This window comes from Thermomicrobium sp. 4228-Ro (assembly GCF_026241205.1).
In the GTDB taxonomy this organism is placed as follows: Bacteria; Chloroflexota; Chloroflexia; order Thermomicrobiales; family Thermomicrobiaceae; genus Thermomicrobium.
The window spans coordinates 1,371,781-1,429,451 of record NZ_JAPFQM010000001.1; the positions used below are offsets into that span (position 1 = coordinate 1,371,781).

Below are 57,671 nucleotides of genomic sequence, written 5' to 3' on the forward strand. Positions count from 1 at the left end.
GCGGCCCCATCTCGTGACGGGCCGAGGGAGCGAGTGGCAGACTCTGGAGCATCGGGTACTACCCTCGTGGGGGTACCTGGGGTGATGGACAACCTCCCCAGCGCGTCGTACGCTGGAGTGGTGCGTGGGGGATCGATCGAGTCGGACGAGGGAGCAACAGTGGCCGGGGCGGGAGAAGATCGTCGTTTGGAGCCACCTACGTTTCAGGACGTCGTGCGTGCGCGTGCGGTCGTGCGACGGTATCTCGTACCGACACCGCTCATTCATTCGCCGCTGCTCAGCGAGCACCTCGGCTGCGAGATCTACCTGAAGTGCGAGCAGCTCCAGCCGATCGGTGCCTTCAAGGTGCGTGGCGGGATCTATCTCATGAGCAAGCTCTCTCCGGAAGAGCGGGCCCGCGGCGTCGTGACGGCTTCGACCGGGAATCATGGACAATCGATCGCCTACGCAGCTCGCCTGTTCGGTGTCCGCGCGATCGTTTACGCGCCGGAAGGGGCCAACCCGCTCAAGGTCGCGGCGATGCGCCGGCTGGGAGCGGAGGTCGTTCTCACGGGGCGCGACTTCGACGAAGCCCGGCTCGCCTGTGAGGCGCGCGCGGCCGCTGAGGGGCTCCGCTACGTTCACTCAGCCAACGAGCCGGATCTGATCGCTGGTGTCGGTACCTACGCGCTGGAAATCCTGGACGACCTACCTGATGTCGAAGTCGTCATCGTCCCGATCGGAGCGGGAAGCGGCGTCTGCGGTACCGGCATCGTCATGAAGACGGTGAACCCGGCGATTCAGGTGATCGGGGTCCAGGCAGCCGGTATGCCGGTCGTGTACGAGTCCTGGCGCCAGGGGCGCCTCCTGGAACTCGCGACAGGACACACCTTCGCCGAGGGGATCGCCACACGCGTCGCCTTCGAGCTTCCGCTCCGGATCATCCGCGAGCGTGTCGACGATATCGTGCTGGTGACCGACGAGGAGATCGCTCGCGCGATGGTCGAGCTCCTCGAAACTCGGATCGTCGCTGAAGGGGCTGGCGCCGCCGCCCTGGCTGCGGCGCATCGGATTCGCGACCAGCTTACGGGCAAAAAGGTCGTCCTCGTGGTGAGCGGGGGCAATGTGACGCTCGACACGCTCCGCTGGGCCTTCGGTGTCTCCGCAACCTCGACCGCATCTCTGGGGTGAGTCGATGAGTGTCTTCGAGCAGTTCGGGCGCTGGCTTCGCCGGCGACAAGGGATCGAGCGGAATCCGCTCTATCGGATCGCGAGCGATGTCGTCGAGGGGCGACTGACGGTCGAGCGAGCGTATGCGGCGGCTGAGCATCCGAGCACGGTCGCGCGGCTCGCTGATGGTGACCTGTGGGAAGTGCTCGACGAGGCGAGTCATCTCGCGCTCGATCGGCCGGATCAGGCGTTGCTCCTGAGCCGCCTGGTGATCCTCGCTGCCCGGCAGAAGGGGTTCGACCGCGTCCTGATGGAGGCGAACCTACGGGCAGCCGATATCCTGGCCGAGTATCTCGGGCCGGACGAGGATGAGACACGGGAGGCCGAGCGGCAACGGGAGCAGGAGCTGCATCTCCAGGAAGCGCTGCGAGCAGCGCGGCGGATTGCCAATGCAGCTGGACAGCGGCGTGCACTGGCTCGCCTGGCTCGTCTCGCCTGGCAACGCGGGGACCGGGACCGGGCCCGCGAGCTCCTCCTGCGCCAGCTCGAGTCCGGTCGCGAGGACACCGACACGCTCGAGGATGTCGAGACCGCACTCATGCTCGGCGATCTGGCCCGGCAAGAGGGGAACCTTTCGGCTGCCCGGGAGTTCTACAACCGGGCGAGTCGGAGTGCCCGGCGGGTCGGTCACTATGCTGGCATGGTCGATGCCTTGCTCCGGCAAGTCGCCATCCTCCGGGAACTCGGCGACCTCGATGCAGCGTACGCCCTCCTCCAGCAGGCCCATGAGGCAGCTGAGCGGATGATCGACCATCGTCTGCAGGCTGAGATCGCGATCCAGATCGGCGCGATCCTGGCCGAGCAACGGCGGCTCAGTCAGGCCCGTGCTGCGCTCGTCATGGCGCTCGAGCGAGCGCGCGCAGCAGCCGACCTCGCGCTGGAGAGCCGCTGCTTGATCGGCTTGACGCAGATCGAGCGACAAGCTGGGAAGTTCCGCGACGCAGCGGATCACCTGCATCAGCTCGCCAACCTCGAGCTTCGTCTCGGCAACCGGCGTGCCGCGATTCGGGCACTGCTCGATGCTGCCGAGTTCTCGCTCGAGGCGCGACAGCCGCAGCGCGCGCTGCAGTTGCTCCAACTTGCCCAGCAGCAGAGCGAGGCGAACGAAGATCAGGCGCTGCGCCAGCGGCTGTTCGGTCTTTCTGGGCTCGCGCATGCCGCACTCGATCATCGTGGCGAGGCGCTCGAATATCTCTACCAGGCGTTCCGGCTGGCCCAACAGAGCGGTGATGTCGGTGAACAGGCCCGCTGGTTGATCGGGACCGGCGAAGTGCTGCTCGAGTTCGGTGAGCTCCAGGATGCGATCACGGTTGCCAAGCACGCAGCAGCCCTCGTCCGTACGGCCGGAAGCCTCAAACTCGAGGCGCAACTGGCTGTGCTGCTGGGGGCGATCGCGCTGGCGCGTGGATTGCGCCGGGAAGCTGAACAGCATCTTCTGCAGGCGTGCGAGCAGGCAGAGCGAGCCCGCGACTTCGCCGCCCAGGAGCGAGCGCTCTTGCTTCTGGCCGAACTGCAACTCCAGGATGCCGATCCGCACGGGGCCATCGGCTATCTCCGGCAAGCGCTCGAACTGGCCACGGCGACGGGGAACGACGAGCTTCGTGCCCGCCTGCATGGGCGGATCGCCCGCCTCTACCAGTCGTTGCACTTCTTCCGCGAAGCGGAGGAGCATTACCGGGCTGCCCGACAGATCGCACAGGAGATCGATTCGTTGCCGCTCCTCGCGCGAGCCCTGCGTGGTCTAGCCACGGTGCTCGATGCCTCCGGTCGGGTCGACGAGGCACTGACGACCTATCGCGAGGCGATCGCGCTGGCGGAGCAACTGGGTGACCGGCGGGCAGCACTGGCGCTCCACTACAACGCAGCGCTTCTCCTGTTGGATCGCGGCAATGACGGGGAAGCCCGCTATCACCTGCGCCTCGCCCACGAGCTGGCTCTGGCCTTGGGCGATGACCAGTTCGCTGCCAGCCTGCGGGAGTTGCTCGGGCCGGAGACCCGCCAGACCGCTAGCTTCGAGGAACCGGCTGACGAGCTCCTGAGCGAGTCCCCACTGAGCCCACGCCGGCGAACGGAGTCACCGTACGATCTCCCCTAACCTCTGGTGCCGCGTACGAACGCGTGTTCCTCTAGACGTACGTACACCGCCTGTGCTAGACTGCACGGTGCCAGGCAGGCACCAGTGGGGTGCGTTGGCGCGTGGGAACACCGGATCCCCGCGCTCTGGGGTGCCGTGTTGCCTGGCACGGACCTGGCGATCGGCGAGAGGAGCGAAGAGGGATGTCGTACGTCGTCGAGCGGAGCGTCCGGTTCGCGCGGGCCAGTTCGTCGCCCTATGCTGCATTGCAGCTCAGCGGTGAACAGCAAACGACCGGGTTGCGGCTCTTCGCGGCCGTGGTCGAACCGCTCGAGCCGTTCCCGAGCAGCCCGGAGGTCGGCCGGCGCGTGCTCGCCCTCTTGCAGCATGCTGTCTGGCAACTCGGCCCGCACGCTTCGCTGGACGAGCTGAGCGAGGCGCTCACGGAAGCCTTTCTGCGCGCCAACCACTGGCTGGTGACGCTCAACAGCGGTCGTCCCGGTTCCCAGTGGCATCGCTTCGGTGCGACCTGTGCTTTGTTGAACGGTAAAGACCTCGTGCTCGCACAGGTTCCGCCGAGTGCAGCGATCGTCACACAAGATCGCGAGATCTTCGCCTTTCCGCCCGAAGCGGACGAGCCGGCACGCTTCGCGAGCGCGCTCGGGAGCGCACGCCAGCTCCAGCCAGCTCTCTATTACACCCGCAGTGCTCCCGGTGACCTCCTCGTGCTGACGACAGCAGCCTACGGGCAAGAGTTGCTGTCTCGGTACGGAAGACGTCTCGTGGATGCGACTCCTGCACAGATCTTCGATCTGCTCGAAGAGCTGTCCCTCGATCACGGCGATCCCACCAGCCCCCCGGTGGTCGCCTTGCGTCTTCCGGAACCGCTCCGGTTCACACAGCAACCCGTCCGCCGCGTGAGCGAACTCTTGCGGCTCCTCCTGCCGGAGCGCCAACCGCAGGACGAACGTCCTGCGACGAGTGTGGACGGATCGGATGTTGACGCGGTGCAGGCGCACGGGCAGACTAGAAACGCGCCGGAGGAGTGGGCTGCGGACGAACCAGGAACCCGAGCGACGGCCCAGCCGGACGATGACCCACTCGCCGTGTACGGGCAACAGGTCGGTGAAGGGGTTGACAGCGAGCCGCCACCAGCGGCTCCCAGGGGTAGGGGGCGAACGCTGATCGAGCTTATCGCTGGGCTCGCCATTGCGACCGTCACCGGGTTAGCCGGGATCTGGCAGCTCTTCCGGCGCCGACGGCGACCGCTTCTCCCGCAGGATGAAGGGACATTCGGTCTGCCCCGACTGGAGCGACACGAGGACCGCATTCGGCTTCCCGATCTCACCCCGGTGCGTCGTCAGTTGCCGCGCTTGCCAGCGAGTCGCCTGACCGGGCTCATCGCCTTGGGGATCATCGGGGCACTCACGACGACGCTGGTCGTCTCGATCCAAAGCGAGCGAACGTCCGAGCGTGAACAGGCGTACACGCAGCTGTACCAGTCCGCGGTTGCCGAGCGCCAGCTGGCTGAACAGTCAACCGACCCGGCGATCGCGCGAGCCTACCTGCACACAGCTTCACAGCGTTTGGAACGTGCCGCTGCACTTGGACTGGATCCGCAGCTCGTCACGCAGGAACGGGCGGCGATCGAGCGTGCCCTCGATCGGTTGCTGCATGTCGAGCGGTTGCCGGCGAATGCGGTACAGCTCCTCGGTGCCGTACCCCCGGCTCCGGACGGTGTCACACCGCGTCTCTTCTTCGGGAACGGTCAGCTCTACCTGCTCACCGATGCGCTGTACCGGCTCGATGCTGGTGGAACGCGTCTCGTACGCCTGCTCGGTCCAGGTGACCGGGTCGATGGTGTCGCGGTGGGGACGCTCGTCGGTGCAACCTGGGACGACGGTGTCCCGGTGGCGTTCGACGGCAGCGTCGCGTATCGTTTCGATCCCACGACTGCCCGCTGGAGCGCAATTCCAGTGGGCACGTTTGGCGCCCCGTACCAGAACGTCGCGGCTGTCGGTGCCTTCACTGGGAACCTCTACCTGCTGCAGCCGCAGAGCGGACAGATCCTCCGTTTCCTGAGCGGTTCCTATCAGAACCTGCCCGAGGACTGGACCGGTGGCCAATCAGCTGATCGGCTGCGCGCAGCGGTCGATTTCGAGATCGACGGTCGGATCCATGTGTTGCTCGCTGATGGGACGGTGCTCAGCTTCTACCGTGGCGCGCTGGAAACGGAGGCCAAGCCCCAGATCGACCCACCGGTGAGCGACGCGGTGGCCCTGTCGCAGCAACCGGAGCGCCCCTACCGCTACGTGGGGACGCGGAGCGGCCGGATCATCCGGCTGCGCACGGACGGCACGGTCGTCCAGCAGTTCGTGAGCGGGGCTGGAGCACCGTCGCTCGACGGACTTCTCGACGTAGCGGTGGACGATGTGCAGGGTTTGGCGTACGTGCTGACCGAGCGCGGGCTTTTCCTCGTCCGCTTGCCAGCGCCACCAGCGGGTTCCTAGGCCCACGGCGGATCGCTCACGTCGTCGACTCCGAACCGCACCGATTCCTCGCCGATCCGGACGAGGACGGTGCGGTCGCGTGTGCGGACCGACTGGACGATACCGACGCCACGCGGCGTAACGACTGTCGCACCGATGCGGGGATAGCGGCCGGGTCGCAGGCGGCTCCCCTGCAAGAGGCGGGTCAAAGCTCGCTCGACCGAGCCGTCATCGCGAGCAATGCGCCCGAGGCTACCGTGCAACGCCAGGTCTGGTTCGAGGGTGACCACCGCGATCGGACAGTCGTATCGCTCACTCAGCGTTCGAACCAGCTGGGTGACCTCGCTCGCCGACGACGTGACCAACTCGAGCACGATCCCGCCAGCGAGCGAGGGCCGGATGCCGCGCACCTTCTTGGCCCACTCCGCAGTGAGCGACCGTGCGAGGGTAAGACCGCGCTCCAGGAGTGCTGGCAACCCACGCAGCTCGTCCTCACGCAACGGGCGTGCGGAGAGGAGGTCGCTGTCATCCTCGCAAACGAGCAGTGGCTCCGCACCGACGAGTGCTGCTGCTTCCTCGCCGAGCGGCCCTGGCACTGCTAGCCAGGACGAGTCGGCCGGTGTCTCCGCCCACTCGACACCTGCCGAGCCGAGCCGTCGGACCGCACACCTCATCCGCTCTGCTCCGTCCACACGACCGCCAGCGCATCCAGTGCCAGTCGCGCTTGCACGTTCGCCTCCAGGTCAGCCATGCTCTGGAGTGTCGCCTCGAGTGCTGCGACCGTCCCAGCGAGCCCTCGGCGTCGTGCCAGCGCTTGGAGTGCTGCTCGGGCTTCCTCGTGTACGATCGGTGCTGCCTGGTCGGCGGCCAGCCAGACCGCGTCGCGCCAGAGTTCAGCGGCCAGCAGCAACATCTTCCGCACCGCTGCCCGCTTGCCTCGCCGGTACTGCTCGGTGAGACGTCGCGCGAACCCGACTGCCGCCAACGGCTCGGACATCGCAGCGACGACTTCTCCGACCCGCTGCTCGTACCCGGCGAGGGCAGTTTCGTCCTCCACCAGGCGGAAGGCTTCGGCGATCCGCCCGCGCACGAGGGTGGCGATCCGTTTCGCACGCTCACGACTGACACCGCGTGCGGACAACGCCTCCTGGATCACGTGTGCCGGGAGCGGGGTGAGGTGAAAGATCTGGCAACGCGAGCGGATCGTTTCCGGCAGGGCGTGAGTGTCCTCGGCGATGAGCAGCAGTACTGCATACGGTGGAGGCTCTTCCAATGTCTTCAGGAGCGCATCCGCGGCGTCGCGCGAGAGTCGCTCGGCATCGTCGATGATCGCGACGCGCCAAGCACCTTCGAGCGGGCGCAGCGAGAGGCTCGCACGGAACTCTCGGATCCGATCGATCGAGATGAGCTTGATGTCGTCCGGTTCCGCATCCAGTGCGATCCGCGTCACGTCCGGATGGACGCGCCGGGCGACGCGCTCGCACGCTCGGCAATGGCCGCATGGGCGTTCGGCGAGCGGTGCCTCGCAGAGCAGCGCGCTCGCGAAGGCGTAGGCCAACGTCGTCCGGCCGATCCCCGCTGGGCCGGCGAAGAGGTAGGCATGGTGAACCTGGCCAGCATGGAGTGCGCGGGTCAGCGTGCTGGTGACTCGTTCGTGTCCGAGGACTGGCCACCGCGGCGCTGGTTGCGAAGGAAGCGCATCGATCCGTTCGCTCATTTCGCCTTGGCTGGTTCGCGTGTCGGGAGCGAAATCGGTCCTTCGACCTGTTCGCCCTGCGCGAGTGCCGTCACGATCTCCTCGATCTCAGCGTTGCTCAGTCGCCGCTCGGTACCGTAGGCGCGGATCGCGTCGAGGAGCTCCTTGCGGGTGACGACGGTGATCGGGCTCTCGACCACTTCGAGCTGGGCCTGATCGTTCAGAAAGACGATCAGCCCATCGACGTGCTCGGCTCCGGGCAAGTCGCGCTGCTGGAGAAACGTGCGGAGTGCCTCCATCTGGCGCTGGCATTCGACGGTCGGGTTGCCGAGCGGCGGTCCGCCGAAGGTCAGGAGACGCAGGATAAAGCGATCCAAACGCCGCCAGCGTGTGCCGCGCACGACGATACGGCCCGCCAGTTCCCGTGTCGTGATGTTCAGGATACCCCCGGGCCAGACGAGCACATGTTCCGGTCGCCAGCCGGCGGGGATGTCCGGGTAGTGGACGAGCGTGTAGCGATCGTTGAGACGACGCAAGGTTGCATCCAAAAGCTCGTCAGGACGCGGGCGCCGGTTCCACTTCGCCCACTGTTGCATCCCAGCATTGAAAAAGAGGAAGCCAGTGATGAGGGCAGCGTACGCGAGATAGATATAGAGCAGCTGCTGGAAGAAGGTTAGGGCGATCGAACCGAACAAGCCGGTGAGCCCGACGGCGATCATGACGCGCGACGCGCGCTGACGACGCTTCAGGTAACCGACATTCCGCACGACGCGCATCGGACTCCCCCTGCTCGGCTTACCGCCTTCACCTACGGTCAGTCTAGCATGCCTTTCAGGACGAAGCTGGTGGCTGTGGCGAGGACGGGTGGAAGATCATGACGGTTCGCGGATAAGGGGCACTGATACCGGCCTCGCGCAGGGCGTACAGGATGCGACGGCGTAGCTCCCGCGCGACGCGCCACTGCTCGCGAGGTCGCGTCTTCACCGCGATCCGGATCGTCGCCTGCTGCTGGCCGATCGATTCCACGCCGAACACCTCGCCCGGCTCGAGAACGAGAGGCCCCAGCTCAGGATCGCTCGGCAGTGCCGCCAGAAGCGGCCGCAGGATATCGATGATGCGATCGACGTCCTCCTCCGGGACCAGCGGGACATCGATGATCGCACGTGCCCAATCACGCGACAGGTTCTGGACGATACGGATCTCCCCGTTCGGGACGATGACGTAGGCACCCTCGAGCGTGCGGAGCGCCGTGTACCGGAGTGTCAGCGCTTCCACCGAGCCGCTCACATTGTTGACGTGAATCACGTCCCCGACGTGGTATTGGTCCTCCAGGACGATGAAGATCCCTGCGATGACGTCGCGGATGAGTGTCTGGGCACCGAGGCCGAGAGCCAGACCAACGACGCCCGCACTCGCCAACAACGGGCCGATCGGCACGCCATAGATTGAGAGGATCGTGAGCAGGGCGAGAAGGATTACGGTCAAGCGTACGGCCGATTCAGCGAGCGTCGTCAACGTGCGGACACGCGCGGCTTCTTCGCGCGCGGACAACCGCTCGGATTGCAGCGCCCGTGCAACTGCGCGCTGGATCGTCGCGCGGGTCAGGCGGAGTACGATCCAGGCCAGGAGAATGATGACGAGGGCGAGAATCGTCGGTTCGACGAGCGCCGCCAGGCGGTCGAGGAAACGATCGATCATCGCATCTCCGTTCGCGGTGTCCGGTACCTGGGAGGACAGGAGTTACTCGACGCTCTCGTCCGTGCCGGGGTTACCGAGTATCTGCTCCCATCCTCGGAGTCCCTCCTCGGTGAGGACGAGCGTGCCACGGGCGATCGCTGTTTCCGCTGGGATTTCCGTCCGGATCGGGGCCAAGACAGCGACGACGGACGAGAGTTCTCGACGCAATCGTTCGATGCGTTCGCCGGTGACCGCCAGTGTCGATTCATCCAGTTGCGGAACCACCCACAGGAGGAGCCAGATCGGTCCTTGCCTGCCGGGATAGCGCAGGGTACCGGAGACCGCTACCCGGGCACTGAGCCAGACCTCTGCGGCCTCGCTGGACAGCTGCAGTTCATCGTAGAAGAGGCCAGGTGTTCCCCACCGGAGCTGGGTCAGCCAGCGGCAGAACATGGTGGGAACGTGTCGCTCGATCTCTTGCCCGAGTACGAGGAGCGCGAGGCGCTCCTGCTCGCGCACGATCTGCCGGAGCAACACGTTGACACCGACCAGTTGGCCTGTCACGTGTTCGAACTGGTCGGCCAGCGCGACGACGGCTTGACGGATGGCCGCATCGGCCTCTGCGACTCGTTCGATCTGGTTCGCGACCGTCGTCAAGATCTCGTTCACCCGGCCTTGCGCTCCGGTCATCTCGCGGAACAGCGTACTGACCTCACGCATCGCCTCGGAGACACCGCGTAGCTGATCGGTGGTTTGCCCCTGAACGCGAATCAACTCCTTCAGTTGGTCGACCGTGATCCGGTGCAAGGAGACGATCTCGCGGACTGCATGCTGGATGGCATCGATCGGTGACGAGTGGTTCGGTTCCACGCATTCCCCCGTTCCCGCTCACATGCCTCGAGGATAGCACGCGTGCTCCTGCACTGTAAGCGAGCGCGGTGAACCAGGAACCGAGCGTTGCACGCGTTTCTCACAGAAGCGAGCACAACGAGCGGGGAGAAACATTGTACTCCCTGGTCGCTGCAGCGTGCGCCAGGCCCGACGGTGTGCTGCATGGAGGGCAGGCCTTGCTGGTGGACGAGACAGAAAACGCGACCCCGACGAGCCCTTCGTGTCCCGGCGCGCTCCGCCAGTCTCGAACTCACCCCCTTCCCGGCTCGCGCCGGTCCGGTTGGAGGTCGATTCTGGTGCCGCCCTCTCGGAGCGGCAGTCCCGGTAGGTGGCTACCGGAACCGGATCGGGCTATCCGGTCTCCCGGATGCCCTGCGACGGTCCGACGACGACTCGTCGGGATCGCATCCTTACGATAGCACACCTGTGTCACTGTGTCAAGGGGTCTTTTCGGAGACGAACGAGTCACCGTGAGCGAGCTGTCGCGCGGCGTTCCAAGCGAGCTGGTGGACGAACGGACGATCGAGCCGACGCAGCGTACAGCTCCGGTACCAGGAGGCGCGCTCCGCGCAGCTATCGCGATGGTATGGTTCGCACGAGGGCTTCCAGCCCGAGGGCTCGGCTGCACCGTCTGGGGGTACGCCGCCGCGACGGGAAGGAGTGGAGGTATGACGAGAAAGCTCGAACCCTATCCGGATGTCATCGTTGTCGGGGGCGGGGTGATCGGTGCGACGATCGCGTACGCACTGTCACGCCGGGGCCAACGGGTCGTGCTGCTCGAACGCGAGGCGGTCGGTGAGGGCACGTCGCTCGCCTCGGCTGGTATCGTCAGCCCTCTCGACCAGCGCCAGTACCTGCCCGAACTCGTGCAGTTGCTCTGGCGGAGTATCCGCTCCTATCCCTGGCTGGTCGGCACACTCGAAGAGGAGACGGGCCTTTCGGTCGGCTACCGCCAGTGGGGGAGCTTGCTCGTCGCGGAGACGGACGACGAAGTAGCGACGCTGCGCGAGGTCGGTCATTGGCTCGACGCAGTTGGGTTCACTGTCGAGTGGCTGGACGGCCCGGCTGCGCGTGAGGCCGAGCCGCTGCTTCCGGTGCATATCCAAGGCGGGCTCCTCATCGAGGATGGGGCCAGTGTGCTGGTGCCGCAGCTCGTCCGCGCGGCAGTCGCCGCCGCCCAACGTCGTGGTGCGACCGTCTACGAACACACTGCGGTCACTGCACTCGAAGCGGCTGGGGATCGGGTAGTCGCAGTGCACACGGTGCACGAGCGGCTCCCGACCAGTGCGGTCGTGCTGGCAGCAGGAGCCTGGACGGGGCAACTGGTCGCTCCGCTCGGCGTCTCTTTACCGACCGTGCCGGTCAAGGGGCAAATGGCACTGGTAGAAGGAAGCACTGCACGCCCGCGCCACATCTTGGGTGGGCCGAGCGTTGCCAGCTACGTCGTCCCGCGCGTGGACGGGCTGATCTGGATCGGGACGACGGTCGAGCGCGGGCGCTGGGGGACACGACCGACCCCACAAGGGCTCTGGCAGTGCATCGACACGGCCCGGCGGGTGGCACCGGCGCTCCTCCACGAAGAGATCGTCGCTGTGGGTGCCGGATTACGGCCAGGAACAGCCGATGACCTGCCGGCTTTAGGGCGCCTACCGGGCTGGCGCAACTTGTGGGTCGCGACAGGGCATCTCCGGCTCGGTATCATGCTGGCGCCGGTGACCGCCGATCTCGTCGCGGAAGCGATCGAGCAGGAAAGTGAAGCGGTTTTCCCACCGGCCTTTTCACCCCGGCGATTCGCCGGTGCTACCGGCACAGCCTGAGCCCACAGCACAGACCGGTGAGGCGCCGCGGGAGTGTCCCGCGGCGCCTCACCGACGCGCACGATACCCTCAGTCGCCCACCGTTATCTGCTCGACGTCGATCTGGGCGCGCTGTAAGCGCCCGCTGTAGTCGATGAAGATCGATTGCCACTCGGTAAAGACGTCGAGTGCCGCCTGACCGGCCTCGCGGTGACCGTTCCCGGTCGCCTTCGTACCGCCGAACGGGAGGTGGATCTCCGCCCCGATCGTCCCGGCATTCACGTAGAAGATGCCGGTGTGGACGTCCTCGATCGCCCGGAACGCCTTGTTGATGTCGCGCGTGAAGATCGAGGCCGATAGGCCGTAGCGGACGCCGTTGCATACCTCGATCGCTTCCTCGAGACTCCGGACGCGAATGAGTGCGGTGACGGGCCCGAAGATTTCCTCCTGGGCGATGCGCATATCCGGTCGTACGTCGATGAAGACGGTCGGCTGGTGGAAGTGACCGCGTGACAGTTCCCCCTCGCGGGCGATCTGCCCGCCGGTGAGGATCTGCGCACCCTCCTGCGCGCCGATTTCGACGTAGCGGTGGACTCGCTCGAGCTGGCTCTCGCTGACCAGCGGACCGACGTCGGTCGAGGGATCGAGGCCGTTGCCGAGCTTGAGTCGGCTGACCCGGGCATCCAGCTGGTCGGCCAACTCGCGGAAGACTGCCTCGTGGACGATAACGCGACTGGCTGCCGTGCAACGCTGGCCGGACGTGCCGAAGGCACTCCAAACGATCCCATCGAGCGCGAGCTTGAGGTCGGCATCGTCCATCACGATGATCGCGTTCTTCCCACCCATCTCGAGCGAGACGCGCTTGCCGAGCCGGGCGCACTCGACAGCCACCTGCTGGCCCACCTCGTTCGAGCCGGTGAAGGAGATGAGCGCGACATCAGGGTGCTGGACGAGCGCGGTTCCGACCGTATCGCCGGTACCGAGGACGAGGTTGAGCACTCCGGGCGGAAGGCCGGCTTCCTCGAAGAGCTGCACGAGCCTGACGGCCGAGCGGGCCGTATAACTGGCTGGCTTGAAGACGACCGTGTTCCCGCAGAGAAGGGCCGGCATGATCTTCCAGGCTGGGATCGCCAGCGGGAAGTTCCACGGGGTGATGAGCCCGACCACACCGAGTGGTCGCCGCTGCGTCATGTTCCATTTGTGCGGCAGCTCGGACGGGGTCGTTTGTCCCCAGAGGCGCCGTCCCTCTCCTGCCATGTAGAAGGTCATGTCGATCGCTTCCTGGACGTCCCCGCGGGCCTCGGTCAGGACTTTCCCCATCTCCTCGGTCATCTCGCGGGCGAGCTGTTCTTTCCGCTCGACGAGGAGTTGGCCGACGCGGTAGAGGATCTCGCCTCGCTTGGGCGCCGGCAGCTTGCGCCAGCGGTCGAAGGCCGCCTTGGCTGCCTCGACAGCGGCGGCGACGTCCTCCGGGCCGCTCTTGGCGTAGACGCCGATGAGTTCGCCCGTCGCTGGATTCCGCCGCTCGTAGGTGGCCCCGCTCTTGGCATCGACCCATTTGCCACCGATGTAATTCTTGAAGTCCGCCATCGCTGGCTCCTTTCGGTCGTCTCTGCGCACCAGGTTCGGCACGAGTCTACCGCACCCTGGGCTATACTGCGCTGCGGAATCGGGCGGTCAACTGCCTCGACCAGTGGGTGGAGCAGAGCGGTGGTCGATCAGGAACTTTCGGCACGTCTCCGGCAGCGGTCACGCCAATCGGGGATCTGGCTCGGTCTGGCGATGGGGCTCGCGATCTTCATCGCGCTGGCTGGTTTCATCTGGTTGTATGCGCGCCTCGCACCGATCTTTTCGGATTTTGTTTCGCGATTACCGGCGACGCCGACGGTGGAAGTGACCGTCACGGCCGGAGCGTCCCCGGTCGCGGAACTCGGTGCGAGCGCAGTGACGCCGTCACCGGTCACCACGCCGAAACCGAAGCCAGCTGCGACGCCGACGTGGCAACCGACTCACCGAGTGGCGCAGGGGGCGCCCGTCAACTTGCGGGGCGGGCCAGGGACACAGTATCCGATCGTCGACACTCTCGAACCAGGCACCGAGCTGCGCTTCCTCGGTGAGCAGGAACAGGTAGGAAGCGCGACCTGGCTCCACGTCGAGCTCCGTGACGGGCGTGACGGTTGGATCCGCACCGTCGATCTCGAACTGATCCGGCCTTGAGGTCGCTGTGGTACGATTGACAGAAAGTGCGAACATGCCAGGAGGCAGGTAATGCAACGAGTGACGATCGTCGGCTTAGGGCTGATCGGGGCGTCGATCGGCCTGGGGCTGCGCAAGTGGGCGAATGAGCAGGGACAGCGGAGTAGCCTCGAGGTGGTGGGGTTCGATATCGAGCTGCTTCACCAGAACGAAGCGAAGCGGATCAAGGCGGTCGACCGCACGACGTGGAGCCTGGCGGAAGCGCTGCGTGACGCCGATCTGATCATCGTCGCCACGCCGCCTTCGGCGGTGCCCGAGGTGTTCGACGCGATCGCCGACTATGCGCCCGACGGGGCGATCGTCACCGATACCTGCAGCACCAAGGCAGCTGTCCTGCGCTGGGCAGCCGAGCGGTTGCCGCCGCGGGTGCACTTCGTCGGCGGGCATCCGATGGCTGGGAAGACGCAGAGTATCGAAGGGGCCGATGCGGACCTCTTCCGCGGCGCCATTTGGGTGGTGACACCGTCGCTCACTGCCAGTCGGGAAGCGATCGAGACGGTACTCGGACTGGTGCAGTTGCTCGGTGCCGAGCCGCGCTTCCTCGACCCTGCTGAACACGATTCCTACGTCGCCGCAGTCAGTCATGTGCCGTTTTTGCTCTCCGTCGCGCTCATGCGCGTGACGAGCCGCGATGTTGCCTGGCGCGAGATGGGCCCGCTGGCTGCGGGTGGTTTCCGCGATACGACCCGACTCGCTGCCGGAAGCCCGAGGATGTACCGGGACATCTGCGCGACGAACGGGGAGGCGATCGTCCGCTGGCTCGATGCGACGATCGCTGAACTCCAGGATCTGCGGACACTTGTCGCCGAGGGCTCGGAGGCGGCTCTGGGACGGTTACAGGAGCGGTTCGAGCAGGCACGCGATACCCGGCTGGAGTGGGCAACGCAGGAGCGCCGTCCCGGCGAGCTGCAGCACGACGCGTCCAGCGAGTTGAGCCAACTTTCGGTTGGGCAGCATCTCCAGCAACTCTTCCTCGGTGGGCTGATGAGTCGCCGACGGCCTCGGCTGCGAGACGACGGGAAGTCGAGCGAAAAGCGCTAGGGCAGGATCCGCCACTCGTCCGGGAGGCGGTACGAGTAGAGGATGCGCGTCGGTTCGCCGCCCCGGCGAATGCGGCCGCGATCTTGGCGCAAGAGTTCCCCATAACGATTGACCAGTTGAACGATCCGGCGTGCCTCGAGGTTGTAGAGGACGAGACCCACGCCGACTGGCTGCAGGCTGAGGGTACGCGTCAACTCGTCGAGGACACGGAAGGGCGGCAGTCGTTCCGGTTCGACCGTGCGAGCCACGGTCTGGAACGCTGCGGTATTCTCGGGCGTATTGTGCTCGTCGAAGACAGCCAGCCCGGCCCGGACGCTCGCAACGAAGTCGGTATCGTACGGTGCGGCATACTCGAGCAACTCTTTCACCGTGCGCGGGTTTCGACTGCAGGCGGCAGTCAGCATCTTGATCGCGTGGCCAGGTCCGAGAAAACTCACGGTCCCGTCGCGATCGACGACAGTCAAGCGAACCGTAGCCACGAGTCACTCCTGTTCGGCAAGTGCGCGTCGGTCGGATAGCGCTTCCCGATCGCTCACCATCGGCGAGAACTCGGCATGGTCGTCATCGTTCCGGGAAGCGGGCGCCTTGGGGCGCACCGGTCGGCAACTGTACCATATATGGCGAGAGGGCGGGGTCCACGCGATGACCAGCGAGGAGCAACGAGGGCGCCATCACCGGCAGATCCTCCTTCCTTCGATCGGCACGGCTGGACAAGAGCGGTTGCGCAAAGGGCGTGTCTGTCTCCTCGGTGTGGGCGCGCTGGGGAGCCAGGTGGCTGCGCTGCTCGTTCGTGCTGGGGTCGGGTTCCTGCGCCTGGTCGACCGCGACGTGGTCGAGTGGACGAACCTGCAGCGGCAGGTCCTGTACGAGGAGGCCGACGTCGAAGCCGGGCTACCCAAGGTGGTGGCAGCAGCCCGTGCGCTGGCGCGGATCGACCACTCGGTGCGGATCGAGCCGGTCGTGCAGGACGTCGACGCGTCCTCGATCCGCGCGCTCATCGAGGACGTGGACGTCGTGGTCGATGGAAGCGACAACTTCGAGCTCCGGTATCTTCTGAACGACGCAGCCTTGGAACTCGGCAAACCGTGGGTCTACGGCGGTGCCGTCGGCACGCAGGGAACCACGTTGACAGTCGTGCCAGGCGAAGCGGCCTGCCTCCGTTGTATCTTCCCCGATCCGCCGCCACCCGGTGTCGCTCCGACCTGCGACACTGCTGGCGTGCTCGGACCGGTCGTAGCAGTCATCGGTGCACTGCAGGCGAGCGAGGTGATCAAGCTGCTCGTCGGTGACCGGGCAAGCCTCAACCGGTCGCTCCTGTCCCTCGACCTCTGGTCGCTGGAAATCGCCCGGATCCCAGTGACCCGGCGTGTGGATTGTCCCGCCTGTGGCCGTGGCGAGCGTGCATTCTTGCAGGCGACGGCGCCGAGTCGGACAGTCCAACTGTGCGGGCGGGACGCCGTGCAAGTCTCCGTCTACCCGCGACCGGAGCTCGATCTCACGGAACTGGCCGCACGACTCGCGCCGCTCGGCGCGGTGCAGCATAACCCATACCTGATACGATTCATCGTGGACGGTTATGAATTGACCGTCTTCCGTGACGGACGGGCGATCGTCCGCGGGACGACCGATCCTGCCGTCGCTCGAACGCTCTACGCGCGATACGTCGGGATGTGAGCCTGGTGGTGAGCTACTTCGACAACGCGACGACGAGCTGGCCAAAGCCGGAGCCGGTGTTGCGGACGCTCGGTCGCTTCCTGGAGGATGCGAGTGGCGTTCCGCGGCGGCCGAGCCATCGTCTCGCCGTCTCGACCTGGGAGGCGATCGAGCGGACGCGCGAGCGACTGGCAGCGCTCTTCGGTCTGGCTGACGCGCGGCGAGTGATTTTCACGGCGAGCGGGACAGACGCGCTCAACCTGGCGATCAAAGGGTTGCTGGGCTCGGGTGATCATGCGGTGACGACTGCGCTCGAGCACGCGGCAGTACGGCGTCCCTTGCGCGCGCTGGAGGTCGTCGGCGTCACCACCACGGTGGTCCGGGTCGGGCCATCCGGGATCGTGGACCCGGACGATGTGCGGCGGGCGCTGCGTCCGAATACGCGTCTGGTCGTGGTGAGTCATGCCTCGAACGTGACTGGAGCCGTCCAGCCGGTTCGGGAGATCGCCGAGCTGGCGCACGCGCACGGTGCTCTCGTCCTCGTCGACGCAGGACAGACTGCCGGAGCCCTTCCGTTCACGCTCGATGACCTCGAGGCGGACCTCGTCGCGCTGAGCGGACACAAGTGGCTGTTCGGTCCACCGGGAACCGGTGCGCTTATTCTCGGCCCGCGCGTTGAGCTCTCGGAACTGACGCCGCTTCGGGAGGGCGCGACCGCGAGCGACTACCCGGAGATCATCCAACCTTGGTCGTTGCCGGAACGATACGAAGCCGGCACAGTGAATACACCAGGGATCGCCGCGCTCGGTGCCGCACTCGAATGGCGTGCCTGTCTGGGTGCCGAGACGCTGCGTGAGCGCTTGCGCCAACTGACCGACCGACTGACGAGCGGTCTCGCGCATATCCCCGGCGTGGAGATCGTTGGCCAGGCGAGCGAGCGGGCACCGCTCGTTTCCTGCGTGGTGCAGGGCTGGCGGCCAGCCGATTTCGGTGCGATGCTGGAGAGTGGTTACGGTATCCTGTGCGGTGCCGGGCTCCACGGTGCAGCGGAAGCGTGTCGCGCTCTCGGGGCGTTCCCGCACGGGACGGTGCGGTTCTCGCCCGGCTGGAGCACGAGCGACGAAGAAGTCGACCACCTGCTCGCGGCGGTGGCTGAACTCGTGCGAGCACCCGGCCGCGCGGACTGAGGAGGGCGACCATGCCGCAGGAGCGTCGTCCGTCGCGCCTCGAAGAGCAAATCCTCGAGATCCTGGAGAAGGCGGAACGCGAACCGCGCTGGCGACGTCTGCTGCGCCAGCTGCGTCGGCCTCGCGTGCGGATGCCTCGGCCAGGACGGCGGTGGCCGCGTCTGGAGCTGCCGCGCGATACCGCTCTGCTCGCTGCAGCGTTTTTGATCGCGCTGCTCGCCTTACTGATGCGGGACTGGTCGCGTACGCTGGCACTCTTCCTCGCGATCCTGAGTCTTCTAGCCTTCTTTACCCCAGTTGCGCGGCAGTTGGTCGCTGGCGATCGCTGGACTCCCGACCGGCCGCGCCGCTGGCGCGGTCGCGATATCGACTTGCCACCGCCGCGACGCGGTCTCTCCGGCTGGATTCGCTATCAGTGGTGGCGCCTGCGCAATCGTCGGTAACCGTATCCGGCGGGCACCGCCAGAGTGAGCGCTCCGAATCGGCACGCTGTTTTCCTGGCGAGCGCTGCGGGTCGATACGGTCGGATCGAGCCAGCATCGTCTGCTAGGCATGCTGGGGTGCCTACCCGAAGCCACCGGTTACGGTTCCAGCGGCATGGATGGGTGCGGCGTGTCTCGCTTCCTCTCAGGGAACGAGAGGTGCCCTTCTCGCCCGCCAGCGAGGTCAGACGAGCGTCATCGCCCGGGCGTGAGCTCCGGGTGGTGTGTGGTTCCACCGTGCTTGGGTCGAGCGCGTTCGGCACTGAGGGCGCGTGCGACATCCGCGATGCTGCGGAACGCGGGGCCGAAAATCCGGCTGACGAGCGGTGCGTAGGCGAACGTCTCTCCGAGTACGCGTTCCGGCACCCCATCCGCGACGATCCGCCCGTCGGCGAGCAGAAGGACGCGGTCGGCGACGAGAGCGGCGAAATCGACGTCGTGGGTAGTGACGATGACGGCAGCGCCATCCTCGGCTCGTCGTCGGAGTTCGGCTGCGAGCCGTTCCTTGTGCCGGAAGCCGAGTCCGCGCGTCGGTTCGTCGAGCAGGATCAACCTGGGCTGGCCGACCAGCGCGACAGCGAGCGCGGCACGTTGCCGTTCCCCACTGCTGAGGTCAGCCGGGTGACGCTCGAGAAGGCAAGCGAGATCGAGCGCCTCGAGTAAGGCGTGTGCATCTGCCTGCTTTGCGCCGCGGAGTCGCTGGACCGCTGTCAAGTCGTCGACGAGGCGAGCTCCCAGCAGCAACGCGGCCGGAAACTGCGGGACGTAGGCGACCACGCGGCGGATCTCCGGCTCCAGGCGGCGCCCTGCTGGCCGACCGAGCAGTCGCACCTGACCACGCTCGATCGCTTGCAGACCGAGCGCGACACGGAGGAGCGTCGTCTTACCGGCGCCGTTCCGTCCGACGATCGCTGTCACCTGTCCACTGGCGAACGCGACGCTGATATCGTCCAACACCCGGCGTTCACCCAGGCGGCAGGTCACTCGTTCGAGCTCGACCACCGGCTCGCCGCACGCCCACCCAGTCGGTCGGCCCAGCGGTGCGGACGGCAGGGGGCCGAGACGTCGCTTGGCCTCGGCCACGCTGAGCGCCGGTGGTGTCCAGCCGAACAGTTCACTGAGCTGCACCAGGAGCGGTGGTTCGGGAAGGTGCACGACCGTTTCGGAGGGTGTGCCGTCATGCATCATCCTCCCGCCTTCGAGGACAGTGACACGCGTCGCGCTGGCGAGCAGCCGGTCGAGCCGGTGCTCGCTGACGAGCACGGTGATTCCGAGCTCATCGACGAGACGCCGCAGTACTTCGACCAGCGAGTCAGCCGTCCAGGGGTCGAGCTGCGAGGTGGGCTCGTCGAGGACGAGTACCCGGGGGCGCAGCGCCAGTGCTGCTGCGAGAACGACCCGCTGGCGCTCGCCGCCGGAGAGCGTTTCGATCGGCCGGTCGCGCAGATGGGCGATGCCGAGGAGGTCGAACGCCTCTTCGACGCGAGCCGCGATCGTTCCTGGCGGGAAGCCGAGATTTTCCAGCGCGAAGGCGACCTCGTCGCGGACTCGATCGAGGAGCACCTGCGTTTCCGGTTCCTGCCCGATGTAGCCGACGAGGTCGGCGAGTGCGCTGGGACGATACTGGCGCGTATCGCGTCCCGCGACGACGACCTGTCCACCGAACCACCCGCCGTAGAAGTGCGGAACCAGCCCGACCAGGCTCCGCAGGAACGTCGATTTGCCCGAGCCGCTCCGACCAGCGAGCACGACGAACTCGCCAGGCCCGACGCTCCAGCTCGGAATCTCGAGGGCTGACGAGGATCCGGTAGGGTAGCGGTACCGCAGACACGAGACCTCGATCATCGCCGGCCTCTTCCGAGTGCGAGCGCTGGCACGACCAGCGCGAGGTACGCCAGGCCGCTCACGGGAGCGAAGCCGGGCCAGCGGAGCGTCGGATACGGTGAGTAGGCTAGATCGCTGGTGGGTAGGCCGAGGCTGAGCACGAAACAGCCACCAGCGAGCAGCAAGCAGGCAGCGACGATGGAGGCCGGTCGCGGCCAGGGAAGTATCCGGATACCGTGCCAGGCTCGTCGTGCGCTGCGTGTACTGGCGGCCGCGAGGCAGGCGAGTGCGGCGAGGAAAATGAACCCAGATCCGGTGATGGTTGCCCCAACAGCGAGGAATCCTGCGACGAGCAGGAGCAGCGAGCCGAGCGGTCTGCCGCGCTGGCCGGACTGCCGTGCACTGAACCCACGTACCTCGAGCACTTCAGCCAGGGCCAGGCTGTAGTCCATCCCGCGGTAGAGCACGGCCGGTACGACGGTGCGCAGGACGGTCAATGCGCCGCGCTGGCCGCTGAGTCGGACGATGTCGACGGTATCGCGCGCTGCTGCTGCGAACGATGGAAGCACGTTCAGCGCGATCGCGAGGGTGAGGGCGAGTGTCCGTTGGTGCGGTGGCACCAGGCGCAAGACTTCATGCCGATCGAGTACTGCATGGAGGATGCTCAAGCCGAAGAGCACGCACGTGAGGGCCGCGCCGGTCAGCGCACCGTACAACACCGCGTTCCAGGTGATCGGCCCGCCGATGACCGGCCACGCTGGCAAGCGGACGATGACCCGGTCACCGACATGAGCGAGTAGAGCGTTGACGACAGTACTCCAGGGCAGCAGGAAGGCACTGGCGAGGAGCGGAAGCCGCGGCGCTGGCCGGCCGAGCGGCCGTACGGCATCGACGGCGATCCAGACGGCTGTCAACGCTAGCCCGGCGATCGCGAGATAGAAGGGGTTACGCGTGAGCGAGACGCTCGTGGCCAAAAGCGCTGCCCACAGCAACCAGAGGACGCTGTTCATGCTCGCCGACCTCGCAACCGGGTCACCAGCACGACGAGCACGACGATGCCCGCCAGCCCGACGAAGGCCACTCCTGTCCAGGGTGGGCCGGAGCTGCTCGAAGTCGGTTCGCGTGCGACGGTCGGACTGGGCGTCGGCGCTGTGGCAGCGGTCGGTGTCGCAGACGGGAAGACGGACGGAACGGCCGAAGCCATGGGTCGAGCGGTCGGTGAGGGAGCCGCCTGAGGTGCCGGTGTTGCGGTCACCGTGGCCTCGTGCGCGGGAACCTCGACCGACGGTGTCGGAGGCACGGTCGGGCTCGGTGGGAGCGGCGATGGCGCGGCGCTCGTCGCAGGCGTGGTCGGTGTCGGCGGCGGTGTCGGCGTGGGCGTCGGTGAGGGGGATGGATTCCGGTCGACTCCGTGGGCGCGAGCGATCTCGTCGATGGTGAGCGTGGGAAGGCCGCTTTCTCCTGCCGTCCACGACCAGCCGTCCACATCACCGTCGCGGACGATCCGGCTCGACGCACCGACGGGGTGGAGCACCCAGCGCCCGTCCGGCGTCAGTCCATAGTAGTGCCAGAAAGAGGCCGGTTGACTCTTCGCCTGGCAGAAACAGTCCTCGGCTGGGCACCCTTCGCCGGCGATGGCACAGACCGCCAGGCCCAATCCACCGAACGGGGCGACAGTGATGGGAATGCCGGATCGCTCGAGGAGTTCGATCCCGGTGATCGCTGGCTCGCCGAACTCGACATAGGCCGTCACGATACGCCCGTCCCCGAAGCGGATCACGAGCCCCGCCCCGTTCGGTCGCTCGGCTCCGGCCGGACTGCTGCTCGCGCCCGCCAGGGTGACGAGCGCGAGCAGCAGCAGGAGCCACAGCCGGAGCCAGCGGGAGCGTCGGCTCACGAGCCAGCCTCGACGACCTCAGCACCGAGCCGGGTCAGCAGAACATCGAACCGGTCGGGCCACGCACCGGGATGCCATTCGAAGCGAGCCCGCTCGAAGTACTGCACCGCCATCCCGTCCTCGACGAACTCCTCGCTCAGTGGGTAACCGAAGACGGCGAGCCCGCCGAAGCGCTCCCAGTAGGCCCGGAAGCCGGCGCAGAGGTTGTGTTGCGTCTCCGGGAAGTAGACGCAGTCGCTCGCCTGGCTCGGCTCGGCCGGCGCGAACGGCTGGCTCGGTTCCGTCGGCAGGCGTTCGGCACCCAGCCGGCCGAGGAGCACGACTTCGCTGCCGTCTGCCAGGCGATGCAGCTCGAAGCGGACGCGTTCGGTGTACTGGACGACCAGGCCGAGGTGCGGATCGTAGAACGCGCGCGTCAGCGGATAGCCGAAGTTCGGCAGTCCACCCAGCTGCTCCCAGGTCTCGAGGAAGGCGCCGCAGAGGCTTTGCCCGGTCTCCGGGAACGAGCGACAACCAGGCTCCTCGATGGCCCAGGGCTCGCGGGCTGCTGCCAGCGGATCGACGACCGCGCGGAGCGGGAACGGCTGGCGCGCCAGGGCCGGGATCGCCTGCACGGTCGCGAAGAGGTTGTCGTCCGGGGCGTCGTCGCGCCAGCGGAGCGCGCCAGAGGGATTCGCGAACCGTGCGAGGGCATCGAGGGCAAAACGCCAGTCTACTGACTGCGGCTCCTCACCGACTGCGAGCAGGGCCTGTACCACGAGTGCTGTCGAGTTCGCGTCACCGACGAGCGGATCGGCTGGCTGGTAGGCGAAAGCACCATCCGGTGCCTGCACGCTGCGGAGATACTGGAGGGCTCGGGCGACCGCCGGATGGTCAGCATACCCGAGCGCAGCGAGTGCCTGCACGACGAGCGCCGTCGTGTTCGAGTCTCCCGCGCCGGGTTCCGTGCTGCCGTCCCAGGCCCAGCTCCCGTCGCTCGCCTGGCGAGCCAGCACGGCCTGGACTGCCGCTTCGGGAACGTTGACACCGGCAGCAGCGAGTGCGAGGAGCGCGTAGGCGTTGCTGAACAGCTGCTGGTCGTAGAGACCGGTCTGGCGGTCGTAGGCCTGCTCGAGGCGCGCGACCAGGTCGACGCCTCCGAACGCGCGTGGGTTACGCCCGCTCGCCACCGCCGCCAGGGCGAGCTTGGCCGCGCCGCCGGGCTTTTGGCCGTAGCTGTTCGCGGCCGATGCCAGGTACGCGACCGGACTCGTTCCGTGCTCCGGATGCGGCTGTGCCGGGTCGAGTCCAGCCGCAGCCAGCGCGAGCACCGCATCGACCGTCATACCGGGGTCGCTTTCGCCGCTGAACCCGGCGAAGCCTCCGTCCGGTCGCTGCTGTGTGACCAGCCATGCGGTCGCGTTGGCCAGTGCACGGGCTACATCGAGCTGGTGCGCCGAGACCCCGGCAACCGGCACCAGCGCGAGCACGAGAACGACGAACCATGCGAGCGCACGAGGCATGCTCGACCCTCCCCCTCTTCCGAGGTCGGCAAAACTCCGAACCGCACTCGTCATGACTGGGAAAACGAGAACAGCCCGCGCGGGGCGGGCTGCCGGTGGCTCACTGTGTCGAGGCACAGCGGATCACTGGCGTCCTCCCCTCCTTGGCTCGAGGCGGGTCGGACACGGCGGCGACGGTAGACCTGGCTTCGCCGCGCCGTGCGGCGCGACGTCACAGTTGCGGCACAGCCCCGGACTTTCACCGGTGTTCCCCCGTGTGGACGAGCGGATCGCGCTCTGGCGATCGCGCTCGCACTCGCCGCCGTCTCGCACATCCTGTCAAGGTGCACCCGGTGGCCGATCGGCCACCCACATTGTCGGTATCACCACCCCGGCTGTCAAGAGCAGAGAAGCTCCGGCGTCGACCCGACCGGCGGAGCTGTCCCAGAGCGCTGCGGAGTCACCCTCCTCGCGATCCGGTTGCCAGCGCGGTGGGGTGCCGGGTTCCTCACCAGTAGCGCATCGCCTGCTGGAAGATCGCACGCAGTGCCCGCTCGTCGACCGGGCGCGGACTGTTGACCAGGATCCGCTGCTGGGCCAGCGTCCCTTCGACGAGCGCCGGGATATCGCGTTCGCTGAACCCCAACGCTTCCAGCCCGCTGGGAAGGCCGAGATCGCGCATGAGCTGGAGCAGCCCTTCCGCGACCGCCTCCGCGGCTTCCCGGAGCGGCATACCGCTCGTGTCGATACCGAGCATCGCCGCGACTTCGGCGTGCCGCTCCGGCCAGGCGGCTGCTGTCCAGCGCAACGCAGCGGGTGCACCGACGATGACGGCGAGGCCGTGCGGGATCAAGGGCTCGTCGACCTCGTAGTCCGGTGGGAAGTAGTCGCGCACCATCCCGGCGATCGGATAGGACATCGCGTGCGGGACATGCACGCCCGCGTTGCCGAAACCGATACCGGCCGTCAGGCTCGCCATGGCCATGAAGGTGCGGGCCTCGAGATCGAGCGGGTGGAAGAAGGCGCGACGCAGGTACGTGGCGCCCCAGCGGATCGCTTGAGCGCTCCACAGGTCAGCGATCGGGTTAGCGCCGATATAGGCCGGTCGCTCGGCTGGGCTGGCTGGACGGGGCCGGACCTGGTACGGCTTGGCCGTATACGACTCGATGGCATGGCAGAGCACGTCGAGTCCGGCGAACGCGGTGACCATCGGTGGGCAGGTCACCGTATTCAGCGGGTCGACGATCGCCATGGTCGGCCGGATGAAGCGATGCGAGATGCCCGTCTTGAGTCGCTGGTCCAACAGCTCCAGCGCGATCACCGCCGTCGTCTCGCTCCCGGTTCCCGCTGTCGTCGGCAGCGCGATGTGCGGCTTCAGCGGGCCGGGAACCGGCATCCCGCGGCCGACCGGCTTGTTGATGTAGTCGAAGAGATCGGCTGGATAGGTCGTGAAGAGGTTCATCGCCTTGGCGGTATCGATCGTGCTCCCGCCACCGAGCGAGACGTACGCGTCCGGCTGGACGCGCTGGGCGAAGGCGATTGCGTCGCGGAGCGAGCGATCGGTCGGCTCGACGTGCACCTGGTCGAAGGTGATGACCTCCGCACCGGCGTCGGCGACGAGGCGCTCGACGCGCTCGACCAGCCCGTGGGGGCGGAGTGCCCGGTCAGCGACGAGGAGGACTCGCCGGGCACCGAGCCGTTCGAGCTCGAACGGCAGCTCGCTGGTGGCATCGGGACCGAACCGGAACGGGACGAGGTCCATCGCGATGACCGTTTGCGTCAACCAGCCACTCATCGTCGGCCATCCTCTCGTCTACCGGCTGAGCTGACCGATACTCGGCGCTTCCCTTCACCGCTGTCAAGGGGGAACGGACTGGTTGGTGCTCAGACCGATTCCCTACACTATCGAGTCAGGAGGATGCGATGGCCGGGACGATGCCGGAACCACGCACGGTGCGAACGATCGAACTCCATCTCGAAGACATGGCGCATCACGGGGCGGCGATCGGCCGCGAGGACGGACGCGTCGTCTTCGCCGAGTACGGGATTCCGGGAGAAGACGTCGTCGTCGCCATCGAGCGCGACCGCAAGGACCACTCGCTGGGTCGGGTGGTCGACGTGCGCACTCCCTCTCCGGAACGAGTCGATCCACCCTGCCCGTACTTCGGCGTCTGTGGCGGGTGCCAGTGGCAGCACATCCGGTACGAGCACCAGCTCCTCCTCAAGCAGCACGTCGTGCGCCAGCAACTCCGGCGGATCGGGAAGTTCGATGATCCGCCGGTCTCGCCGACCATACCCTCGCCGGACCAGTTCGGCTACCGGAACCATGCGCGCTTTTCGGTGGACGGGAAAGGGAATCTCGGCTACATCTCGCGGCCGGGGCATGGGTATCGGTTCATCCGCATCGACCGCTGCCTCATCATGCATCCGAAGATCAACGAAGTCCTGGGGCGACTCCAGGGTAAGGCCTTCGTCAAGCACCAGCTCATGGTGCGCTACGGGATCAACACCGGTGAGCTCCTCGTCCATCCGGACGTGAGTGCGATCGACCCCGAAATCCCCTCGGGCCAGCGCTTCTACCATGAGGCCTTGCTCGGGCACCGCTTCCGCATTTCGGCCTCGTCCTTCTTCCAGACGAATACCGGCGTGGCTGAGCGGCTGGTGCAGCTCGTCCTCGAGCGGATCGCGCCGACCGGGCGCGAGGTGGTCGTCGATGCCTATGCGGGAGTCGGCACCTTCGCTGCCTTCCTCGCGCCGCATGTGGCACGAGTGATCGGCATCGAGGAAGCGCCATCGGCTGTCGACGATGCGCGCGTCAACCTCGACCAGTTCGACAACGTCGAGTACGTGCTGGCCAAGGTGGAGCAGGTACTCGCGAAACTGGCGGTGCGGCCGGATGTCGTCATCCTCGATCCGCCGCGCGTCGGTTGCGCGCCGGAAGCGATCGCGGGGGTGTTATTGTTGCGGCCGCCGCGCATCGTCTACGTCTCCTGCGATCCGGCGACCCTGGCCCGCGACCTGCGCAAGCTGGTCGATGGTGGCTACCGGCTGCTCGACGTGACGCCGCTCGACATGTTCCCGCAGACCTACCATATCGAGTCGGTCGCCACGCTGGAACTGGCCGTGGAGTGAGCGGTGACACTGGTGCTCGCCTCGGCGTCACCGCGACGACGTGAGCTGCTCGGGGCTTTGGGGGTACCGTTCGCGGTCGATCCAGCCGAGATCGAGGAGCCGGTGCCCGAGCGGCACCCGCATCCCGAGCGCATCGCCCGGATGCTGGCGCGCCACAAGGCACGGACGGTGGCAGCCAGGCGACCGGCCGACTGGGTGCTGGCTGCCGATACCGTGGTCGTCCTGCGTGGGCGGCTCCTCGGCAAGCCGGAGACACCGGAGGAGGCGCGGGCGATGCTCCGCGCGCTCCGCGGGCGCTGGCACCGCGTCATCACCGGGGTCGCGGTGGCGCATGGGAGGCCCCTCTTCGTCGACCACGCGTTGACCTGGGTGCGGATGCGCGAGTACAGCGACGCCGATATCGAGGCGAGCATCGCGCGCGGTGTCCCGTTCGACAAGGCGGGTGGCTATGCGATCCAGGATCCCGACCTGCGGCCGGTCGCGGCCTGGCGTGGCTGCTACTGCAACGTGGTCGGCCTTTCGATCTGGCTCACCTGGCGGCTTCTCCGGCGCAGCGGGTGCGTGCTACCGCGCCCGGCCGAACTGCCGATGGCCTGCCGAACCTGCCCGCTGGCGCCGAGCGCAGCCGTGGAACAGGCGACCGAACCGGCGCCCGCGTGAGCCTGGCAGTGGCTCGAAAGATCGCGGTTCTGGTATACTCTCACAGCGAGCCTCACGCTCGAGCGGAACCGCGTGGCTGCTCGGGTGTGCTGTGCGGAGAGGTGGCCGAGTGGTCGAAGGCAGCCGTCTTGAAAACGGCAGGGCGATGAGCCCCGGGGGTTCGAATCCCTCCCTCTCCGCCCGGGCTGTCGGGTACGGGAAGGTGCCTGAGAGGTCGAAAGGGGTCGCCTGCTAAGCGATTGGGGCGGCTTAAACCGCCCCCGTGGGTTCGAATCCCACCCTTCCCGCCAGCACCGGTTCCGGGGGGGCAACCCGGAACCAGAACGCCCCCGCCGGCGACACGGCCAGCGGGGGCGATCGGCTACACTACCATCGCCGGGTCAGCTCGCCCCTGACCTGGCCGTGTCCCGGCGCTGCACCACCAGCGGCCGGGACGTCTCTTCCCTCGTTCTGTGCACCGTAGCGGCTCGAGTGCGGTAGAAATCGGGCCAGCAGTCAACCGTCCGGACGATGGAAAACGGGGGCTGGTGAGAGCGCTCTCACCAGCCCCTGGCCACGCTCAGAAGGGGTGACGTCCCGCTTCCAACTGGCCTCGTCGATACCCGTCGGGATAGGCCCGAGCCGGGCGTCCCGCTCGGCCAGCTGCCGCTCCAGCCAACGCTGGCGGGCATGCGATCGCGGTGGGGTAACGGGCGTCGCCACTGGCCGAGCGAACGGCTCGTCGAGCAGGTCGAGGGACTCGGCCGCCTTGGGGAACGACTGGACCGCCGCTGCAGCGTCGGTGCGACCACGGTGCCGTATTGCCACTATCGAAGCGGGACTTGCTCGTGCGCGACCAGGAGCGGTGCGCTGTGCCGCGACGGCTCGCTGAACCAGGTAAATTCGGCTGGGCTCGGCCAGCCGATGTGCGAGGCGAGAGCCACGGGCCTGAAGTCCGCGGTCGTGTGCCCCCATCATGCGCCGCGATTCGCATATGGTGCTGTGCCGTGTTCCTGGCGACCGAGGAATCGCGCTGCGCTCGTGAGCCATCCGCTTCGTCTCCTCGGCCCACGGGAATACCTCTATTCCCGTCGTCCGACGATGATGGGAGTAGGGAACCGGATCGCTGACCCTTGACGCGTGTCGAGCGGATGACTATCGTTGAGCGAACTGGTTTCCGATACGGATACGAGCGGGCAGGGGGCTGTGTGCGGCTGGAAATACGGCTGGAACCGGAGCGCCTGGGGATACTGCCGCTCCACTACCGCGAAGCGCTCCAGGCGGTCATCTACCGGCACCTTCCGAAGGAGATCGGGGAACCGCTGCATGACGGTCACTACTGGCCGAGCGAACGGCCGCTCAAGCTGTTCGTCTTCTCGCAGCTGCATGGTGGGGTCCGCTATCGGCCAGGCGAGGGGGTGGAAGTGACCGGGCCGGTCTGGTTCCGCTTCGCCTCGCCGGACCGGACGCTGGCGCTGGGTCTCGCCGCAGGGCTGCTCCAGTTCGGGCGGGTGCGCATCGCGTCGCTCGACTTCGCGGTGCGGGAGATCGCGACGCTGGCGGTGCCGGAGGTCGGCACGGAGGTCGTCGTGCAGGCGCTGTCGCCGATCACGGTCTACCGGACGCTCGAGGTCGAGGGGAAGCGTCGGACGCAGTACTACAACCCCCTCAACGAGGAGTTCGGGGAACTGGTGGCGGCCAACCTGGAGCGCAAAGCGCGGGCGCTCGGTCTCGTACCGGAGGTGGAGGCGACTGCTGCCTCGGCAGGTTCCGAAGCCGGGCCGGATGCCGGGATGACGCAGCGCGGCCCGCTGCTGCGGGTGCGACCGCTCGGAGTCCATCCGCGGGCGAAACGGTTGGAGCGCTACAAAGGGACGTGGATCGAGGGGTGGGTCGGGCGGTACCGGCTGGAAGGCCCGCCGGAACTCTTGCGGCTGGCTCTGGAGGCCGGCCTCGGCGCCAAGAACAGCCAGGGATTCGGGTACGTGGTGGAAGCAGATCTACGGCGAACGCGAGAGGCTGGTGCTGGATGATTCGAAGCCTGCATGCGTTGGGTCGGCACATCCGAAAGGCGCTCGGCGATGATCCGTCGGCGATCGTCGAGCAGCTCGCCTTGACCAGTGCCGACGAGGAAGCGGCAAACGGCACCGAAGTGGGCTCGGGACGCGAAGCTCGGCAAGAATACCTCGGCGTTTTGGACATCTGTCCTGCCTACGGGCTTTTGAGGCATCGCCTCGAAGAAGTGAGTACAGATACGCTGCGACGCTATCTGTGGCTTCAGCTCATGAAGTTCTCGCCTGGTGGTGACGTGCGGGATGTTACAGTGCGGGATCCGAAATACCTTCTCGGGCCAGTCTTCGCCGGCCTCGCGCCCCGGCAATTGGGCTTAGCTCCAACACAACACGAGGCGCTTGACGAATTAGCTCCTGTACTGGAACCGGTGCTCGGGCGTATCCGGGATTTCGGTGGAAGTCGGCGCGACCGCTATGTTGTCGATCTCAGCGGGCTGCGAGTCGAGCCAGCAGTGCACGGCGACTATTCCGGACAGTATCTCAGTGTGCGCGGTGGGGCTCTCGACATCGCATGGGAAAAGCTGGGAGAGGTCGAAGCGAAAAAGCGGACTGAGGTGCTCGCGAAAGAGCTTCGCGAGATACTCGGATGGAAGCGGGGTGTCCGCTACGTGACCTTGAGCATCGAGGGACGGCTGATCACCCAGGAGCCGGCCTACCGGCGGTTCGTCCTTTCGATACTCGTCGACGAGCCGTTTAAAGATGCCGCAGTGGGAACGTGCCACCTGTGCGGCACGCAGACTGAAGTGACGACGAATTTCGTGCCGATGCGTATCAAGGTCTACATCAACGACAAGAGAAGCTTCGCTGGTCGATTGCTTCCTGAAGGGTTTTTGGAGCGGTATAGCCTCTGCAGGGAGTGCTATACCGATCTTCTCTTGGCCGATCGTCTGCTGGAGCAGGAGTTGGAGTCGCGCCTGTTGCAGACTCCAGTATTCCTCGTTCCGGATTTCGTGAGCGAGCCGACTGGCGGGCTCGACGAAGTACGACGCCGCCTCCAGCGCATTCGGCAAGAGTCGACGGAGCTGGCCCGGCTCCGTGCGCTGCGCAGAACGCCCGAGGATATCGCCCAGGCAGCGCAGGAGCGCGCTGGCCTGTACGCCGCGTTGACGTTGCTGTTCCATGAAAAGCAGAACATGGCAGTGAAGATTCGCGAAGTGATCGCCGAAGTTCCTCCATCCCGTATTCAGGAGGTCATCCGCGCCATCAATGTCGTGAATGACGCAGCAGAGGGTGGCGGCTGGGCTGCACCTTTCGTCCTGCGCGACCAAAGGAGCTGGTTCGCTGGGCTCGATGACCTCCTCGATACGCTGCCGCTGCGGCGTAGTGAGGGTGCACCTGTCGTCCGTCCAGCGTTGACGCTCGCTCGACAGCTCCTGCAACGGGAGCCGATCGACCTCGCGGCCCTCCACGCCGATTTCCTGGAGGGGGCGCGTGCGATCGTGAGTCGGCATGTCGGCTATTGGGTCGTACCCCGTGAGTGGGAGCAACGAACCCCGAGTCCTGACCGGGTCGATTGGACGCTGCGTCAGTTCATCGGGCGGACACTCGCGTTGCGGCTGATCGCACGGCACGTCGGTTGTGTTGACCTTGGAGGTGCTCGAGTGGAGATGGTAATTCCCGATCTCTACCGGAACGCGATGCTCGGTCTCGAACTCGACGAGCAAGAACAGAGTCTCTTCTTGCTCGGCATCCTGGTTGCTCGAGTCGCTTCGGAACAATATCGAAGCGATCAGTCCGGAACGAAGCCGATCCTGGAGAAGCTCAACTACACCGGTATGTCGTTGCCACGTGTCACGGTGTTCGCAACCGAGTTGTTCGACAAACTGCGCCAGTACCGACTCCTGAGTGGACCAGGAGCCGCGGAGAACGAACTGCTCTATGCCGAGGCCTTGCAGCGCCTCACCCGGCACCGGGGCCGCTGGCGACTGAGCGATGCCGAGAATGTCTATTTCATCCTCGCGGGCTACTCCTACGAGACCGGTCGCATCATTCAAGCAGGAAAGGAGAAAAGGGCACAAGCACAAGAACCAGTAGAAGAACTCTCGCGCTGACGTACTGTCGGTGAGGTAGTTGATGTGAAGGGGGAAGAAACGATGACGAACGAGATCCGCAATGCGGAGATTCTGTTCATCTACGACGCGAAGCTCACCAATCCCAATGGTGACCCGGACGACGAAAATCGGCCACGCATGGATCCCTTCACTCGCCGTGCCCTGGTGAGTGACGTGCGCTTGAAGCGGTATCTCCGGGATTACTGGATCGATCGTGGTTACGATGTGTGGGTACGTACCCGGGAAGACGGGAGTCATGTCGACGCGACCACGCGAGAACAGGACCTGCGAAAGATTTACGAGCACGAGACAGGCCAGCAGCAGCGACAGAAGGGTGGCACGCGAAGCGACGAGGAGTATCGACAGTGGTTTCTCAGCCGCCTCGTCGATGTCCGGCTTTTCGGTGCCACGTTGCCGATCAAGGGTGGTGACGGGGGCCGAGGACTGTCCGAGCAATACACGGGGCCGGTCCAGTTCAACTGGGGATACTCCTTGCATCCGGTCGAACTCAATCCATCGAACAGCATCACTTCCACCTTCGCTGGGCGTGGCGGTGAGAAGGGCGAATACGGGACGATCGGCAAGGACTGGCGCCTCCTCTATGCGTTGATCGCGTTCTGGGGGCACGTGGCGGCACAGCGTGCTCGACTCACCGGGATGACTGCTTCCGATTTGGACTTGCTGGAAGACGGTCTCTTGCACGCTCTTGCCAGCGAAGCGACGACCCGGAGCAAGATCGGTCAGACGCCGCGTCTGTACTTGCGCGTCGACTGGAAAGACCGGACACCGTCGTTCGGTGACCCGCGTGACGGATTGCGTCTCCTTCCGGTACAGGAAGATCTCCCGGTGGAGCGCTGGCGCAGCATCGAAGAATTCGTCCTCGATCTCCAGCCGCTGGTCGAGCGTCTCGCACGGTACCGCCAGCAGATCGCAGCGATCCGCTACTGGCGGCATGACGAGTTGAACCTCCGTGGTGAGGATGCCTTGCTCGAGCTACCGAATGTCACACGCATCGCGGGATGATGAACGATGAACGAAGTCGTGCTGTGCGATCTCCGTGGGAAGTTCGGACACTTTCGGCGATTCTATACCAACTCTTCGTCACTCAGCTACCCTATCCCGCCGCCGACCGTGGTGCGTGGCATCGTGGGGGCAGCCCTCGGGCTCGAACGCCACGAGTATCCGGATCGACTCGCCGATTTGCGGATCGGTATCGGCGTCCGCCAGCCGCTGCGAATGATGATGCAGACGGTCAACGCGCTGAAGGTAAAAGGCACCAGCGAGAGAGACCTCCGTGGTTTCGAGGGCCGGACACAGATCCCGACCCAAATGGTGCTTCCCGATACTCGGCAAGAGGACTGGGACAGCACAGCACTCTGCTATCGGCTCGTCCTCGTTCCGCCGGCCTGGCTCTCCGCGCAGGAATTGGCCGCAGCGCTGCAGGCTCCCGTCTATCCCCCGGCGCTCGGGGTTGCGTACTGTCTCGCCTGGTTCGAAGCGGTCGAGATTCGAGAAGGAACTCTCGGTGCGGATGACCCGGAACTCGCTGACTATCATGGGGCACTCGAGGCAGCGGCGATCGTCGAATTTGCCCTCGACGATCGCGTTCGCCGGAAGCTCTCGCGTGACCGCTATCCGTTGCGGCTGGACAGTGGCCGGAGACTCGTCGCGGCGACCGATCTGATCGTCGATCTCCTGGGAAACCCGATCCGTTGTCGGTATCGTGGCGCCTGGGTCCAGCTGGGGAGCGAGCGGTGGGCAGTGATCGGTTGACGAGTGCGGGATACTGGCTCGCTGGGCATGGCGAGCAGCTCGTCGAGCATCTTCGGGCCGTTGCTCAGCTGGCATGCTCGTACGCTCCGCGGGAGCTTGCCGAACTGGCGGAGCTGGCGGGGCTGGTGCACGACCTCGGTAAGGCCACACCATTTTTCCAGAAGCGCCTGGCAGATCCACAGTATCAGGCAGCTGAAGCGAATCACTCGTACATCGGTGCACTGTTCGGCGCTTGGGTCGCACGGCAGCGAGAGTTGGACGCACTGGTCGTCTTCCTCGCGGTGGCTCGCCATCACGGAGCGTTACGCTCACCCTGGGAACTCTTACCGAACCCGCAAGATATCGATCCGCCCGATTTCTTCGAGGTTGACCGACAGGGTTTGCGACGAACGCTGCGTGCGCTCCCGAAGCAATTGGAGGCGGTTCGGGAAAGCTGGCCGGTATTGTGTCCGGCTCTCGGGCTGCCGGATCCCGCACCGTTCTGTGACGGTGAGATCTGGTCCACGCTTCGGAGTTTGGCGGAGGAAGCAGCGCGTCTGAGCTATCTGAACCTTTCGGCTCTCGAGGATGCTTCCTTGCGGCACCGTTACTGGATGACGAATATCGTGTTCTCCTGCCTCATCGACGCGGATAAGAAGTTGGCTGCTGGCTATCGTCCACCCCCACGGGAACCGCTCGCCCCAGATCTCGTCAGACGCTATCTCGCCGAACACGTTTCCTCGAGCGGGACACTCCAGCCGTTTCGCACACAACTCTTCGAGACGGTCGACCGGCATGTAAGTACCTGGCCTCTTGCCGCACTCTACCCGGCTCAGCTGACACTGACCGCGCCCACTGGTGCTGGCAAGACGCTGACGGCGCTGCACGCAGCGTTGACGATACGCGGGAGAGTGGAAGCGGAAACCGGTCGAAGACTGCGGATCATCTACGCTTTACCCTATATCAACCTCATCGAGCAAACGGACGGTGTTCTCCGTGCTGTCCTACAGCATGCCGATATCGAGCCGGACCGCGTGCTTCTCGATCATCACCACCTGGCACCACTCAGTTCACGCTCGACTGCCCCTGTCACCACGGCACAGGGGCCGAGGGGCGCGAGAATCGTGCCGGACGAAGAAGACATCGAGGTGGACGATGCCCTTCTCCTCGCAGAATCGTGGGACGCCGAAATAGTCCTCACGACCTTCGTGCAGGTCTTCCATACCCTCGTCGGATATCAGAACCGAGCGCTGAAGAAGCTCCATACCCTCGCGGAGGGATCCATCCTGATCTTAGATGAAGTTCAGGTACTCGACGCACATTATTGGCCACTCCTGCGCGCACTTCTTGCCGATCTGCCACGTTGGAACGTTACCGTGATCCTGATGACCGCGACACAACCCCGGCTCGCGGAGCCAGGGCAGGCACGCGAACTCGTTGACCCGCCGCTCCAGGGCTATCCGAGCCGTGTGCTCGTCCGCCCAGCTGCCCCACGGTCCGTGCCGGAACTGGCCGAGGCTCTGGCGCTCGCTCGCGACCGGAGTCAGCTCATCGTCGTCAACAGTGTGCGCGTCTCGCTCGAACTCTACCGAGCACTCGAGCCCTATGACCCGCCCTTCCTGTTCTACTTGTCCACCAATATCACGCCTCGCGACCGCGCATGCCGTTTGTCCGAGATTCGGCAACTCCTGGATGCTCGCCAACCTGTGTTGCTCGTGAGCACACAAGTTGTCGAAGCAGGGGTCGACGTTGACTTTGCCACCGGTTGGCGCGAGTGGGGCCCGCTCGAGAGTCTCCTGCAAGTCGCTGGCCGCATCAACCGGAACGCGAACCGTGATCTCGCCACGCTCGAACTCGTGGCGCTTGCTGAAGGGCAGGGAGAGCGAGTCTATGGCCGGATTCTGTTGGACGCTGCCCGCGAATCGATCGATGGACCCCGCCGGGATATCGAGCTCATGCAGATCCTACAGGAATATTTCGCCAGAATCGAACGGCGCATCAGTCAGGCGCATGCCGAGAGCTTGCTCGCTGCATTACCGCGTCTCGACTACGATCGCTCGAACGTGGACTGCAAGAAGCGTACCGATTCCATTCCTGTCAGCTGTTTTCGGTTGATCGAAGAACTGCCCTCGTTGAGTATCGTGGTCGAGCAAGACGAGGGTGCCACCCGAGCCATCGCTGATCTTCGTCGAGCGTTGGAAGTGAAGGACCCGCACGAGCGGCGATTCGCGGTTCGCCGGGCATACCGGAGTCTCGAGGCCTATACCATCACACCGCTCTTGCAGCGTGCGGTCGGCAATCTTCCGCCTCCGCTGCTCTACGGACGTGAGGACTTGCGATTGATCTCGCGTGATCAGTTGCCGTCGTTCTACGACGAGAAGACAGGGTTCAAATGGGACCTGAACCAGTTTCTGTGACCGGTACGCTTATTTGGTATGTCGCAATCTGCCGTCGCCAGGCCTGGCTCATGGGACATAACATCGAGCCATACCGTGACCACGAGCTGCTGGCGCTGGGGCGCTTGCTCGCCGAATCCGCCTATCCGCGCGAGCGCAAGGAACTGGCGTTACCCGGTATGAAGGTCGATGTCCTCCGACGGCGTCCCGCCGATGCCGACGAGGACGAAGCACTGGTGATCGGCGAGGTCAAGCGTTCGCCGCGTGCCCAGCATGCCCAGCGCCTCCAGCTCGGCTATTATCTCCTGCGACTCCGCGAGGCCGGTCTCCACGTCCGTGGGGAACTCCGCTATCCCGAGCAGCGTCGCGTCGAACCGGTCGAACTCACCCCCGAACTCGAAGCCGCTGTCCGTCAGGCCATCCAGGAAGTCCAGGAGCTCCTCGCCCTCCCGCAACCACCACCGCCGGTTCGGATTCCCGCCTGCACGCACTGCGCCTATTACGACTTCTGCTGGGTCGCTGAAGATCCACCCCCGTCACGGGCAGTGCAGCGGCGCGCGCGCAAGCAGGCCGACCACGGAGGGCCAACCGTGACCAAGCCGGTCTACGTGTTTTCCTCCGGTCGCCTGGCGCGTCACCAGAACACGATCGTCCTGGAAACCGAGGAGGGGAAGCGTTTCCTTCCGGTCGAGCAGGTCAGCGAGCTGTACATCTTCGGTGAGGTCGATCTCAACAAGCGGTTTCTCGAGTTCGTGGCGCGCGAGGGGATTCTCCTCCACTTCTTCAACCGGTACGGCTACTACACGGGTACGTTTTACCCACGCGAATACCTGGCCAGTGGCGCCCTGATCCTGCGCCAGGTCGGGCACTACCTCGATGCAGAGCGCCGGCTGGTCCTGGCGCGTGCGTTCGTCCAGGGGTCGCTCCGGAATATCCGGACCGTGCTCCTCTACTACCGCCGGCGCGGTATCGACGTGCAGGGTGCGGTGGAGATAGTCGATCAGTCGCTGGCCGGACTGGACCGTGCCGGTTCGCCCGCTGCACTCATGGCATTGGAAGGGCAAGCGCGCGAGGCGTATTACGCGACCTGGCCGAGTATCATCGAGGCCGAGTTTCCCTTCGGCCCGCGCACCAGGCGACCCCCACGTGACGAGACGAACGCACTCATCTCGTTCGGTAACTCGCTGCTCTATACGGCTGTCCTGGCTCAGATCTATCAGACGCATCTCGACCCGCGTATCGGGTATCTGCACGAGACGAACTTCCGTCGGCACACACTGAACCTCGACGTGGCCGAGGTCTTCAAGCCGGTGCTCGTCGATCGCCTCATCTTCCGTCTGGTCAACCGGGGGCAGCTGCAACGCCGTCACTTCGTTACCGGCGCCGAGGGTGTCTTCCTCGACGATGAGGGACGCAAGCTCGTCGTCGAAGCCTGGGAACAGACGCTGCAGGAGACGTACCGTCATCCGGCGCTCAACCGCTCGGTTTCCTACCGCACGACGTTGCGGCTGGAACTCTACAAACTGGAGAAGCACCTGCTCGGTGAGCAACCGTACGCTCCCTACGCGCTGCGCAGTTGAGCTGACGCGGCCGAGTTATCCTTGGGGAACATGACGCGAGAATAGGTTGCTCGACGGGCAGGGGCGCGCATGTACGTGATCGTGGCGTACGACGTCGGGGTGGAGCGGGTCGCACGCGTCCTCAAGATCTGCCGCAAGTACCTGACGTGGATCCAGAATTCACTCCTGGAAGGTGAGTTGACCCCGGCACAGCTCCGCCGGCTCCAGCACGAGCTGGAACAGGTGATCGACCAGGACGCGGATAGCGTGCAGTTCTATATCCTGCCCCAAGCCTCAGTCGCCAAGCGGGTGACGCTGGGGATCGTCAAGAACGAGCCCTCGCAGGTGATCTGAGGGGCGCCATATCCAGGTCACGGGCATGCTGCCCCGTACCGTGTGCGCGCGCACGGTTCGCCCGGGTTCCATCCGCTAAGGTCGGGCGCCGAGCGTGCGAACCACCGCAGAGGCGAACCTGCTTGACAACCGATGCGGAGTCTGCTAAACTAAAGGTTTATCGTCTCAAGAGGAATGCGCATGGTGCCACGGCTCACCGGGTTCATGCTCGAACAAGTTTTCAGGGGGGGCGTGATCCGCCTCTCGTTCCGCAACGCTGCCTTCCGTGATTCGCGGCATGCGGAAGAGGAGGTACGAGCATGGTTCGGATCATTGCCCTCCTCGTTGCGATCGTGTTGTTCGCTTCCCTACCACTCGTCGGTGCTGCCCACGTCGTCTACGTCTTCGAGGGATCGGACTCTGCGTATGTAAACAGTGGACATACCCTCGTGACGGTGTGCGACATGGAAACGGACGGGAATGGTGCCTACGCACGCTACACCCGGAGCGGCACGAGTGTCATCTCCCGTATCGACGAACCTAATGGCTCCTCAGCAGGTTGTGGCCAGACGAACCCAATCTATTCTATTCTCGCCCTCCAGGTCTGCGAGGACGTAGCGTTCCAGACCGATCCCTGTAGTGCGTGGGCGTCCGCGTAGCTCGGCGGGTTCAGCCCCGGTGCTGGTTCTGGCGCTGGGGCTGAACCCGATCTTCCTGATAAGGGGGTCCGATGTCCGCTGGTCTGGTTGTCGAGCAGTTGACCTTCGTGACACCCGAGCGTCGCCTCCTCGACGGCGTCGATCTGGTCGTTTCTCCCGGCACAGCGGTAGCGATCATGGGCCCTTCGGGTTCAGGGAAGACGACTTTCTTGCAGTGCCTGTGCGGCATCCGGCGACCGGGGAGCGGCCGCGTCGTGATCGACGGAACCGATATATGGCGTCTCCGCGAGGATCGGCGCGCTGCTTTTCGCCTCTCCCGCGTCGGTCTGGTCTTCCAGTTCGGTGAACTTCTACCCGAACTCTCGGCAGTCGAGAACGTCACGCTCCCGCTCCGGTTCCTCGGTTGGGAGCGCTCACGCGCCGAACAGCGCGCGCATCAACTGCTGGCAGAGCTCGGCCTTGCGCATCGGGCAACCGCTCATCCGGAACAGCTCTCAGGTGGCGAGATTCAGCGCCTCGGCATCGCCCGGGCGCTCGCGACCGCGCCAGCCCTCGTGCTGGCCGATGAACCTACCGGGATGCTCGATGAGGTGACTGCGCGGGCGGTTGCCCAGCTCCTCGTCTCGATCGCACACCAGCGGGGTACCATCGTCGTTATTGCCACACATGATCCGATCGTGGCCGGAACCTGCGACGTTACGTACCGACTCCGAGACGGCCGACTCTGGCCGATCGCACCTGGAGAGCGACAGGAGATCTCACAATGCTCTTGACACTGGCTGTGCGTCTCGCCTTGAGCCGTCACATCGACTACCGCTGGAGGCAGGTGGCGCTCGTGACGGGCTGCTTCCTCGGTACCGTGCTCCTTCTGGGGGGCATCAGTATCGTGCAGCTCTTTGCACGCGAGGACGCTCGGGATCGGAATCGGTTGGGTGTCGTCGCGTCGACGCCAGCTCCGACCGATCTCCTGATGCAGTTGTCGTTCGAGAACGCTGATGGCCAGTCGATCATGCTCCTCTGGGTGGAGCCAGCCACGTCCGAGCCGCCTGTCCTGCCTCCTGGACTCGAGACACTCCCTGATCCCGGCACGATGATCGTGTCTCCGGCACTGGCACGTCTGATCGAGCGGGACGAGGCGTTGCGTGCGCGCTTCCGGGTCGCAGGTGTACTCGATGCCTCGAATGTTCCTTCGGCGAGCGATCTGTTCGCCTATGTGCGGCCAGGGCCGGGCCGGACGCTGCGAGGAGACGTGCAGACGGTTCGCATCGCACGATTCGGCGGACCCGATGGCGCGTTCCCGCCGTCATTGCGGATGGAGGCTGATCGGGCTTTCGTCATGGGCCTCGTCTTCTGCCTCGGTGTCCCGAGCATCATCGTGCTCACGGTCGTGCAGAGTACAGCATCTCGTTCGCGTGACCGGCGCCTGGCGCTCTTGCGAGCACTCGGTGTTGCGCGTGCCCGCTTGGCGGTACTCGCGGCGTATGAGGCGACGATACTCGCTACCCCTGGTATCCTCGCCGCTGTGGCTACCTGGATGCTCTTGACTCCACACCTCGACCACGTCCCGCTGACCGATCGACCGGTGTTCCCTGGTGACCTCTCACTTCCCCTGCCCATCGCTGCAGGTGGTGCGCTGGCCTTCCTGTTCGGCGTGTTTTCGATGAGCCTCTTCACGACCTGGTGGTCGCTGGCCTGGTCGCGACCAGTCGGGCGGCCGAGTCTGGTACGGAGCGAGGGGCGGGTTGTCCGGTTCGCACTCCCGATCGCGGCACTCGCGTCTTTTGCCCTCAGCGTCCGCTCATTCGGTCGTGGGCAGGAAGGTGCTTTCGTCTGGTTCGTCGTCTCGGCTGTCTTCTGCATGCTGACCGTTCCAATCCTCTACGGGGCCCTCGTACGGGCGATCGGTGCGTTCCTCTCCCTGGCGCGGACCGCGGAGGTCTAGCTAGCCGGTCGCCAGCTGGCCTGGGATCCGGTGCGCTTGACCCGGCCCTATGCAGCGCTGGGAACGGTCGTGCTTCTCGGGATCACGCTGGTGACCTACCGTGCTTTGCAGACACGCGTCGAAGTGACACGTTCCGATCTTCCTCATGGCCCGGTTTCCGTCGTCCTCTTGAGCTGGTCGGATCCCCGGCCTGGAGATATCGCTGCCCTGCGATCACAGCTGCCGGGGATCGCAGTCTTTCCTGGCCAGTTCACCGAGGACGTCATCGCGCTGGGAGTCACCTGTCACGAACTCGCCCAGCAGTTCCGCCACGATCCCACTGTTTGTTCGGCCGGACACTTCACGCTGCCTGATACGCTGGCTCAGGAGCTGCTTACCCTGATTGGAGGCGTTCCCTTCCGTCTCGTGCCACCTGAGGAAGTCCGTACTGCCGATGCCGCTCTCGTCGTTGCGCCGATATCCATCGATGAATTGGATCGGCGTGTCGCGGATGCAGCCTGGGCTACCGGACTGGTCGCGCCGTCCCGATTGAGCCTTCTCGACCGACTGACGCGGTTGCATCCGGAGGTCATGCAGTGGGTCGATGGTGGGATCGATACGGTCACACTCTCCCTGGGTATCGGTGCGCTTCTCGGCCTCGTGGATCGCGTGCTGTTGGTCCGCTGGACGAGACTCGTCCTGTGGCGTATCGGGCCCACCCGAGGGCAGCGGCGCCGTATCGATTTCGTGCAGGTGATCGTGCCAGCGCTGCTGGTCATTCTGCTCAGTGCCATCGCTGGAATCGGTTTGTCCGTGCCGTTGAGCCTGATCGCGGATGTTTCGCTGCCAGCTGAGTCGATCCTCCTCGTGATCGCATTCGCGACCTCCGGTGTGATGGGAACGGCGTTCATCGTCGTCATGCTCGGCGAGCGGATCGACGCTGCGGTGCGCGAAAGCGTGACGCCGGTGTAGCCACGGTTGTGGCCGGACTTATCCCGCCTCCCCCATCGCGCGGCTGAAGGCGGCCCAGAAGGGGTCGACGCGGGGATGCTCGAGACGCTGCTCCTTCCCGTCGACGATCAGCGTCAGGCCCTGCTCGGGCGGCACTACCTTGCCGACCACGCTCGCCGCGATCCCTTTCGCTGCCAGCGCTGCCAGCAGGGCATCGACCTTGTGCGGCCGGACCGTGATGATGAGTGTCCCCTCGCTGATCGCCGCATATGGGTCCATCCCGAACAACTGGCAGATCTTCGCCACATCCTCGCGCAGGATGATCCGCTCCCGCTCGATGCGCAGCCCGACACCAGAGGCCTCAGCGACCTCGACCAGCCCACCATACACGCCACACTCGGTCGCATCGTGCATGGCGGTCACACCGTCGTCGCGGACACCGATGCTGGCTGCGGTCAGGGCATCCTCCACCACGCTCATCTGCCAGAAGAGCGCTTGCGCCCGCTCGGCGAACTCCCGACCGTAGGCCGCCGCGATCCGCTCCGGAAAACTGACGGCGAACAGTCCAGCCGCCTCGATCGCCGCGCCCTTGGTGACCACCACGAGGTCGCCGACCCGCGCCATCTTGGGCGTCACGTAGCGGTCGGCTGGCCCGATCGCCATGACGGTCGCGCCTCCGACCATCGGGTAGTTGCACCCCTCGTAGCGGGCGGTGTGCCCGGCCACGATCGCGATGCCGAGCTCGCGGCAGACCCGGTGGATCGTCGTCCATACGGTTTCGAGCTCGTCGGCCGTCATCGTGAGCGGCAGGTTGAGGTCGATCGCCAGGAAGGTCGGCTTCAGGCCGCTCGTCGCGGCATCCGAGGCGAGGATATGCACGGCGAACCAGGCGGCACGCTCCCAGCCATACGCTGGGACGATGAAGACGGGATCGGTCGTCACGGCCATGACCTGCCCGTTCCCGAGGTCGACGATGCCCACGTCGACGCCATGCTGCGGGGGGACGAGGACCTGCGGTGACGGCGCACCCAAGTTGGGCAAGATGATCCGGTCGAAGACGTCCCGGGAGATCTTGCCGAGCGTCGGAAGTTCCAGGCCCATACGGTCGCTCCTTTCCGCTCCGCTCACTATCATCGCAGAGCGGTGCGGCTGCAGGACACCCGCTCGGGGACGCCGCGCGGGCGGCCTGGTCGGGTGGAGCCTGACCGGAGACCCGGCGCGGCGCCCCTGGCCGGTGCCGGTCGTGCAGCTCAGGTCACCTGAAGAGTCGCTCGTTCGGCCAGCGAGCAGAACCAGGCGTGGAAGCGCAGGTCGTCGGTGAGTTCGGGATGGAACGCAGTACCGATCACCGTTCCCTGCCGGACGGCGACGGGTGTGCCGTCCGGCAAGCGGGCGAGTACCGCGACACCAGGGCCGACCGCCGAGACGACCGGCGCACGGATGAAGACCGCACGGATCGGCGGGGGCCCGAGTGGCTCGACCAGGAGATCGCACTCGAAGCTCTCGCGTTGGGAGCCGAAGGCGTTGCGGCGCACGGTGACATCCAAGAGGCCGAGGAGCGGCTGGTGCCGGGCACGCGTTTCCGGGTCGACTTCCCGTGCGAGCAGGATCAGGCCAGCACAGGTGCCCCAAACCGGCATCCCGGCTCGTGCGAGAGAACGGATCGGCTCGACCAGGTCGAAGCGCTCGAGCAGCCGACCGATCGTCGTGCTCTCTCCGCCCGGGATGATGAGCCCAGCCAGTCCGGTGAGGTCGTGTGCCGATCGGACATCGCGCGCGGGGACGCCGAGCTGCTCGAGCGCTGCCAGATGTTCGGCGAAATCGCCTTGCAGGGCGAGGACACCCACGGTCACGCTCATGGGCTCCTCCTCACCAGCCGCGCGGTGCCAAGCGTTGCTCGGGCGCCAGTGTCGCCAGGTCGATCCCCGGCATCGCCTCGCCGAGACCACGCGAGACGCGTGCCAATACCTCAGGATCCCGGTAGTGCGTCACGGCCTCGACGATGGCTTTCGCACGCGCGAACGGGTTCTCCGACTTGAAGATGCCGGAACCGACGAAGACGCCCTCGGCCCCGAGCTGCATGACGAGTGCCGCATCGGCTGGAGTTGCCACGCCGCCAGCGCAGAAGAGCACGACGGGCAACCGTCCCTGTTCGGCGACCTCGCGGACCAGTTCGTACGGAGCGCCGAGCTCCTTGGCAGCCGTGACCAGCTCCTCGCGGGGCAGTGCGGCGAGGCGTCGGATGCCGTCGAGGATATCCCGCAGGTGCCGGACGGCTTCGACGATGTTCCCGGTACCCGCTTCGCCTTTACTGCGGATCATCGCGGCGCCTTCGGCGATCCGGCGGAGGGCCTCACCCAGGTCGCGGGCCCCGCAGACGAAGGGGACCCGGAACGGGTGCTTGTCGATGTGATAGCGGTCGTCAGCTGGGGTGAGCACCTCGCTCTCGTCGATGAAGTCGACCCCGATCGCCTCCAGGATCTGGGCCTCGACGAAGTGGCCGATGCGCACCTTGGCCATGACGGGAATCGTCACGGCCTCCTTGATGCGCAGGATCCGTTCCGGGTCGGCCATGCGGGCCACGCCACCCTCGCGCCGGATGTCAGCCGGCACGCGCTCGAGCGCCATCACGGCGACGGCTCCTGCCTCTTCGGCGATCTGGGCCTGTTCCGGCGTCACCACGTCCATGATGACGCCGCCCTTGAGCATCTGGGCCAGGCCGACCTTGGTCCGCCAGGTGGCCTGTTCTCTCGTGCTGTTCGTCTCGTGCATCTCCTCGCCTCCTTTCCGCTACACGATCGGTGCCGGAGCATGCCGAGCCAGTGTCCGCGTCTCGCGGACTGCGGTGATCGCCTGGGCGAGTCGCCGCACGCCCTCGACGATGGCCGGTGGGTTGGGGTAGGTGAAGTTCAATCGCATCCAGTGCCGCCCGGCGGTGGGATCGACGAAGAAGCTCTCGCCGGGCGCGAATGCGACGCCGCGGCGAGCTGCCTCGGGGAGCAGGTCACGGACCCGGACCTCGTCCGCGAGGCAGCACCAGAGGTAGAGCCCACCAGCTGGGACGGCGAAGCGTACCGTCTCGCCGAGTTCGCGGCGGAGTGCCTCGGCGAGGAGGTCACGCCGCGCGCGGTAGGTGGTGCGGAGTTCTTCCAGGTGCGGCCCGAGCAATCCTCGCTGCAGGAATGCCCAGATCGCCCACTGGATAAGCGGGTTGGTATCGAGGTCGACCAGCTGTTTGACCACCGTCAGGTGCTGGACCACCGGCCAGGGGGCGATGAGCCAGCCGATCCGGAATCCGGGGAAGAGGATCTTGGAGACGGTGGTGAGCGAGATGACGATCCCCCCATCATCGAGCGCAGCCAGAGGCGGTGGTGGCGGGCTCTCGTACCAGAGTTCGCGATAGGGATCGTCCTCGACGATCGGGATGCCGGCTCGCGCGGCTACCTCGAGGAGTCGGTGGCGCCGGTCGAGAGAGAGCGTGGCGCCGGACGGGTTCTGGAAGGTCGGCAGCGTATAGATGAGCTTCGGCCGGCGGTGCTGGAGTGCCTGCTCCAGGACGCTCACGCGCATACCGGACTCGTCGGTCGGGATCGGCAGGAGGCGTGCACCGAGCGCACGGAAGATCTGGAGCGCACCGACGTAGGTCGGTGCTTCGACGGCGACGAAATCCCCCGGTTCGAGCAGGGCGCGAGCGATAAGGTAGAGTCCCTGTTGCGACCCCGAGACGACCAGCACCTGGTCGGGTGTGCAGCGGATGCCGGCGGTGCGGGACCAGGCGGCGATCGCTTCGCGCAAGGGCGGATATCCCTCGGTCGGGCAGTACTGCAGGAGACGCGGCCCCTCGCGGTGAAGCGCCTCGTCGAGGAGCTGGCGGACCACTGGGATCGGGTAGGTTTCTGGCGCCGGTTGGCCGGTCGCGAAGGAGATCACATCGGGACGAGCGGAGGCGGCCATCGCGTCCTCGAGGGCGGGGTCGTAGAGTGCGGCTACGAGTGGAGCGAAGAGTTGGGGCCACGGAACACCGTTGGCTCGGGCGTCGACACTGTCGATCCGGTTCGGGTCGACCACGACCGTGCCGCGACCGACGTGGCCGGCGATAAGTCCCTCGGCAGCGAGTTCGCGGTAGGCACTGACGACGGTGGATCGGTTGATGCCGAGCATCGCAGCCAGCCGGCGTTCCGGTGGGAGTCTCGTGCCCGGGGGGAGCTCACCGCTGAGGATGCGACGCCGGAGCTGGTCGGCGAGCTGCCGGTAGAGCGGGACGCGTGTCGTTCGGTCGAGCCGGATCTGCATCGTACCTCCGTGCAACGTCAGCCGACAAGACCGTAGCTGGCGGCATGCGCTGTGCCAACGTCCATTGTGGCCTGACCGAACGAGCCAAGCCAACCAAACGACGCTGATTGGTCGGCATGGTTGGTCGGCTTCCGGGATGTGCGGGAGCGCCGAACAGACGGTCGACGGAATTGAACAGAATGTTCGTGCTTACAGGTAGGTCACGGGGAGGGTGGTGCCTCGTTCTGGGATGTGCGATGTTTCGCGTCATGCTGCCGAAAGTGTCGAGCATGGTGACCGTGATGAGGGGTGCGCCGGGAGCTCGGTGTGCACGGTGCGGGGAGGGAGGGCTCGACGTTGGATCCGTCGACCTCCGGTCGTGCAGAAAGGCCGGGGGGTCGACGGAAGCGAATGGATGGCGCGCCTGCGCAGCGTGGCGCGGAAAGCGTCTCGACGTACTGGCTTGATCCAGCGGGAAGCTGCCGCTATACTCGTCACGGAGGATCCGCGGAGCCACGCCGTCGGCCTTGGTTTCGACAGTACCTATGAGGGCTTGAAACGCTGTAGTCCGCGTGAACGGATTCTAGCGTCCATCGAGTTTCGACAGTACCTATGAGGGCTTGAAACCTGCTCAGTTTCCGGCAACGGTGACGTGTCGGCCAGTTTCGACAGTACCTATGAGGGCTTGAAACCCGGATGGCCCGGAGCCGTCCGGTTTCGACGAACCAGGTTTCGACAGTACCTATGAGGGCTTGAAACGTACTGGAGCTCGAAGTGGAGGTGCGGGCCGGTCGAAGTTTCGACAGTACCTATGAGGGCTTGAAACCGCAGGCTCGGCGCGTTGGAATGGGAGAGACGGTATGTTTCGACAGTACCTATGAGGGCTTGAAACGGGAACCAGACGCCTTCGACGATATCGAGCGAACAGGTTTCGACAGTACCTATGAGGGCTTGAAACATAATCATACGCACAATCGTCACACAACCAGTCGATCGTTTCGACAGTACCTATGAGGGCTTGAAACTGAGTCGGCCGAGTGGGATGAGTCCCGAATATGGGGCGTTTCGACAGTACCTATGAGGGCTTGAAACTAGTCCGAAGGGGGGCCAAGCGGTGCAAGAGTGGCGGTTTCGACAGTACCTATGAGGGCTTGAAACTGGTCACGTGATACTGGTCATTGTTAACCTTGACTCGTTTCGACAGTACCTATGAGGGCTTGAAACGAAGGAGGAGCCGTGAGCGGGCAGGCGACCGATATGTTTCGACAGTACCTATGAGGGCTTGAAACAGTAGGCGGCACGCTTCCTGGCAGTGGGCCTCGACCGTTTCGACAGTACCTATGAGGGCTTGAAACCCCGACCAGGACGACACGTGGCTCGTGCCGGTCTCGAGTTTCGACAGTACCTATGAGGGCTTGAAACTTGACGTGGGTGCGGACGTCGAGGGGCGAGCTATGACGTTTCGACAGTACCTATGAGGGCTTGAAACTTTTCGACATACTCGCGTGCACCCTCGAGGTGCCACCGTTTCGACAGTACCTATGAGGGCTTGAAACCATCACTGCACTCCCTTCAAGACTAAGGGAGTGGGAGTTTCGACAGTACCTATGAGGGCTTGAAACGTCAGTCCAGCAAGTGTCACTCCGCGATCATAGTAGGTTTCGACAGTACCTATGAGGGCTTGAAACCGAGACTCCCGTCGCGACTCCCACTCCCTTCATCGAGCGTTTCGACAGTACCTATGAGGGCTTGAAACAGCCATGCTATGTTCGGTGACAGGAGTGAGGTGATAGGTTTCGACAGTACCTATGAGGGCTTGAAACTTCGGCCCTGGCCAGAAGGGGCCGGTCGCACGGATCGGTTTCGACAGTACCTATGAGGGCTTGAAACAGACGCTGGGACAGGCGTCGAAGTTGTCGTCTGGTCGTTTCGACAGTACCTATGAGGGCTTGAAACTTGGCCAGGTGCGCTCGACACCTGGCCAGGACATGCAGTTTCGACAGTACCTATGAGGGCTTGAAACTCATAGGAGCGACGGACGGACGGACTAGCGTGGAAGGTTTCGACAGTACCTATGAGGGCTTGAAACAGCGAAGGTGAGGTGACAAGGCGTTCAAGGTTTCGCGTTTCGACAGTACCTATGAGGGCTTGAAACACGTCCAGTTCTCACCTGGGAGCAACTCGCAAGCGGGTTTCGACAGTACCTATGAGGGCTTGAAACTCGTCTGGAGAGAAAGGAAGGGAGTCGTCGCATGTGTTTCGACAGTACCTATGAGGGCTTGAAACGAGATCGCGTTCACCTTCTCTTCGATTGACGCCCGGGTTTCGACAGTACCTATGAGGGCTTGAAACACACGTCGAGGGGCTCGCGGCAACCTCATGAGCATCGTTTCGACAGTACCTATGAGGGCTTGAAACAGCGAGAAGACGACCGCCGTCGCGGCCGTCAGGTCGTTTCGACAGTACCTATGAGGGCTTGAAACACAGTGACAGTGCGACTGGCACTGGCACTGCAAGCGGGGTTTCGACAGTACCTATGAGGGCTTGAAACACCACCTCGGAACTGCCCGAGGTGCCGAACCACCACGTTTCGACAGTACCTATGAGGGCTTGAAACGAGCGAGATGCAGAGGTGCAGGAGTTCGCCATCTTGTTTCGACAGTACCTATGAGGGCTTGAAACTCGGAGCGTGCACGCGTTCAACAGGAGGTACGCTCGTTTCGACAGTACCTATGAGGGCTTGAAACACTACGCCGGACGCCTGCTCGCCGACCGAGAGCGGAGTTTCGACAGTACCTATGAGGGCTTGAAACGCCAGAGTAGGACCGTCAACCAGAGGCCGACCGTGGGTTTCGACAGTACCTATGAGGGCTTGAAACCCTCACGCGGAACGGCAAGAGACAGGGGTGGCTTTGTTTCGACAGTACCTATGAGGGCTTGAAACTGGTGCCCGCCGGACAAGGACCGCACTAATATCACGTTTCGACAGTACCTATGAGGGCTTGAAACGTGAGGTGTGAGCCGGAGTGCCGGACTCGGTGCTCCGGGTTTCGACAGTACCTATGAGGGCTTGAAACTGCGATAATGATGATGTCGGTCGTTGGTTGGTGACCGTTTCGACAGTACCTATGAGGGCTTGAAACCCACCCGCTGGCCGTAGTCCGGTGACGGGGCCCAGCGGTTTCGACAGTACCTATGAGGGCTTGAAACCCAGATCTCGGTCACGATGCCGTCGGCGTCGCGGGTTTCGACAGTACCTATGAGGGCTTGAAACGTCCGGGCAGAACTCGTCGAGGTAGATAGTTACTCGTTTCGACAGTACCTATGAGGGCTTGAAACCCGGGTCTCGCAGGAGTTCGGGTGGACGGAATACGCCGTTTCGACAGTACCTATGAGGGCTTGAAACTTCCCGGCGCCGGATCTCGACGCGATCCGGCGCGCGAGTTTCGACAGTACCTATGAGGGCTTGAAACTGCGGAGCGCGACGTGCGAACGAGTGTGCGAGTGACGTTTCGACAGTACCTATGAGGGCTTGAAACCCGGCGCGTGCGGCTCCTGCGGCTCCGTGTCCAGAGTTTCGACAGTACCTATGAGGGCTTGAAACGAGGTCGAGTTCGCGGGAGAGCGTCGGTGCCTCGACGGTTTCGACAGTACCTATGAGGGCTTGAAACTTTCTTCCGCGAGGGGCCCACCCCCTCGCCGGTGACGTTTCGACAGTACCTATGAGGGCTTGAAACTCGCCGACTGCGACGGCACCGACGACGAGGCCGTCCGTTTCGACAGTACCTATGAGGGCTTGAAACGGCCGGGAGCTGATAGATGCGTTGCCGCGTTGCCGTGTTTCGACAGTACCTATGAGGGCTTGAAACAGGTCATAGCCGTCGAAGAGCCGCGCGGCTGGCCGGCGTTTCGACAGTACCTATGAGGGCTTGAAACCGCGAGCACCGTGACGGCGACCAGGAACGCGCCACCGGTTTCGACAGTACCTATGAGGGCTTGAAACCCCATAGTCCCTCGGCTGCGGCGTCAACGGCACCTGGGTTTCGACAGTACCTATGAGGGCTTGAAACCCGCCTCGAGCATCCGTCGCGGCGGTTGCGGCACAGGTTTCGACAGTACCTATGAGGGCTTGAAACCACTCGGAGTCGGAGTCGGAGTCGTGAATCGAAGTCGAGTTTCGACAGTACCTATGAGGGCTTGAAACTGGTCGATGACGGGAGTGAGGTGATAGCGCGAACGGTTTCGACAGTACCTATGAGGGCTTGAAACGAAACCTCGATCACCTTCTCGGCGACCGCGCGTTCGTTTCGACAGTACCTATGAGGGCTTGAAACTAACCTAGCACTTCTGGTCAACAACATTGAAGATGAGTTTCGACAGTACCTATGAGGGCTTGAAACTCGTCAGTGTCAGTCCGTTCCACTCGAACATTGTTCGTTTCGACAGTACCTATGAGGGCTTGAAACACGGAGTGGCACGAATGTGCGATCATGATGATGACGTTTCGACAGTACCTATGAGGGCTTGAAACTGGTCGATGAAGGGAGTGGGAGTCGCGACGGGAGTGTTTCGACAGTACCTATGAGGGCTTGAAACCGGCACCGACGACTCGCGGAAAGAGAAGCTCGTGAGTTTCGACAGTACCTATGAGGGCTTGAAACCACGGTGACGGGGCGGGTGAGGCGCACGGCTTCGAGTTTCGACAGTACCTATGAGGGCTTGAAACGGCCGAGAACGTCCCGACCTCGTTCAGCTCCCAGCGGAGTTTCGACAGTACCTATGAGGGCTTGAAACGGACACTGAGGAAAACGGCTACAACTCCATATCACCCGTTTCGACAGTACCTATGAGGGCTTGAAACGCGTCAGCGGCGACCCTCGGGGTCGCCTCGAGGGGTTTCGACAGTACCTATGAGGGCTTGAAACCTACGCGCTCACGAATGCCTGCGAAGAGGTGATCGTGTTTCGACAGTACCTATGAGGGCTTGAAACGAGGCGAGCGACAATATCATCGGCAGAAACGCGCGGGTTTCGACAGTACCTATGAGGGCTTGAAACCGGAGGCGGCGGCGAGGGCCTCCGCCTCGCGGAGGGTTTCGACAGTACCTATGAGGGCTTGAAACGGCGGCTGCGCGGTCGGCACGAGCTCGCGGCACGGCGTTTCGACAGTACCTATGAGGGCTTGAAACCTCGCTGGTCGTGGCGTGGTGGGGCGCGCTGGCGCAGTTTCGACAGTACCTATGAGGGCTTGAAACTTCGTCACCGCGACGCGCGCGTAGCCGCCGCCGCTGTGTTTCGACAGTACCTATGAGGGCTTGAAACTACTAGGAAACCGAGGACGGCAAGGCCAGCACTCATGAGTTTCGACAGTACCTATGAGGGCTTGAAACTAGCGAAGGTGAGGTGAAACGCGGATAAGGTCTCGCGAGTTTCGACAGTACCTATGAGGGCTTGAAACTCGCCTATGAGCCGTACCCGGCTATGACGCGCATTGAGTTTCGACAGTACCTATGAGGGCTTGAAACGACGCGGAACAAGACGAACCATTCCGCCTCCGAGAGGGTTTCGACAGTACCTATGAGGGCTTGAAACGAGGAGTGGCCGAGCTGACGCCGGCGCGCCGGCCGAGTTTCGACAGTACCTATGAGGGCTTGAAACCCGATGCAGAAATCTTCCTCTACGTCGTTGATTCTGTTTCGACAGTACCTATGAGGGCTTGAAACCGAGGATTGTCGTGTCGGGAAAGCGAGTCTTGCGCGTTTCGACAGTACCTATGAGGGCTTGAAACCGTGCCCCTCGAGATGGGTATTGCAGTGAGTGTCGCGGTTTCGACAGTACCTATGAGGGCTTGAAACCTCGTTTCGAGCGTCCGTGCCGCGCTCGGGATCGAGGTTTCGACAGTACCTATGAGGGCTTGAAACCCAGATCTCGGTCACGATGCCGTCGGCGTCGCGGGTTTCGACAGTACCTATGAGGGCTTGAAACGGTCAGCGCCGATGAGGCCGAGCCGGCCGGTGGCTAGTTTCGACAGTACCTATGAGGGCTTGAAACAGGACGGCACGCTCGAACACCTGGTACACCGCCCCGTTTCGACAGTACCTATGAGGGCTTGAAACCAGGACTGACTAAGGTATGCGATGACGAGTCGGCATGTTTCGACAGTACCTATGAGGGCTTGAAACTGGCGATCGCTGGACTGGTCAAGGTATCTGAGGACGTTTCGACAGTACCTATGAGGGCTTGAAACAAGGGAGTCGATCGATGCAGTCGCTCGAGACTCGATGTTTCGACAGTACCTATGAGGGCTTGAAACTCGGAGTCTCGTTCAGCTCTAGGGGAGGGAGCATGAGTTTCGACAGTACCTATGAGGGCTTGAAACTAGTCCGAAGGGGGTTCAGCAATGGTGGGTCGAACGGTTTCGACAGTACCTATGAGGGCTTGAAACTCGTTCAGTAGGGCAGGCGACGACGCAACGACGCAGGTTTCGACAGTACCTATGAGGGCTTGAAACTCATACGACCCATCGTACTTGCCCCCCCTTCGGGCGTTTCGACAGTACCTATGAGGGCTTGAAACCCGGATCGGCAGAACGCAACGCGCAGCGAGCCGGTCGTTTCGACAGTACCTATGAGGGCTTGAAACCGCGCTTGCAGCCGCTCTTCGCGCACTGGGAGCCGTGTTTCGACAGTACCTATGAGGGCTTGAAACCCGTGCGCCGCGCTCCGCTACACCGACCCGGAAGCCGTTTCGACAGTACCTATGAGGGCTTGAAACAAGATTTCTGCATCTTCGCCGTAAAAGATGCGATCGGTTTCGACAGTACCTATGAGGGCTTGAAACGCAGTGGCAACGACAACGGCAGTGGCAACGACAAGTTTCGACAGTACCTATGAGGGCTTGAAACACGACGGAGCGGAGAGCGTGCACAGAATGCAACGGCGTTTCGACAGTACCTATGAGGGCTTGAAACAGTTCATCAACGAACACGACCGCGCGCGCGGCGCGCGGTTTCGACAGTACCTATGAGGGCTTGAAACGCGAAACAAGTTCCGTATGCACTACGCTTGCGAACTGGTTTCGACAGTACCTATGAGGGCTTGAAACTTCCTCGGCCGTTAACCGCATAGTCAGGCTCCTTCGGTTTCGACAGTACCTATGAGGGCTTGAAACTGGCCGGAACGGGCGCCGTCGCGGTCACCGTGGCGAGCGTTTCGACAGTACCTATGAGGGCTTGAAACGCAAGTGTGTTGTCGTCAATCGTCACGTGCCACTCGGTTTCGACAGTACCTATGAGGGCTTGAAACCACGATTCCCGCATGCCAGTAGAGTTTCTTTCCAGCGAGGTTTCGACAGTACCTATGAGGGCTTGAAACGTGGGAGGTTCGGGACATTCGACGCCGGGTACTGCTGGTTTCGACAGTACCTATGAGGGCTTGAAACCCGCTTCACGCGCCTCCGCGTACCAGCGGAGGCCCTCGGTTTCGACAGTACCTATGAGGGCTTGAAACGCGGCCTACGCGTCGTTCCGCGGCAGTCGAGACCGGGTTTCGACAGTACCTATGAGGGCTTGAAACGGAGCACTGCGCTCGTCACAGTCAGTGCGGTCGCCTGTTTCGACAGTACCTATGAGGGCTTGAAACCACAAAAGTTCGTCAGTCCGAACGGGACCCCACCCACCTGTTTCGACAGTACCTATGAGGGCTTGAAACCCCGCCGCGACCGGTGCGCCCGCCTCGGCTCGCTCACGTTTCGACAGTACCTATGAGGGCTTGAAACTAGTACCAGGTGCGCTTCGTCTGCTTCGCCATGGCGTTTCGACAGTACCTATGAGGGCTTGAAACTCTATCCTCGCATTTCTGCTCGAAAAGGCGTTGAGTGTTTCGACAGTACCTATGAGGGCTTGAAACATGTCGTGCTGGTGGTCGCCATCCACCGTACCGTACAGTTTCGACAGTACCTATGAGGGCTTGAAACGTGACCCGTGGGGCGAGAATCCGTGGGTCACGGCAAGTTTCGACAGTACCTATGAGGGCTTGAAACTGGTCCGCATACTCAACGGACAGAAACCGAGTCGTCGTTTCGACAGTACCTATGAGGGCTTGAAACCTTGTCCGAGACTCTCCGTCCGAACCAACGTTCGAGGTTTCGACAGTACCTATGAGGGCTTGAAACGTGGAGATGGCGCAGTTTCCGCGTCTCGGTGCGGAGTTTCGACAGTACCTATGAGGGCTTGAAACGGGAACCAGACGCCTTCGACGATATCGAGCGAGCAGGTTTCGACAGTACCTATGAGGGCTTGAAACAGTCATGCTATGGTCGATGAAGGGAGTGAGGTGAGAGTTTCGACAGTACCTATGAGGGCTTGAAACGTAGTCTTCGACGACCTGGCGCGCTCGCTCGTCCGTGTTTCGACAGTACCTATGAGGGCTTGAAACGACGGACAGGAGAGTCCCGATGCCTAGCCGCTGGCGTTTCGACAGTACCTATGAGGGCTTGAAACCCCGTTCAGGTCGTCGAGGGCCCGGGTGTACTCGGCCTGTTTCGACAGTACCTATGAGGGCTTGAAACTTCCTCCTCCGTGCGCGGGAGCGCATGGAGGAGGTGGTTTCGACAGTACCTATGAGGGCTTGAAACCGCGCTTGCAGCCGCTCTTCGCGCACTGGGAGCCGTGTTTCGACAGTACCTATGAGGGCTTGAAACGCAGTGGCAACGAGCAACGGCAGTGGCAACGACAAGTTTCGACAGTACCTATGAGGGCTTGAAACACGAGCAGAGTTCGTCGACGTGCGACCACCTCCTCGTGAGCAGTACCTGTGCGCGCTTGCAAGACGCCGAGCAGAGCGCTTCAGTCCTCACGCAGTGACCGCTGGGAAGCGTTTCGACAGCAACTATGACGGCATCAAACGAGGCTGCCTTGGGTACGACTTCGGTGAGGCGTCTGGATACCGCGTTCGACAGTACTTGGCTTGGAGAGTGCGGCAAGAGGACAGGAGGCGACCCTGATGGCTGCGAGGGCCGTGGCCATCTCCAGTCGACGACGAGGATCTGGAGTGGGGGTTGGAGCAGCTGGAGAGCCGGTACAAGCTGGAGGTCACAGACCGCGAAGCGGTACTCAAGCCGAGCCAGCGAACTCACCGACGAAGCGTACCAGCAGCTCAAATGGGAGCTGGCTTCCAAAGTGTCACTGGACGCAGTCGACGGAGGCTGCGTCGCTCTGGCAGCAGTGGGGATGGCTCTCGAAGAACTGGGGTACGCTTTCGTGGCGGAGGACGGGTTTTCGGCAGCGGAATCGCAAGCTGTCGTCACCTACACTAACTGGCTTGATCTGGATCTCGACGAGTACGAGGAGATGCTGGAGGAGGGGACACTCGAGATCGAGTGAAGCGAGAGGCAACGAGGTGGAGCAGAAAACGCCAGGCAGAGCGCCTGGCGTTTTCTGTCAAGAGGAGGCGAAAGTGGGGTGCACAACGGAGAGGGGACTAGCCGCGGGTCGAGAGCCGGAGCCGGGAAGGTGCCGGGTGGGGGTGCCTGGTTTCGACAGTACCTCTGAGGGCTCGAAGCAGTGCTTCGGTGGTTTGCGTTGTGGCATCCTACCAGAGGTTTCGACAGGTGCCGCCGAGGGCGTGAAACAGTCGGACCAGGAAGGGCTTCTGCTCGGCGCGGACAGTTCTGACAGGACCGTTTGCGGGCTCGAAACCTGCGGGGACTGTCTCGTGAGTCGGTGGTATCGCAGTGTCGGTAGCACCCGCGGATGTTCGCGCTGGGCAGCGGGCTCTCGGTCACTGAGCGGAAACCGGTCTCGTCGAGGAGCGCTCCGCCAGCCGCGTGCCGGGTTCGAGTGAGGGAGGGCGATGACTCCGGTGAACAAGGTTCCGTCCCTCCATGAGCACGGGCTCCCTCTGGAGGTGCACTGGGATCGTATCGCCGAGACGGTGCGGCACTGCCTGCAGCTCGATGCACCCTTCCCACCCGAGCAGCTCTGGGTGATCGCACCCGATGGCGGACTGCGCGGGCACTACCGCGGTGATGACAGCTCCGTACGGGTACCGTTTCACGAGCTCGGGAAGCTCTATCAGGCTGTCTTCCTGCACACGCACCCACCTCGGTTCGGACCGAACGTTTCCGACCTCTATCTCGCGGCGATCGCGTCGTCCCCGCTCCTCGCCGTCATTGCCGGTGACCAGGCCCATCTCGTCTTCGTCTGGCACCGGAGTGCTCCTGGCCTGGTGGGCGCACAGATCGCGGCGGCGGGGGAGCTTCGCCCTGCGCTGGAGGCAGTCGGCGGGCGGTGGCTGCAGTGCCCCACCTCGGAGATCACCAACGCCATCCGGCGCGATGTCGCCGGTCTCTGGGAGGCGTTCGTGCGCGCTCTCGCGTGGTGAGCAGGCGACGGTGACGAGCGTCCGCGGACGAGGCTCCGCCTCGTGCGCTGCTCCCGCCTGGGCGGCGCGCGCTCGCAGGATGCGGCCCGAGCGCATCGCCGTGCGAGACGAGTCCTACCCGCGGGTCGGCGAGGGGAACGAGAGGACGCGTGGAGGTCCGCGATGTGGCCCGCACGCTGGACGGTGCGTCGCCAGAACCAGGCCGTCGCAACGGCTTCCCGCGACGAGTGCAACACGGCTCGATGGGGTCGCGTCCGCGCGTGCGGCGTTCTTCCCTCCAGGCGGACGCCGATCCTGAAGGGGATACGAGCTTGCCGCAACATCGGCTAGAATCGGGTCGTGTGCGTTGCCTGGCAGTCGCCACGCTCACGAGCCGTCGAGTCCATCCTTCGGGGGTAACTGCGATGACGCTGGTGGCGATCGCGATCTATCTCCTGGCCGTCGTCGTCGCCAACCTGGTGATGACCGCGGCGACCGGTCTCCCGCTGCAGCAGTTCGTCGTGGTCGATGCGGTCGTCTGTTTCCTCTTCATCGCGGTCGACCTGGTCGTGCGCGATGCCTTGCACGAGCGTTGGGAGCGCTCGGCGCTCTGGCCACGGATGCTCGCCCTGGTCGGCGCTGGCTCTTTGCTTTCCTTCCTGCTGAACGGTGCTGCTGGCCGGGTCGCGCTCGCCTCTTTCGCGGCATTTTTCGCTGCCGGCTTGACCGATACCGCCGTCTATACGCTGCTCCACGGCCGCCCGAGACTCGTCCGCATCAACGCGTCGAACGTGGCGAGTGCGCTCACCGACTCGCTCGTCTGGCCGCTCATCGCGCTCGGTTCCTTCGTCCCGCTGGTGACGGCGATCGAGTTCGCTGCCAAGGTCGGCGGTGGGGTGCTGTGGGGGTTCCTGCTCGTCCGCACGCTCTGGCCAGCATTGCGCCGCACCGCGGCGCGGCCGAGCGGCTGATGCCAGGGCTCCTGGGGTCTGCCTGGACAGGAACCGGTGCGGTCGCCGCGGAACCAGGGGCACCGACCGGATGCGACGCCCGCAGCTAGATGACGCACAGGCCCCTCGCTGCATGGATGCCGAGGGGTACTTCAGTTCCTCGGCTGCGTCCCGTCGGTGACGACCCAAACGTTCGCCGCCAGGTCGTGCAGTCCGCGGCGGTCTGCCCGGGAGAGGGCCGGCCACCAGGGGAGCAGCAGGAGCCACCACAGGAGAACAGCGACGATCGTGCGACCGAGCGCCTTCGCCTGACCGGGCGGACGGCCGGTTTCGTCGACAGCTCTGATCGAGACCGCTCGCATCCCGATCGTCGCTCCCCAGCGGCCGACTGGATAGATCCAGAAGCCATACACCAGGGCGAGCGGCCCAGCGAGGGCGAGGAGTCCGACGATCGTGTCGTACAAGGTAGCATCCAGCAGGATTATCCCCTGTGCCGAACCGGTGAAGAAGAGCGGCGCAACTGCCGTACCGAGACCGAAGGCCGCAAGGAAGGCGACAGAATCGATCACCCAGGCGACGAAGCGCTGGAGAACCGGAGCTGGCTGACCAGGGATGCTCGGTGGCACGGTCTGCGAGGGTGCCGTCTCGGTACGCCGGTGCGTGGCACTGTGCGACACTCCTGCGGGTTCGGACTGGCTCGCTCCAGCTGCTGTTGCCCACAGGCGCGCGGACAGGAGCGGATCGACCAGTTGCTCGAGGAGCACCTGCAAGCGGGGCGCTGTGGGACCCTGCCTAGCCTGTTCGGCCAGCCAGCAGAGGTCGTCGAGGCGGGAGCGGAGGCGGAGCGCGTCGTCCGAACCGCTCCGTTGCGCGGTGGCCAGCGAACGCTCGATGCGGCCGAGACGTTGCCGGTCGTTACCCTGCGCCCGCAGCCCCAGTGTCCGCAGGAGCGGCGCGAGTTCTCCGGTCGC

At 64.5% G+C, this 57,671-nt stretch carries 43 protein-coding genes, 2 tRNA genes, 1 pseudogene and 1 CRISPR repeat array (1 of these 47 running past the window's edge); of the genes and pseudogenes, 28 read left to right on the forward strand and 18 right to left on the reverse strand.

The genetic code is table 11. The features are described 5' to 3' along the window. Nucleotides 1-159: 159 nt before the first annotated feature. The 3 genes from OO015_RS06560 to OO015_RS06570 all read left to right on the forward strand — a co-directional run bounded on the left by OO015_RS06560 (nt 160) and on the right by OO015_RS06570 (nt 5,793). Nucleotides 160-1,170 carry a threonine ammonia-lyase gene (locus tag OO015_RS06560; RefSeq protein ID WP_265940433.1) on the forward strand — a complete coding sequence of 337 codons (1,011 nt, stop codon included), beginning with the start codon at nt 160-162 and terminating at the stop codon, nt 1,168-1,170. Between the two features lie 4 nt (nt 1,171-1,174). Then, a complete protein-coding gene (locus OO015_RS06565; RefSeq protein WP_265940434.1) occupies nt 1,175-3,304 on the forward strand; it encodes a tetratricopeptide repeat protein in 2,130 nt (709 codons plus the stop codon). Between the two features lie 182 nt (nt 3,305-3,486). Next, complete coding sequence (locus OO015_RS06570) at nt 3,487-5,793, forward strand: hypothetical protein (protein WP_265940435.1); 2,307 nt, start codon at nt 3,487-3,489, stop codon at nt 5,791-5,793. Here OO015_RS06570 and OO015_RS06575 read toward each other — a convergent pair. From OO015_RS06575 to OO015_RS06595, 5 genes are read right to left on the reverse strand one after another with little or no spacing between them, the layout of a single operon-like run. Then, complete coding sequence (locus OO015_RS06575; protein ID WP_265940436.1) at nt 5,790-6,446, reverse strand: hypothetical protein; 657 nt, start codon at nt 6,444-6,446, stop codon at nt 5,790-5,792. The genes OO015_RS06570 and OO015_RS06575 overlap by 4 nt on opposite strands. Further along, a complete protein-coding gene (gene holB, locus OO015_RS06580) occupies nt 6,443-7,489 on the reverse strand; it encodes a DNA polymerase III subunit delta' (protein WP_265940437.1) in 1,047 nt (348 codons plus the stop codon). Before holB ends, OO015_RS06575 begins: the two co-directional genes overlap by 4 nt. Continuing rightward, nucleotides 7,486-8,244 carry an NERD domain-containing protein gene (locus OO015_RS06585; RefSeq protein WP_265940438.1) on the reverse strand — a complete coding sequence of 253 codons (759 nt, stop codon included), beginning with the start codon at nt 8,242-8,244 and terminating at the stop codon, nt 7,486-7,488. Before OO015_RS06585 ends, holB begins: the two co-directional genes overlap by 4 nt. Nucleotides 8,245-8,299: 55 nt before the next feature. Further along, complete coding sequence (locus OO015_RS06590; RefSeq protein WP_265940439.1) at nt 8,300-9,166, reverse strand: mechanosensitive ion channel family protein; 867 nt, start codon at nt 9,164-9,166, stop codon at nt 8,300-8,302. Between the two features lie 42 nt (nt 9,167-9,208). Further along, nucleotides 9,209-10,015, reverse strand: coding sequence for a hypothetical protein (locus tag OO015_RS06595; RefSeq protein WP_265940440.1), 807 nt, complete (start codon nt 10,013-10,015; stop codon nt 9,209-9,211). Between the two features lie 689 nt (nt 10,016-10,704). On the opposite strand from OO015_RS06595, the gene thiO reads away from it, so the two are divergent. Further along, complete coding sequence (thiO, locus tag OO015_RS06600) at nt 10,705-11,853, forward strand: glycine oxidase ThiO (protein WP_265940441.1); 1,149 nt, start codon at nt 10,705-10,707, stop codon at nt 11,851-11,853. 69 nt (nt 11,854-11,922) lie between these two features. On the opposite strand, the gene OO015_RS06605 is transcribed toward thiO, so the two are convergent. Continuing rightward, nucleotides 11,923-13,422 carry an aldehyde dehydrogenase family protein gene (locus OO015_RS06605; RefSeq protein ID WP_265940442.1) on the reverse strand — a complete coding sequence of 500 codons (1,500 nt, stop codon included), beginning with the start codon at nt 13,420-13,422 and terminating at the stop codon, nt 11,923-11,925. A gap of 120 nt (nt 13,423-13,542) precedes the next feature. Here OO015_RS06605 and OO015_RS06610 point away from each other — a divergent pair, with 120 nt between their 5' ends. Both OO015_RS06610 and OO015_RS06615 read left to right on the forward strand, forming a co-directional pair. Beyond that, the gene (locus OO015_RS06610; protein ID WP_265940443.1) at nt 13,543-14,049 is read left to right on the forward strand and encodes an SH3 domain-containing protein; all 507 of its coding nucleotides are present in this window, start codon (nt 13,543-13,545) and stop codon (nt 14,047-14,049) included. A gap of 51 nt (nt 14,050-14,100) precedes the next feature. Beyond that, nucleotides 14,101-15,129, forward strand: a complete 1,029-nt coding sequence (locus tag OO015_RS06615; RefSeq protein ID WP_265940444.1) for a prephenate dehydrogenase — start codon at nt 14,101-14,103, stop codon at nt 15,127-15,129. Here the strand turns inward: OO015_RS06615 and OO015_RS06620 are convergent. Further along, entirely contained in the window at nt 15,126-15,608 is a 483-nt protein-coding gene (locus OO015_RS06620) for a hypothetical protein (RefSeq protein ID WP_265940445.1), read from the reverse strand. The two genes, OO015_RS06615 and OO015_RS06620, sit on opposite strands and share 4 nt — an antisense overlap. A 163-nt stretch (nt 15,609-15,771) precedes the next feature. Here OO015_RS06620 and OO015_RS06625 point away from each other — a divergent pair, with 163 nt between their 5' ends. Genes OO015_RS06625 through OO015_RS06635 form a run of 3 tightly spaced genes read left to right on the forward strand, consistent with a single transcriptional unit; the run spans nt 15,772 to nt 18,412 of the window. Further along, a complete protein-coding gene (locus tag OO015_RS06625) occupies nt 15,772-16,803 on the forward strand; it encodes a ThiF family adenylyltransferase (RefSeq protein ID WP_265940446.1) in 1,032 nt (343 codons plus the stop codon). Between the two features lie 5 nt (nt 16,804-16,808). Beyond that, nucleotides 16,809-17,969, forward strand: coding sequence for an aminotransferase class V-fold PLP-dependent enzyme (locus OO015_RS06630; RefSeq protein WP_265940447.1), 1,161 nt, complete (start codon nt 16,809-16,811; stop codon nt 17,967-17,969). An 11-nt stretch (nt 17,970-17,980) separates the two neighbouring features. Beyond that, nucleotides 17,981-18,412 (forward strand): hypothetical protein, encoded by a 432-nt coding sequence (locus OO015_RS06635; RefSeq protein ID WP_265940448.1) that lies wholly within the window; start codon nt 17,981-17,983, stop codon nt 18,410-18,412. Nucleotides 18,413-18,646: 234 nt separating this feature from the next. Here OO015_RS06635 and OO015_RS06640 read toward each other — a convergent pair whose 3' ends face one another. The 5 genes from OO015_RS06640 to OO015_RS06660 form a co-directional block, all read right to left on the reverse strand. Then, the gene (locus OO015_RS06640; RefSeq protein ID WP_265940449.1) at nt 18,647-20,296 is read right to left on the reverse strand and encodes an ABC transporter ATP-binding protein; all 1,650 of its coding nucleotides are present in this window, start codon (nt 20,294-20,296) and stop codon (nt 18,647-18,649) included. Further along, on the reverse strand, nt 20,293-21,285 hold the full coding sequence (locus tag OO015_RS06645) for a hypothetical protein (protein ID WP_265940450.1): 993 nt from the start codon (nt 21,283-21,285) through the stop codon (nt 20,293-20,295). The genes OO015_RS06640 and OO015_RS06645 overlap by 4 nt, the downstream gene beginning before the upstream one ends. Next, nucleotides 21,282-22,172 carry a hypothetical protein gene (locus OO015_RS06650; protein WP_265940451.1) on the reverse strand — a complete coding sequence of 297 codons (891 nt, stop codon included), beginning with the start codon at nt 22,170-22,172 and terminating at the stop codon, nt 21,282-21,284. Before OO015_RS06650 ends, OO015_RS06645 begins: the two co-directional genes overlap by 4 nt. Continuing rightward, entirely contained in the window at nt 22,169-23,674 is a 1,506-nt protein-coding gene (locus OO015_RS06655) for a prenyltransferase/squalene oxidase repeat-containing protein (RefSeq protein WP_265940452.1), read from the reverse strand. The genes OO015_RS06650 and OO015_RS06655 overlap by 4 nt, the downstream gene beginning before the upstream one ends. Nucleotides 23,675-24,161: 487 nt before the next feature. Beyond that, nucleotides 24,162-25,448, reverse strand: coding sequence for a hydroxyacid-oxoacid transhydrogenase (locus OO015_RS06660; protein ID WP_265940453.1), 1,287 nt, complete (start codon nt 25,446-25,448; stop codon nt 24,162-24,164). Nucleotides 25,449-25,576: 128 nt separating this feature from the next. Here OO015_RS06660 and rlmD point away from each other — a divergent pair, with 128 nt between their 5' ends. The 4 genes from rlmD (at nt 25,577) to OO015_RS06680 (ending at nt 27,735) form a co-directional block, all read left to right on the forward strand. After that, nucleotides 25,577-26,785 carry a 23S rRNA (uracil(1939)-C(5))-methyltransferase RlmD gene (gene rlmD, locus OO015_RS06665; protein ID WP_265940454.1) on the forward strand — a complete coding sequence of 403 codons (1,209 nt, stop codon included), beginning with the start codon at nt 25,577-25,579 and terminating at the stop codon, nt 26,783-26,785. 3 nt (nt 26,786-26,788) lie between these two features. After that, nucleotides 26,789-27,445 carry a Maf family protein gene (locus tag OO015_RS06670; RefSeq protein ID WP_265940455.1) on the forward strand — a complete coding sequence of 219 codons (657 nt, stop codon included), beginning with the start codon at nt 26,789-26,791 and terminating at the stop codon, nt 27,443-27,445. Between the two features lie 95 nt (nt 27,446-27,540). Then, nucleotides 27,541-27,624, forward strand: a tRNA-Ser gene (locus tag OO015_RS06675). A 17-nt stretch (nt 27,625-27,641) separates the two neighbouring features. Then, nucleotides 27,642-27,735: transfer RNA gene (locus OO015_RS06680), tRNA-Ser, on the forward strand. A 205-nt stretch (nt 27,736-27,940) separates the two neighbouring features. Here the strand turns inward: OO015_RS06680 and OO015_RS06685 are convergent. Continuing rightward, nucleotides 27,941-28,252, reverse strand: coding sequence for a hypothetical protein (locus tag OO015_RS06685; protein WP_265940456.1), 312 nt, complete (start codon nt 28,250-28,252; stop codon nt 27,941-27,943). 380 nt (nt 28,253-28,632) lie between these two features. Here OO015_RS06685 and cas6 point away from each other — a divergent pair, with 380 nt between their 5' ends. The 12 genes and pseudogenes from cas6 (at nt 28,633) to OO015_RS06740 (ending at nt 41,139) form a co-directional block, all read left to right on the forward strand. Next, nucleotides 28,633-29,457, forward strand: a complete 825-nt coding sequence (gene cas6 / locus OO015_RS06690; protein ID WP_265940457.1) for a CRISPR-associated endoribonuclease Cas6 — start codon at nt 28,633-28,635, stop codon at nt 29,455-29,457. Then, complete coding sequence (locus tag OO015_RS06695) at nt 29,454-31,547, forward strand: TM1802 family CRISPR-associated protein (protein ID WP_265940458.1); 2,094 nt, start codon at nt 29,454-29,456, stop codon at nt 31,545-31,547. Before cas6 ends, OO015_RS06695 begins: the two co-directional genes overlap by 4 nt. 42 nt (nt 31,548-31,589) lie before the next feature. Further along, a complete protein-coding gene (cas7b, locus tag OO015_RS06700; protein ID WP_265940459.1) occupies nt 31,590-32,570 on the forward strand; it encodes a type I-B CRISPR-associated protein Cas7/Csh2 in 981 nt (326 codons plus the stop codon). Between the two features lie 6 nt (nt 32,571-32,576). Beyond that, a complete protein-coding gene (gene cas5 / locus OO015_RS06705) occupies nt 32,577-33,320 on the forward strand; it encodes a CRISPR-associated protein Cas5 (RefSeq protein WP_265940460.1) in 744 nt (247 codons plus the stop codon). Further along, a complete protein-coding gene (locus OO015_RS06710; protein ID WP_265940461.1) occupies nt 33,302-35,716 on the forward strand; it encodes a CRISPR-associated endonuclease Cas3'' in 2,415 nt (804 codons plus the stop codon). Before cas5 ends, OO015_RS06710 begins: the two co-directional genes overlap by 19 nt. Continuing rightward, nucleotides 35,692-36,198: pseudogene (cas4, locus tag OO015_RS14200) on the forward strand (CRISPR-associated protein Cas4); the annotation flags it as partial. The gene OO015_RS06710 and the pseudogene cas4, both read left to right, overlap by 25 nt. 87 nt (nt 36,199-36,285) lie before the next feature. Then, nucleotides 36,286-37,275: a type I-B CRISPR-associated endonuclease Cas1b gene (cas1b, locus tag OO015_RS14205; RefSeq protein WP_416236594.1), complete on the forward strand. Its 990-nt coding sequence runs from the start codon at nt 36,286-36,288 to the stop codon at nt 37,273-37,275. A 69-nt stretch (nt 37,276-37,344) separates the two neighbouring features. Next, entirely contained in the window at nt 37,345-37,608 is a 264-nt protein-coding gene (cas2, locus tag OO015_RS06720) for a CRISPR-associated endonuclease Cas2 (RefSeq protein ID WP_265940463.1), read from the forward strand. Nucleotides 37,609-37,907: 299 nt separating this feature from the next. Further along, a complete protein-coding gene (locus tag OO015_RS06725; RefSeq protein ID WP_265940464.1) occupies nt 37,908-38,246 on the forward strand; it encodes a hypothetical protein in 339 nt (112 codons plus the stop codon). A 71-nt stretch (nt 38,247-38,317) separates the two neighbouring features. Continuing rightward, nucleotides 38,318-39,019, forward strand: a complete 702-nt coding sequence (locus OO015_RS06730; RefSeq protein ID WP_265940465.1) for an ABC transporter ATP-binding protein — start codon at nt 38,318-38,320, stop codon at nt 39,017-39,019. After that, on the forward strand, nt 39,010-40,188 hold the full coding sequence (locus tag OO015_RS06735; RefSeq protein ID WP_265940466.1) for an FtsX-like permease family protein: 1,179 nt from the start codon (nt 39,010-39,012) through the stop codon (nt 40,186-40,188). The genes OO015_RS06730 and OO015_RS06735 overlap by 10 nt, the downstream gene beginning before the upstream one ends. Nucleotides 40,189-40,224: 36 nt before the next feature. Further along, nucleotides 40,225-41,139 carry a hypothetical protein gene (locus tag OO015_RS06740; RefSeq protein ID WP_265940467.1) on the forward strand — a complete coding sequence of 305 codons (915 nt, stop codon included), beginning with the start codon at nt 40,225-40,227 and terminating at the stop codon, nt 41,137-41,139. A gap of 18 nt (nt 41,140-41,157) precedes the next feature. Here OO015_RS06740 and OO015_RS06745 read toward each other — a convergent pair whose 3' ends face one another. The 4 genes from OO015_RS06745 to OO015_RS06760 form a co-directional block, all read right to left on the reverse strand. Further along, on the reverse strand, nt 41,158-42,219 hold the full coding sequence (locus OO015_RS06745; RefSeq protein WP_265940468.1) for an AIR synthase family protein: 1,062 nt from the start codon (nt 42,217-42,219) through the stop codon (nt 41,158-41,160). A gap of 149 nt (nt 42,220-42,368) precedes the next feature. After that, on the reverse strand, nt 42,369-42,977 hold the full coding sequence (pdxT, locus tag OO015_RS06750) for a pyridoxal 5'-phosphate synthase glutaminase subunit PdxT (protein WP_265940469.1): 609 nt from the start codon (nt 42,975-42,977) through the stop codon (nt 42,369-42,371). 10 nt (nt 42,978-42,987) lie between these two features. Next, the gene (gene pdxS, locus OO015_RS06755) at nt 42,988-43,890 is read right to left on the reverse strand and encodes a pyridoxal 5'-phosphate synthase lyase subunit PdxS (RefSeq protein ID WP_265940470.1); all 903 of its coding nucleotides are present in this window, start codon (nt 43,888-43,890) and stop codon (nt 42,988-42,990) included. A gap of 18 nt (nt 43,891-43,908) precedes the next feature. Then, the gene (locus OO015_RS06760; RefSeq protein WP_265940471.1) at nt 43,909-45,411 is read right to left on the reverse strand and encodes a PLP-dependent aminotransferase family protein; all 1,503 of its coding nucleotides are present in this window, start codon (nt 45,409-45,411) and stop codon (nt 43,909-43,911) included. A gap of 509 nt (nt 45,412-45,920) precedes the next feature. Beyond that, nucleotides 45,921-54,154: direct repeats of the CRISPR family, unit length 30 nt; unit sequence GTTTCGACAGTACCTATGAGGGCTTGAAAC. 464 nt (nt 54,155-54,618) lie between these two features. Between OO015_RS06760 and OO015_RS06765 the strand changes: the two genes are divergently transcribed. From OO015_RS06765 to OO015_RS06775, 3 genes are all read left to right on the forward strand, one after another. After that, nucleotides 54,619-54,771: a hypothetical protein gene (locus OO015_RS06765; protein WP_265940472.1), complete on the forward strand. Its 153-nt coding sequence runs from the start codon at nt 54,619-54,621 to the stop codon at nt 54,769-54,771. A gap of 469 nt (nt 54,772-55,240) precedes the next feature. After that, nucleotides 55,241-55,771, forward strand: a complete 531-nt coding sequence (locus OO015_RS06770; RefSeq protein ID WP_265940473.1) for a hypothetical protein — start codon at nt 55,241-55,243, stop codon at nt 55,769-55,771. 404 nt (nt 55,772-56,175) lie between these two features. After that, complete coding sequence (locus OO015_RS06775; protein WP_265940474.1) at nt 56,176-56,721, forward strand: VUT family protein; 546 nt, start codon at nt 56,176-56,178, stop codon at nt 56,719-56,721. A 131-nt stretch (nt 56,722-56,852) separates the two neighbouring features. Here OO015_RS06775 and OO015_RS06780 read toward each other — a convergent pair whose 3' ends face one another. Continuing rightward, on the reverse strand, nt 56,853-57,671 hold the 3' portion of the coding sequence (locus OO015_RS06780) for an RDD family protein (RefSeq protein WP_265940475.1). It continues 387 nt past the right edge of the window; only the last 819 of its 1,206 coding nucleotides appear in the window; the start codon falls outside the window, past its right edge; the stop codon is at nt 56,853-56,855.

What these genes read in the sequence shown, in the direction of transcription:
- OO015_RS06565 (WP_265940434.1), top strand. Translation starts at nt 1,175, where the DNA reads ATGAGTGTCTTCGAGCAGTTCGGGCGCTGGCTTCGCCGGCGACAAGGG.
- OO015_RS06570 (WP_265940435.1), top strand. Translation starts at nt 3,487, where the DNA reads ATGTCGTACGTCGTCGAGCGGAGCGTCCGGTTCGCGCGGGCCAGTTCG.
- OO015_RS06575 (WP_265940436.1), bottom strand. Translation starts at nt 6,446, where the DNA reads ATGAGGTGTGCGGTCCGACGGCTCGGCTCGGCAGGTGTCGAGTGGGCG.
- holB (WP_265940437.1), bottom strand. Translation starts at nt 7,489, where the DNA reads ATGAGCGAACGGATCGATGCGCTTCCTTCGCAACCAGCGCCGCGGTGG.
- OO015_RS06585 (WP_265940438.1), bottom strand. Translation starts at nt 8,244, where the DNA reads ATGCGCGTCGTGCGGAATGTCGGTTACCTGAAGCGTCGTCAGCGCGCG.
- OO015_RS06590 (WP_265940439.1), bottom strand. Translation starts at nt 9,166, where the DNA reads ATGATCGATCGTTTCCTCGACCGCCTGGCGGCGCTCGTCGAACCGACG.
- thiO (WP_265940441.1), top strand. Translation starts at nt 10,705, where the DNA reads ATGACGAGAAAGCTCGAACCCTATCCGGATGTCATCGTTGTCGGGGGC.
- OO015_RS06605 (WP_265940442.1), bottom strand. Translation starts at nt 13,422, where the DNA reads ATGGCGGACTTCAAGAATTACATCGGTGGCAAATGGGTCGATGCCAAG.
- OO015_RS06615 (WP_265940444.1), top strand. Translation starts at nt 14,101, where the DNA reads ATGCAACGAGTGACGATCGTCGGCTTAGGGCTGATCGGGGCGTCGATC.
- OO015_RS06625 (WP_265940446.1), top strand. Translation starts at nt 15,772, where the DNA reads ATGACCAGCGAGGAGCAACGAGGGCGCCATCACCGGCAGATCCTCCTT.
- OO015_RS06635 (WP_265940448.1), top strand. Translation starts at nt 17,981, where the DNA reads ATGCCGCAGGAGCGTCGTCCGTCGCGCCTCGAAGAGCAAATCCTCGAG.
- OO015_RS06640 (WP_265940449.1), bottom strand. Translation starts at nt 20,296, where the DNA reads ATGATCGAGGTCTCGTGTCTGCGGTACCGCTACCCTACCGGATCCTCG.
- OO015_RS06645 (WP_265940450.1), bottom strand. Translation starts at nt 21,285, where the DNA reads ATGAACAGCGTCCTCTGGTTGCTGTGGGCAGCGCTTTTGGCCACGAGC.
- OO015_RS06655 (WP_265940452.1), bottom strand. Translation starts at nt 23,674, where the DNA reads ATGCCTCGTGCGCTCGCATGGTTCGTCGTTCTCGTGCTCGCGCTGGTG.
- OO015_RS06660 (WP_265940453.1), bottom strand. Translation starts at nt 25,448, where the DNA reads ATGAGTGGCTGGTTGACGCAAACGGTCATCGCGATGGACCTCGTCCCG.
- rlmD (WP_265940454.1), top strand. Translation starts at nt 25,577, where the DNA reads ATGGCCGGGACGATGCCGGAACCACGCACGGTGCGAACGATCGAACTC.
- OO015_RS06695 (WP_265940458.1), top strand. Translation starts at nt 29,454, where the DNA reads ATGATTCGAAGCCTGCATGCGTTGGGTCGGCACATCCGAAAGGCGCTC.
- cas7b (WP_265940459.1), top strand. Translation starts at nt 31,590, where the DNA reads ATGACGAACGAGATCCGCAATGCGGAGATTCTGTTCATCTACGACGCG.
- cas5 (WP_265940460.1), top strand. Translation starts at nt 32,577, where the DNA reads ATGAACGAAGTCGTGCTGTGCGATCTCCGTGGGAAGTTCGGACACTTT.
- cas2 (WP_265940463.1), top strand. Translation starts at nt 37,345, where the DNA reads ATGTACGTGATCGTGGCGTACGACGTCGGGGTGGAGCGGGTCGCACGC.
- OO015_RS06725 (WP_265940464.1), top strand. Translation starts at nt 37,908, where the DNA reads ATGGTTCGGATCATTGCCCTCCTCGTTGCGATCGTGTTGTTCGCTTCC.
- OO015_RS06730 (WP_265940465.1), top strand. Translation starts at nt 38,318, where the DNA reads ATGTCCGCTGGTCTGGTTGTCGAGCAGTTGACCTTCGTGACACCCGAG.
- OO015_RS06735 (WP_265940466.1), top strand. Translation starts at nt 39,010, where the DNA reads ATGCTCTTGACACTGGCTGTGCGTCTCGCCTTGAGCCGTCACATCGAC.
- OO015_RS06745 (WP_265940468.1), bottom strand. Translation starts at nt 42,219, where the DNA reads ATGGGCCTGGAACTTCCGACGCTCGGCAAGATCTCCCGGGACGTCTTC.
- pdxT (WP_265940469.1), bottom strand. Translation starts at nt 42,977, where the DNA reads ATGAGCGTGACCGTGGGTGTCCTCGCCCTGCAAGGCGATTTCGCCGAA.
- pdxS (WP_265940470.1), bottom strand. Translation starts at nt 43,890, where the DNA reads ATGCACGAGACGAACAGCACGAGAGAACAGGCCACCTGGCGGACCAAG.
- OO015_RS06760 (WP_265940471.1), bottom strand. Translation starts at nt 45,411, where the DNA reads ATGCAGATCCGGCTCGACCGAACGACACGCGTCCCGCTCTACCGGCAG.
- OO015_RS06765 (WP_265940472.1), top strand. Translation starts at nt 54,619, where the DNA reads ATGGCTCTCGAAGAACTGGGGTACGCTTTCGTGGCGGAGGACGGGTTT.
- OO015_RS06770 (WP_265940473.1), top strand. Translation starts at nt 55,241, where the DNA reads ATGACTCCGGTGAACAAGGTTCCGTCCCTCCATGAGCACGGGCTCCCT.
- OO015_RS06775 (WP_265940474.1), top strand. Translation starts at nt 56,176, where the DNA reads ATGACGCTGGTGGCGATCGCGATCTATCTCCTGGCCGTCGTCGTCGCC.